At 63.7% G+C, this 55,950-nt stretch carries 52 protein-coding genes, 1 tRNA gene and 4 pseudogenes (1 of these 57 running past the window's edge); 32 read left to right on the top strand and 25 right to left on the bottom strand.

The window, feature by feature from the left end; translation table 11 throughout:
- Positions 1–53 precede the first annotated feature (53 nt).
- From P9272_RS24510 to P9272_RS24500, 3 genes are all read left to right on the top strand, one after another.
- The gene (locus P9272_RS24510; RefSeq protein ID WP_128258865.1) at positions 54–380 is read left to right on the top strand and encodes a DUF883 C-terminal domain-containing protein; all 327 of its coding nucleotides are present in this window, start codon (positions 54–56) and stop codon (positions 378–380) included.
- A 6-nt stretch (positions 381–386) separates the two neighbouring features.
- Complete coding sequence (locus P9272_RS24505) at positions 387–851, top strand: phage holin family protein (RefSeq protein WP_278162524.1); 465 nt, start codon at positions 387–389, stop codon at positions 849–851.
- Positions 852–1,056: 205 nt separating this feature from the next.
- The gene (locus P9272_RS24500) at positions 1,057–1,278 is read left to right on the top strand and encodes a hypothetical protein (protein ID WP_278162523.1); all 222 of its coding nucleotides are present in this window, start codon (positions 1,057–1,059) and stop codon (positions 1,276–1,278) included.
- A 14-nt stretch (positions 1,279–1,292) separates the two neighbouring features.
- Here the strand turns inward: P9272_RS24500 and P9272_RS24495 are convergent, their stop codons facing one another.
- Complete coding sequence (locus P9272_RS24495) at positions 1,293–2,213, bottom strand: diacylglycerol kinase family protein (protein ID WP_128258868.1); 921 nt, start codon at positions 2,211–2,213, stop codon at positions 1,293–1,295.
- 245 nt (positions 2,214–2,458) lie between these two features.
- Between P9272_RS24495 and P9272_RS24490 the strand changes: the two genes are divergently transcribed.
- Positions 2,459–3,823: a PRC-barrel domain-containing protein gene (locus P9272_RS24490; RefSeq protein WP_278162522.1), complete on the top strand. Its 1,365-nt coding sequence runs from the start codon at positions 2,459–2,461 to the stop codon at positions 3,821–3,823.
- A gap of 52 nt (positions 3,824–3,875) precedes the next feature.
- On the opposite strand, the gene P9272_RS24485 is transcribed toward P9272_RS24490, so the two are convergent.
- A complete protein-coding gene (locus P9272_RS24485; protein WP_278162521.1) occupies positions 3,876–5,438 on the bottom strand; it encodes an alkaline phosphatase family protein in 1,563 nt (520 codons plus the stop codon).
- 215 nt (positions 5,439–5,653) lie between these two features.
- Here P9272_RS24485 and P9272_RS24480 point away from each other — a divergent pair, with 215 nt between their 5' ends.
- The 4 genes from P9272_RS24480 to P9272_RS24465 all read left to right on the top strand — a co-directional run bounded on the left by P9272_RS24480 (position 5,654) and on the right by P9272_RS24465 (position 8,714).
- Positions 5,654–6,586 (top strand): VOC family protein, encoded by a 933-nt coding sequence (locus P9272_RS24480; RefSeq protein WP_278162520.1) that lies wholly within the window; start codon positions 5,654–5,656, stop codon positions 6,584–6,586.
- Between the two features lie 4 nt (positions 6,587–6,590).
- Positions 6,591–7,214 carry an alpha/beta hydrolase gene (locus P9272_RS24475; protein WP_128258872.1) on the top strand — a complete coding sequence of 208 codons (624 nt, stop codon included), beginning with the start codon at positions 6,591–6,593 and terminating at the stop codon, positions 7,212–7,214.
- On the top strand, positions 7,215–7,514 hold the full coding sequence (locus tag P9272_RS24470; RefSeq protein ID WP_128258873.1) for a GNAT family N-acetyltransferase: 300 nt from the start codon (positions 7,215–7,217) through the stop codon (positions 7,512–7,514).
- A gap of 141 nt (positions 7,515–7,655) precedes the next feature.
- Positions 7,656–8,714, top strand: a complete 1,059-nt coding sequence (locus P9272_RS24465) for a dipeptidase (protein WP_278162519.1) — start codon at positions 7,656–7,658, stop codon at positions 8,712–8,714.
- 31 nt (positions 8,715–8,745) lie between these two features.
- On the opposite strand, the pseudogene P9272_RS24460 reads toward P9272_RS24465, so the two are convergent.
- Positions 8,746–9,084, bottom strand: a pseudogene (locus tag P9272_RS24460) (amine oxidase); the annotation flags it as partial.
- On the opposite strand from P9272_RS24460, the gene P9272_RS24455 reads away from it, so the two are divergent.
- The 3 genes from P9272_RS24455 (at position 8,977) to P9272_RS24445 (ending at position 12,018) form a co-directional block, all read left to right on the top strand.
- Complete coding sequence (locus P9272_RS24455) at positions 8,977–9,777, top strand: class I SAM-dependent methyltransferase (RefSeq protein ID WP_347404064.1); 801 nt, start codon at positions 8,977–8,979, stop codon at positions 9,775–9,777. The pseudogene P9272_RS24460 and the gene P9272_RS24455 sit on opposite strands and share 108 nt — an antisense overlap.
- Positions 9,753–10,436, top strand: a complete 684-nt coding sequence (gene betI / locus P9272_RS24450; RefSeq protein ID WP_278162516.1) for a transcriptional regulator BetI — start codon at positions 9,753–9,755, stop codon at positions 10,434–10,436. Before P9272_RS24455 ends, betI begins: the two co-directional genes overlap by 25 nt.
- A 283-nt stretch (positions 10,437–10,719) precedes the next feature.
- Positions 10,720–12,018 carry a flavin monoamine oxidase family protein gene (locus P9272_RS24445; protein ID WP_278162515.1) on the top strand — a complete coding sequence of 433 codons (1,299 nt, stop codon included), beginning with the start codon at positions 10,720–10,722 and terminating at the stop codon, positions 12,016–12,018.
- A gap of 104 nt (positions 12,019–12,122) precedes the next feature.
- Here P9272_RS24445 and P9272_RS24440 read toward each other — a convergent pair.
- Positions 12,123–12,686: pseudogene (locus P9272_RS24440) on the bottom strand (ABC transporter permease); the annotation flags it as partial.
- Positions 12,687–12,975: 289 nt separating this feature from the next.
- Between P9272_RS24440 and P9272_RS24435 the strand changes: the two are divergent.
- Complete coding sequence (locus P9272_RS24435) at positions 12,976–14,397, top strand: aminotransferase (RefSeq protein WP_278162513.1); 1,422 nt, start codon at positions 12,976–12,978, stop codon at positions 14,395–14,397.
- A 39-nt stretch (positions 14,398–14,436) separates the two neighbouring features.
- On the opposite strand, the pseudogene P9272_RS24430 reads toward P9272_RS24435, so the two are convergent.
- Positions 14,437–15,081 (bottom strand): annotated as a pseudogene (locus P9272_RS24430) (RHO alpha subunit C-terminal catalytic domain-containing protein); the annotation flags it as partial.
- Positions 15,082–15,389: 308 nt separating this feature from the next.
- Here P9272_RS24430 and P9272_RS24425 point away from each other — a divergent pair.
- Complete coding sequence (locus tag P9272_RS24425) at positions 15,390–15,800, top strand: hypothetical protein (RefSeq protein ID WP_278162512.1); 411 nt, start codon at positions 15,390–15,392, stop codon at positions 15,798–15,800.
- 300 nt (positions 15,801–16,100) lie between these two features.
- Here the strand turns inward: P9272_RS24425 and P9272_RS24420 are convergent, their stop codons facing one another.
- Together P9272_RS24420 and P9272_RS24415 are read right to left on the bottom strand one after the other, a co-directional pair.
- Positions 16,101–18,203 (bottom strand): ATP-binding protein, encoded by a 2,103-nt coding sequence (locus tag P9272_RS24420; RefSeq protein ID WP_278162511.1) that lies wholly within the window; start codon positions 18,201–18,203, stop codon positions 16,101–16,103.
- A 150-nt stretch (positions 18,204–18,353) separates the two neighbouring features.
- Entirely contained in the window at positions 18,354–19,082 is a 729-nt protein-coding gene (locus tag P9272_RS24415) for a response regulator transcription factor (RefSeq protein WP_278162510.1), read from the bottom strand.
- Between the two features lie 92 nt (positions 19,083–19,174).
- On the opposite strand from P9272_RS24415, the gene P9272_RS24410 reads away from it, so the two are divergent.
- Complete coding sequence (locus P9272_RS24410) at positions 19,175–19,876, top strand: response regulator transcription factor (RefSeq protein ID WP_128258880.1); 702 nt, start codon at positions 19,175–19,177, stop codon at positions 19,874–19,876.
- Positions 19,877–19,948: 72 nt separating this feature from the next.
- Here P9272_RS24410 and P9272_RS24405 read toward each other — a convergent pair whose 3' ends face one another.
- Positions 19,949–20,110, bottom strand: a complete 162-nt coding sequence (locus P9272_RS24405; protein ID WP_128258881.1) for a hypothetical protein — start codon at positions 20,108–20,110, stop codon at positions 19,949–19,951.
- Between the two features lie 34 nt (positions 20,111–20,144).
- The gene (locus P9272_RS24400) at positions 20,145–20,477 is read right to left on the bottom strand and encodes a hypothetical protein (RefSeq protein ID WP_278162509.1); all 333 of its coding nucleotides are present in this window, start codon (positions 20,475–20,477) and stop codon (positions 20,145–20,147) included.
- A 337-nt stretch (positions 20,478–20,814) separates the two neighbouring features.
- On the opposite strand from P9272_RS24400, the gene P9272_RS24395 reads away from it, so the two are divergent.
- Positions 20,815–21,270, top strand: coding sequence for a L,D-transpeptidase (locus P9272_RS24395; protein ID WP_128258883.1), 456 nt, complete (start codon positions 20,815–20,817; stop codon positions 21,268–21,270).
- 119 nt (positions 21,271–21,389) lie between these two features.
- On the opposite strand, the gene P9272_RS24390 is transcribed toward P9272_RS24395, so the two are convergent.
- Together P9272_RS24390 and P9272_RS24385 are read right to left on the bottom strand one after the other, a co-directional pair.
- Positions 21,390–24,473, bottom strand: coding sequence for an efflux RND transporter permease subunit (locus P9272_RS24390; protein ID WP_278162508.1), 3,084 nt, complete (start codon positions 24,471–24,473; stop codon positions 21,390–21,392).
- On the bottom strand, positions 24,470–25,744 hold the full coding sequence (locus tag P9272_RS24385; RefSeq protein ID WP_278162507.1) for an efflux RND transporter periplasmic adaptor subunit: 1,275 nt from the start codon (positions 25,742–25,744) through the stop codon (positions 24,470–24,472). The genes P9272_RS24390 and P9272_RS24385 overlap by 4 nt, the downstream gene beginning before the upstream one ends.
- Positions 25,745–25,891: 147 nt before the next feature.
- On the opposite strand from P9272_RS24385, the gene P9272_RS24380 reads away from it, so the two are divergent.
- From P9272_RS24380 to P9272_RS24350, 7 genes are all read left to right on the top strand, one after another.
- The gene (locus tag P9272_RS24380; protein ID WP_278162506.1) at positions 25,892–26,428 is read left to right on the top strand and encodes a TetR/AcrR family transcriptional regulator; all 537 of its coding nucleotides are present in this window, start codon (positions 25,892–25,894) and stop codon (positions 26,426–26,428) included.
- A gap of 152 nt (positions 26,429–26,580) precedes the next feature.
- On the top strand, positions 26,581–27,369 hold the full coding sequence (locus P9272_RS24375) for a 3-hydroxybutyrate dehydrogenase (RefSeq protein ID WP_278162505.1): 789 nt from the start codon (positions 26,581–26,583) through the stop codon (positions 27,367–27,369).
- A gap of 162 nt (positions 27,370–27,531) precedes the next feature.
- Positions 27,532–28,350, top strand: a complete 819-nt coding sequence (locus tag P9272_RS24370; protein WP_278162504.1) for a sulfurtransferase/chromate resistance protein — start codon at positions 27,532–27,534, stop codon at positions 28,348–28,350.
- Positions 28,347–29,735 (top strand): chromate transporter, encoded by a 1,389-nt coding sequence (gene chrA, locus P9272_RS24365; protein ID WP_278162503.1) that lies wholly within the window; start codon positions 28,347–28,349, stop codon positions 29,733–29,735. Before P9272_RS24370 ends, chrA begins: the two co-directional genes overlap by 4 nt.
- Before the next feature lie 468 nt (positions 29,736–30,203).
- Positions 30,204–30,776, top strand: a complete 573-nt coding sequence (locus P9272_RS24360) for a sigma-70 family RNA polymerase sigma factor (protein ID WP_278162502.1) — start codon at positions 30,204–30,206, stop codon at positions 30,774–30,776.
- Complete coding sequence (locus P9272_RS24355; RefSeq protein WP_278162501.1) at positions 30,763–31,689, top strand: anti-sigma factor; 927 nt, start codon at positions 30,763–30,765, stop codon at positions 31,687–31,689. Before P9272_RS24360 ends, P9272_RS24355 begins: the two co-directional genes overlap by 14 nt.
- 189 nt (positions 31,690–31,878) lie before the next feature.
- The gene (locus P9272_RS24350) at positions 31,879–32,772 is read left to right on the top strand and encodes an adenylate/guanylate cyclase domain-containing protein (protein ID WP_278162500.1); all 894 of its coding nucleotides are present in this window, start codon (positions 31,879–31,881) and stop codon (positions 32,770–32,772) included.
- 66 nt (positions 32,773–32,838) lie between these two features.
- Here the strand turns inward: P9272_RS24350 and P9272_RS24345 are convergent.
- A tRNA-Arg gene (locus P9272_RS24345) sits at positions 32,839–32,915 on the bottom strand.
- A 111-nt stretch (positions 32,916–33,026) separates the two neighbouring features.
- Positions 33,027–34,190 (bottom strand): M20 aminoacylase family protein, encoded by a 1,164-nt coding sequence (locus P9272_RS24340; protein ID WP_128259860.1) that lies wholly within the window; start codon positions 34,188–34,190, stop codon positions 33,027–33,029.
- A 221-nt stretch (positions 34,191–34,411) separates the two neighbouring features.
- On the opposite strand from P9272_RS24340, the gene P9272_RS24335 reads away from it, so the two are divergent.
- Positions 34,412–35,584: a D-alanyl-D-alanine carboxypeptidase family protein gene (locus P9272_RS24335; RefSeq protein WP_128259859.1), complete on the top strand. Its 1,173-nt coding sequence runs from the start codon at positions 34,412–34,414 to the stop codon at positions 35,582–35,584.
- An 8-nt stretch (positions 35,585–35,592) separates the two neighbouring features.
- Positions 35,593–36,684 (top strand): GTP-binding protein, encoded by a 1,092-nt coding sequence (locus P9272_RS24330; RefSeq protein WP_278162543.1) that lies wholly within the window; start codon positions 35,593–35,595, stop codon positions 36,682–36,684.
- Positions 36,685–36,702: 18 nt separating this feature from the next.
- Here the strand turns inward: P9272_RS24330 and P9272_RS24325 are convergent, their stop codons facing one another.
- From P9272_RS24325 to P9272_RS24305, 5 genes are all read right to left on the bottom strand, one after another.
- A complete protein-coding gene (locus P9272_RS24325; protein WP_128259857.1) occupies positions 36,703–36,942 on the bottom strand; it encodes a sulfurtransferase TusA family protein in 240 nt (79 codons plus the stop codon).
- A gap of 11 nt (positions 36,943–36,953) precedes the next feature.
- On the bottom strand, positions 36,954–38,243 hold the full coding sequence (locus P9272_RS24320) for a murein L,D-transpeptidase family protein (RefSeq protein WP_128259856.1): 1,290 nt from the start codon (positions 38,241–38,243) through the stop codon (positions 36,954–36,956).
- A 222-nt stretch (positions 38,244–38,465) separates the two neighbouring features.
- Positions 38,466–39,416 carry an acetyl-CoA carboxylase carboxyltransferase subunit alpha gene (locus tag P9272_RS24315; RefSeq protein WP_128259855.1) on the bottom strand — a complete coding sequence of 317 codons (951 nt, stop codon included), beginning with the start codon at positions 39,414–39,416 and terminating at the stop codon, positions 38,466–38,468.
- A 101-nt stretch (positions 39,417–39,517) separates the two neighbouring features.
- Positions 39,518–40,432, bottom strand: a complete 915-nt coding sequence (locus P9272_RS24310) for a site-specific tyrosine recombinase XerD (RefSeq protein ID WP_278162499.1) — start codon at positions 40,430–40,432, stop codon at positions 39,518–39,520.
- Positions 40,433–40,445: 13 nt separating this feature from the next.
- Positions 40,446–40,598, bottom strand: coding sequence for a hypothetical protein (locus P9272_RS24305; protein ID WP_042643428.1), 153 nt, complete (start codon positions 40,596–40,598; stop codon positions 40,446–40,448).
- Between the two features lie 189 nt (positions 40,599–40,787).
- Here P9272_RS24305 and P9272_RS24300 point away from each other — a divergent pair, with 189 nt between their 5' ends.
- Genes P9272_RS24300 through P9272_RS24290 form a run of 3 tightly spaced genes read left to right on the top strand, consistent with a single transcriptional unit; the run spans position 40,788 to position 43,476 of the window.
- Positions 40,788–41,417 carry a shikimate kinase gene (locus P9272_RS24300; protein WP_278162497.1) on the top strand — a complete coding sequence of 210 codons (630 nt, stop codon included), beginning with the start codon at positions 40,788–40,790 and terminating at the stop codon, positions 41,415–41,417.
- Positions 41,414–42,583 (top strand): 3-dehydroquinate synthase, encoded by a 1,170-nt coding sequence (gene aroB, locus P9272_RS24295; RefSeq protein WP_278162496.1) that lies wholly within the window; start codon positions 41,414–41,416, stop codon positions 42,581–42,583. The genes P9272_RS24300 and aroB overlap by 4 nt, the downstream gene beginning before the upstream one ends.
- Complete coding sequence (locus tag P9272_RS24290) at positions 42,580–43,476, top strand: transporter associated domain-containing protein (RefSeq protein WP_278162495.1); 897 nt, start codon at positions 42,580–42,582, stop codon at positions 43,474–43,476. Before aroB ends, P9272_RS24290 begins: the two co-directional genes overlap by 4 nt.
- Positions 43,477–43,493: 17 nt before the next feature.
- Here the strand turns inward: P9272_RS24290 and P9272_RS24285 are convergent, their stop codons facing one another.
- Genes P9272_RS24285 through P9272_RS24275 form a run of 3 tightly spaced genes read right to left on the bottom strand, consistent with a single transcriptional unit; the run spans position 43,494 to position 48,330 of the window.
- Positions 43,494–45,038, bottom strand: coding sequence for a SpoVR family protein (locus P9272_RS24285; protein ID WP_278162494.1), 1,545 nt, complete (start codon positions 45,036–45,038; stop codon positions 43,494–43,496).
- 12 nt (positions 45,039–45,050) lie between these two features.
- Positions 45,051–46,361, bottom strand: a complete 1,311-nt coding sequence (locus P9272_RS24280; RefSeq protein WP_278162493.1) for a YeaH/YhbH family protein — start codon at positions 46,359–46,361, stop codon at positions 45,051–45,053.
- A 19-nt stretch (positions 46,362–46,380) separates the two neighbouring features.
- Positions 46,381–48,330 carry a PrkA family serine protein kinase gene (locus P9272_RS24275; RefSeq protein WP_278162492.1) on the bottom strand — a complete coding sequence of 650 codons (1,950 nt, stop codon included), beginning with the start codon at positions 48,328–48,330 and terminating at the stop codon, positions 46,381–46,383.
- 293 nt (positions 48,331–48,623) lie between these two features.
- Between P9272_RS24275 and P9272_RS24270 the strand changes: the two genes are divergently transcribed.
- Positions 48,624–49,430 carry an alpha/beta hydrolase gene (locus tag P9272_RS24270; protein WP_278162490.1) on the top strand — a complete coding sequence of 269 codons (807 nt, stop codon included), beginning with the start codon at positions 48,624–48,626 and terminating at the stop codon, positions 49,428–49,430.
- Here the strand turns inward: P9272_RS24270 and P9272_RS24265 are convergent, their stop codons facing one another.
- A complete protein-coding gene (locus P9272_RS24265) occupies positions 49,431–49,733 on the bottom strand; it encodes a BolA family protein (protein ID WP_278162489.1) in 303 nt (100 codons plus the stop codon).
- Positions 49,734–49,869: 136 nt separating this feature from the next.
- On the opposite strand from P9272_RS24265, the gene P9272_RS24260 reads away from it, so the two are divergent.
- The 3 genes from P9272_RS24260 to cobT all read left to right on the top strand — a co-directional run bounded on the left by P9272_RS24260 (position 49,870) and on the right by cobT (position 53,557).
- Positions 49,870–50,493, top strand: a complete 624-nt coding sequence (locus P9272_RS24260) for a J domain-containing protein (RefSeq protein WP_128259845.1) — start codon at positions 49,870–49,872, stop codon at positions 50,491–50,493.
- A 123-nt stretch (positions 50,494–50,616) separates the two neighbouring features.
- Entirely contained in the window at positions 50,617–51,603 is a 987-nt protein-coding gene (gene cobS, locus P9272_RS24255) for a cobaltochelatase subunit CobS (protein WP_126064171.1), read from the top strand.
- Between the two features lie 55 nt (positions 51,604–51,658).
- Positions 51,659–53,557 carry a cobaltochelatase subunit CobT gene (gene cobT / locus P9272_RS24250; RefSeq protein WP_278162488.1) on the top strand — a complete coding sequence of 633 codons (1,899 nt, stop codon included), beginning with the start codon at positions 51,659–51,661 and terminating at the stop codon, positions 53,555–53,557.
- 96 nt (positions 53,558–53,653) lie between these two features.
- Here cobT and P9272_RS36095 read toward each other — a convergent pair whose 3' ends face one another.
- Positions 53,654–53,848, bottom strand: coding sequence for a hypothetical protein (locus tag P9272_RS36095; RefSeq protein WP_347404063.1), 195 nt, complete (start codon positions 53,846–53,848; stop codon positions 53,654–53,656).
- Between P9272_RS36095 and P9272_RS24245 the strand changes: the two are divergent.
- Positions 53,834–54,565 (top strand): annotated as a pseudogene (locus tag P9272_RS24245) (esterase-like activity of phytase family protein). The gene P9272_RS36095 and the pseudogene P9272_RS24245 sit on opposite strands and share 15 nt — an antisense overlap.
- 36 nt (positions 54,566–54,601) lie before the next feature.
- Here P9272_RS24245 and P9272_RS24240 read toward each other — a convergent pair.
- Together P9272_RS24240 and P9272_RS24235 are read right to left on the bottom strand one after the other, a co-directional pair.
- Positions 54,602–55,408, bottom strand: coding sequence for a hypothetical protein (locus P9272_RS24240; RefSeq protein WP_278162487.1), 807 nt, complete (start codon positions 55,406–55,408; stop codon positions 54,602–54,604).
- Between the two features lie 215 nt (positions 55,409–55,623).
- Positions 55,624–55,950, bottom strand: the end of a protein-coding gene (locus P9272_RS24235; RefSeq protein WP_278162486.1) for a GtrA family protein. Its footprint extends 1,449 nt past the window's final position; the window shows 327 of its 1,776 coding nt (coding positions 1,450–1,776); the start codon falls outside the window, past its right edge — the gene reads right to left on this strand; the stop codon is at positions 55,624–55,626.

Raw genomic sequence — 55,950 nt, 5'->3', positions numbered from 1 at the left:
AACCATGGTGCAGAACGGGCGTTGAAAGCAACGCAAACGCAAGGAGTTAGAGAATGGCAACCGCCGCAGGCAAATCCGCAACGGACCAAGCAACCGCCGCCGATCTCGAAGCCGATATCGAGCAGTTGAAGGCTGATATCCAGAAGCTCACGGAGCAACTCGCCAGAACAGGCCAGCACGGTTACGGCGCCGCGCGCCGCGCCGCCGCGGACGGCGTTGAACAGCTGCGCGCGCAAGGCGAAGCCGCTTTCGAGAGCATGCGGGGAAGCGCCGAGGACATGGAGGCGCAACTGATAGCCAAGGTGCGTGAGAAGCCGGTGACGTCGCTGGCGATCGCAGCGGGCGTCGGTTTCCTCTTCGCCCTTCTTTCCCGCCGCTAGCCTCAGATGGGGACGCTTGTCTCGCTGATCTCGGCCCTCGCCTCGGGCGAGGCGATAGCCGCTTTGCAAAGAGCGCGAATGGCGGCAATCCTCTACGGACTTGCCGCTGTCTTTGCCCTGTGCGGCGTGGGCTTCCTCATCGGCGCCGCTTATATCTGGCTGGCGGCGCGCTACGGGCCGTTGGCGACCAGCCTGGGCTTCGGCATCGGGTTCCTGGTGGTTGCCGGGCTGATCATCGTCATCCACAAGCTGACCGCCAGCGCGCGCGGCAAGCGCCGCGCGCGACGACGACAGGCCGACATGACGGCGGTGGGTGTTACCGCGGCGCTTGCCCTGCTTCCGGCACTTGCCAAGAGCAAGGGCGGGCTGGCAGTCATCGCCGCGCCCGCGCTTGCTGTCGTCGCCTACGCCATCTATAGGGAGAACACTAGGCCCCCGCCGCCAAAGCAAGGTCCGGACGACCTGCATTAGGCTGTCGAGGCCTTTCATCGTGGGGGCCTGCTTAGGCATGGCCCTCACGGCTGGCTTGCTGGCGAGCTTCAAACGCCTGCTTCGGGCCTCATTCGTTCAATGATCCTCAACGCGGTATCGCTCGGAACCTTCACGGCAAGGGCCCGTTACCCGATCGTGCCGCGCCCGAAACGCTTGGCCAGACACGCAACATTGGAGGCCAGCCATGACCAAGATCGTTCCTGAAGACAAAGCCCGCCAGGGACACTGGGGTTGGCACGCTTTAAGGATTCTCATAGCCGGACTGTTGCTGGCCTTCATTGCCTGGGGGGCGGTGGAGATTTATGGGGAATTGATAAAGTCGCCGACTTCCGGCGAGCAGCATGTACCGCAGCCGCCTGGCACCGAGCAGGGCACCGCTCCAGGCCAATCGACCGCGAAACCCTGAAAGTCGCGCTGGCTTCAAGCTGCCTTTGCGCTGGCGCCGCTCGACGGAACAAGGACGTTCAAGGCGCCTGGGTGGATTTCGATCGTGGTTTCGCGCTCGAGCCTGATCAGTTCGCCGTCGAGGACGGCGCTGAATTTCCTGGCGGGCGAGAGGACCTTGAGGACAACCTTGCCGGCCTGATGAACTTCGACATGGGCGCTCCGGCGCAGCCGGCCACGCAGCATGTCCAGCAGCAGCTTTGCCAGGTGATGACGCCGGCGCGCAACGCTGACGTAGATGCCGAGCACGCCGCCGGCCGGATTATCGGCATAAGGCAGGTGGCCCTCGCCGAACAGGTTGTTGGATATGCCGATGCCCGTTGTGCGCGTCACGATCTCGGCCTTGCCGATGCTCAGGCTCACTTTCAGCGCCGGTGGATTCTTGATCGCCGCCCAAGCGGCGCGCACGGAGGCCTGCATCTTCCCAAGGCGCGAGCCGAAATCCATTTTCTCACGCAGCTGAACCATCTTGGCATGCATGCCAACCGAGAACTGATGCACGAAAGGCTGGCCATTGGCGCTCGCCATGTCTACGGCGATCACCTCGCCATCGGCAAAGGACTGCAGCGCTGCCTCCAGTGTCTGCGGAATGCCCAGGCCGCGCGCAAAAAGGTTCATCGTCCCAGCGGGTAAAATCGCCAATGCCTTCTTCTTGTTCATGAGAAGGGACGCCGCGGTCGAGATCGTGCCATCGCCGCCACCGGCAAGGATTACGTCGATGTTGCGCCTGGCGATGGCCTTCTCCAGCGCGGTGGCGACATCTCGGCCGGCAACGATGTCGATCTCGACCGAATGTCCCGCCGCCTCAAGCGTCTGACGCAGCTGTCTGGAAAAAGCCTCCATATCGAGGGTGCGGAGCGTGCCGCCGTCCCGATTAAGCACCGCAGCAAACCGCATACCCGCTCCGTATTCCGTTCAGGCCGCGTTGAGCCGCCAGCCCCCCTCAGCCGCGGGCTGGAACGATGATGCGGCCGCAAAGGTTCCACCGGAGGTTTGGCAACCAGATGCTCGTAACGCGTCGTGGTTGGAACAACACCTCGGTCACGACGTTGTGAACCTGTCGACACTGCCGCTCCCGGCCCGCCGTTCAGAGGCTGGCCGCGTGAGCGACATGCACAAATCAGGCACGAGGAGACACCATCATGATCCGCACTCTTTTTGCGACCACCGCGATCGCTACACTGCTCGCAACCGGCGCTTTTGCACAGACGACCCCCGCTCCGGCTCAACAGGCCCCCGCAGCTGAAAGCACGGCTCCGGTGCCGCGTGCCGAAGGCGCGCTGATGTCCAATATCATCGGCGAGTCCGTCTATAACGGCACCGGCGACGACGCTCAGAACATCGGCAAGGTCGATGATGTCGTCTTCGATTCCAGCGGCAAGGCCAAGTCCGCCATCATCGGCGTTGGCGGCTTTCTGGGCGTTGGCAAGAAGGACGTCGCTTTCGACTACGGCAAGCTGGAATGGGCCGAGAAGAATGGCGACCGTTGGCTGGTGGCCAAGACCACGAAGGACGAACTGAAAGCCCAGCCGGAATTCGACCGCAAGCCTTACGATCCGGCGCGATCGGCCGACGCGACTCAGCCGGCTACGACCGATGCGACGGGGACGCAGAAGCAGGCCGCCGCGCAACCTGCCGAGCCGGTGAAGAAGGCCGAGGGCAACCTCGCCACCAATATCATGGGCGAGTCGGTATACAACGGCACCGCGGATAACGCCCAGAAGATCGGCGACGTGAAGGACATCGTGCTTGCCAAGGACGGCAAGGCCGAATCGCTGGTGATCGGCGTCGGCGGCTTCCTCGGCATCGGCACGAAGAACGTCGCCTATGACTTCGCCAAGGCAAAATGGGCCGAGAAGAACGGCGACCGCTGGCTGGTGGCCGAGACGACGAAGGAGGAACTGCAGGCCCAGCCAGACTTCAACCGCAAGGCCTATGATCCTGCGCCGGCCACGACGACGGCCGCGAACAACGCTCCTGCAGCGACCACGCCTGCGGTGGTGTCTTCGGACACGACCTCCGACAAGGAGGCCAAGCCGGCAGAGCCCGCCAAGTCGACCGCGGAGACCAAGCCCGCGACGGCGCCGGCCCAGACCATGGCTGAAAACAAACCTGCCGATAATGGCGCTGCGGCCACCGACGCCACCAAGACCGCATCGATCGACAAGTCGACGCTGACCGAAATGCCCATGGGCAATATCAGGGTCGATGACCTGAAGGGTACCACGGTCTATGGCGCCAACGACGCCAAGATCGGTTCCATCGGCGACGTCGTACTGACGCCCGACAACAAGCCGGACGCGGTCATCGTCGATGTCGGCGGTTTCCTCGGCATCGGCGCCAAGGAGGTGGCGGTCGGCATGGACAAGCTCAAGTTCATGACAGACAAGAACGGCAAGAAATATCTCTACACCAACTTCACCAAGGAACAGCTGCAGGCGCAAACGGCCTATGACAAGAGCAGTTATGCCGCCAATCGCGACCAGCAGCGGATGTTGCTGAAGTAAACGAATAGAGCAGAAGGGCAGCGGGTGGATTTCCCACATGCTGCCCTTTGCCTTACTGCGCCATTGGCCGATTCACGTATCCGGCCACGCCGTCGTCCGTCAGCTCAGACAATGCCAGCGACTGGTCGAGGTGAGCGGCGCGCCAGGCAAGCATCTTCTCCGCGAACTCCAGCCGCACCGGCAGATAAGCCGGGTCGTTCGCCACGTTGTTCAGTTCTTCCGGGTCTTGCGCCAGATCGAACAGAAGCGGCGGCAGGCCGCCACCGAAATGAACATATTTGAAGTCGGCCGAGCGGATGACGGCGAGGTTACAGTCGCGCGACTCCATGCCGAAATGGCGTTCGGCTTCGCCTTCCGCTATCGTGCGGAAGTCGAATTCCCAATGCGCGGCGTCGCGCCAGTTCCCGGGCCGGTCACCGTCAAGCCACGGCGTGAGCGAGCGGCCGTCGAGATGGCGCTGCGGCGCGGAGCCGATCAGGTCGAGCAAGGTTGGAAAGACGTCCACGGCTTCGGTGAAATGATCCACGGATGAACCCGCCGCGGCTCTCCGGCGCGGGTCGCGGACGATCAGCGGAACGTGGTAGCTGGCGTCGAAGAAGCCGCCTTTGCCGAGCATGAAATGATCGCCCATCATCTCGGCGTGGTCGGATGTAAGCACGATGATGGTGTCGTCCCAGGCGCCCGCCGATCTGATCGCCCGCCAGATGCGGCCGAGCTGCGCATCGACTTCCGAAATCATGCCGTAATAGATCGCGCGGATACGGCGGAAATTCTCCTCGCTCCAGTCCGGCACGTTGCCCTCTATGCCCGGAACGAATTTCGTTCTTTTCTGGAGGGCGAGATCGTAGGCGAGGTAGGGGTGGCTCGCGGCTTCGGCTTGCCGATTTGCCGCGCGCTTGAAGGCAGGACCTTCAGCCGGATCGTACATGGCGTTGTAAGGCTCCGGCACGATGAAGGGCGGGTGCGGGCTGATGAAGGAGATGTGCGCGAACCATGGCGCCCGCTCCTCCTGCTCGCCAAGCCAACGGATGAATTCGCCGGCCAGGAAAGCGCTCGGCGTTTGGTCCTTCGAATAGACCGGCGGCGCGTTGGTGACGTCGCATTCCGCCTGCCCTTCGGCCGGACGGTGGATGCCGGGGCTGCCGGCGCCCGTGTCGATGCCTTGCGCCCGCAGCCATGACAGCCACTGCTTCTGATGCTCAGGCAAAGCTTGCCGGACAGTGAAGCCCGGCAACACGCCCTCATAACTGCGCAGGCGCGGATCCCTGGCCGCTAGCCGGCGCGGGTCGAGCGAGACATCGGTGTAGCCGAACAGGGTCGGGTCGTAGCCCGTCGCGCGCGCCGAAAGCGCGATGTTGCCATGGCGCGCGTCGAGAGGCGTGCCGTTGCGACAGACGCGATTGTTCATCTGATAAAGCCCGGTATAGAGACACGCGCGTGCGGGAGAACAGGGTGCTGCTCCGCCATAATGGCGGCGGAAGAGAACGCCCTCGGCTGCGAGCGCATCCGCATTCGGCGTCCTCACCACCGGATGGCCGGCCGCCGACAGGCAATCGCCGCGCCATTGGTCGCAGGTGATGAGGAGGACATTCGGGCGGCGAGGCTGGTGGTCCAAGATCGTCTCCTCGTGGAAGCGCCCTCAGATGGAACGGAAATCACTGGCGTTGCAAGTCAGTGGTGGTGATAGTTCGGTGAACATATTTTGAACGATCGTTCACTTTATTGATACAGTCCATTCTGTGTATGCCCGCTTTGCCGAAGGCCCGCCTATCCTCATATTGGCGTGGACAGCGGCGAGGGCCGCGCAAGAACAAGGGAAGGAGCACGACCATGCTCAATCAGATCCAGGGCCTGCATCACGTCACCTCGATGGCGAGCGACGCACGCCGCAACAATGAATTCTTCACGAAGAAGCTCGGCCTGCGCCGGGTGAAGAAGACCGTCAATTTCGACGCGCCGGATGTCTACCATCTCTACTACGCCGACGAGGTCGGCACACCGGGTTCGGTGATGACCTATTTTCCGTTCCCCGATATCGGCAAAGGCCGGCACGGCGTCGGCGAGGTCGGCACGACGGTGTTCTCGGTGCCGGAGGGCACGCTCGCCTATTGGGAAAAGCGCTTCGCAGATGAGGGCGTGGGCAATGTTGCCCGCACCGAAAGCTTCGGCGAAAAGCGGCTCACCTTCACCGGCCCGGACGGCGACAGCTTCGCGCTGGTCGAGGACAAGGCCGACAGCAGAGCGCCCTGGGTCAAGGGCAGTGTTCCCGGTGACGAGGCGATCCGCGGCTTTCACTCGGTCTCGCTCCGGCTGAAGGACGGCGGCGCCACCGAGGAGCTCTTGAAGTTCATGGGCTATGAAGAGGTCGACAAGTCCGGCAACGTCCGCCGGCTGGCGATTAAGAACGGCAATGGCGCCGATGTCGTCGACATCGAATCGCTGCCGGGCGCCGGCTTCGCCAATCTCGGCGCCGGCTCGGTGCACCACGTCGCCTTTGCGGTCGAGGATCGCGCCAAGCAGCTTGAGGTGCGCAAAGCACTGATCGACACCGGCTATGGCGTGACGCCGGTCATCGATCGCGACTATTTCTGGGCGATCTACTTTCGCACGCCGGGCGGCGTCCTGTTCGAGGTGGCCACCAACGAGCCCGGCTTCGACCGCGACGAGGATACCGCGCATCTCGGCGAGGCGCTGAAGCTGCCGACGCAGCATCAGCATCTGCGGCCTTACCTCGAAGAGCACCTGCAGAAGCTGGAAGACTGAAGCCATGAGCAAGGACGCTTACATCCACAAAATGCTGCCCGGTCCGCCGGGCAGTCCGCTGCTCTTTGTCCTGCACGGCACCGGCGCGGACGAGAACCAGCTTCTCGGATTCGGCCGCGAGCTTCTGCCTTCGGCGACAATCATCTCGCCGCGCGGCGATGTGTCGGAGCATGGTGCTGCACGTTTCTTCCGCCGCACCGGCGAGGGGGTCTACGACATGAACGACCTGGCGCGCGCGACATCGAAGATGGCGCGCTTCGTCAGGGCGCATGTCGAGGCGGCAAAGCCCTCGGCGGTGTTCGGTCTCGGCTATTCCAACGGCGCCAACATCCTGGCTTCGGTGGTGTTCGAGGAGCCGACGCTGTTCGATGCGTCGGCACTCATGCATCCGCTGATCCCGTTCGAGCCGAAGGTGCAAGGCAGCCTTGCCGGCCGCCACATGCTGATCACGGCCGGCAGGCGCGACCCGATCTGCCCGCCTAATTTGACATCGCGGCTCGAGGCCTATTTGCGCGCCGATGGCGCGGATGTCACAGTGGAATGGCACGACGGCGGGCATGAAGTTCGGCCGAATGAAATCGAAGCGGTGCGGCGGTTTTTTGCGCCGGCTGCCGAAGGAGGCAAATAAATGGCTGACCAATTGCCCGAGATCGAACTGGAAGACCGGGGCTCCAAGGGGCGCTACGTGCTGCGCGGCCCCGGCGGCGCCGAAGCCGAGATGACCTTCACCAAGATTGGCGAGCATCAGCTGATCATCGATCATACCGAGGTACCGGACGTGTTTCGCGGCCAGGGCGCCGGGCTTCGGCTCGTCACCCGTGCTGTCGAGGATGCGCGCGCGGCCGGCAAGAAGATCATCCCGCTCTGCCCCTTCGCCAATGCCCAGTTCCGCCGCCACCCGGAATGGGCGGATGTGCTGAAGCATTAGCGCCGTCCTCACCTTCTCCCACAAGGAAGAAGGGAAAGACGCGCCCCGGCATTTGCGCAGTTCGGCCATCTTGCCTAAGTTGACGCGTCGCTCGGACGAAACCCGCCGTCCCGCCCGTCCCTTATTGAAATGGCTTCCCTGATGACCGATACCGACCTGATCCCCGTTTTCGACGGACATAACGACACGCTGCTGCGGCTTTATCAGTCGAAGGAAGCCGATGTCGAAAAGCTGTTCATCGAGGGAACGCCGGGCGGCCATATCGACCTGCCACGCGCCAGAAAGGGCGGCTTTGCGGGTGGCATGTTCGCGATCTTTCCGCCGCCGGTCGAAAAGACGAAACGCAGCGCCGTGCCGCCGGCGCCGAGCGACAACGAGCCGCTGCCGCCCGAGCTGCCGCAGGCCGAGGCAATCACCTCCACCATCGGCATGGCTTCGATCCTGTTTAGGCTGGAGCGCGCCGGCGCGCTGACCGTCTGCCGCAGCGCCGGCGATGTACGCGACGCTATGGCCAAGGGCTCGATCGCGGCCATTTTCCATATCGAAGGCGTCGAGGCGATCGATCCCGGGCTTGCCATGCTCGACGTGCTGTACGCCGCCGGGCTGCGTTCGCTGGGTATCGTCTGGAGCCGTCCCAACGCCTTCGGCAACGGCGTGCCGTTCCGTTTTCCCTCCTCGCCCGACACCGGACCCGGCCTCACCGATGCCGGCAAGGCGCTGGTCAAGGCGTGCAATCGGCTCAGGATCATGATCGACCTCTCGCATCTCAACGAGAAGGGTTTTCGCGACGTGGCCGAGCTTAGCGACGCGCCGCTGGTCGCCACCCACTCTAATGTGCATGCGATCTGCGGCCATTCGCGCAACCTGACCGACTGGCAGCTCGGCGCGATCCGCGAATCGGGTGGCATGGTCGGCCTTAACTTCGCCACCGGATTCTTGCGCGAGGATGGCCGCATGAACGCCGACACCAGCATCGACATCATGGTGCGCCACATCGATTCGCTGCTGCAGGCGCTGGGCGAGGATGGTGTCGGTCTGGGATCTGATTTCGATGGCGCCATGATCCCGGCCCCCATCGGCGACGTCGCCGGACTGCCCAAGTTGATCGATGCGCTCGCGGTGCGCGGTTTCGGGCGCGCGCTGATCGAGAAGATCGCTTATCGGAACTGGTTGAGCGTGCTGGAAAGAACCATAGGGTGAAGCGCGCTTACTGCGCGTAACCCATGCGGGTCAGCTGGTCGAAGGTCAGCTCGCCCTGAAAAATGTTGCCTTCGGTGAGGCCGACCTCGGCCTCGATCTCGCGCGGCGTGCGCACCTCCATGTGGACGATGCGGTCGCGGAAGCCCGGCGAATATTGCGCGATCTGGGAAATCACGCTTTCGGCGAAGCCGTCGCGGTCGGCATCGGTCCAGTCACGCCCGTCGATCTTGGGCGGCGCGTATTGGACGAAGCAGCTCATGAAGTGCTTTCCCGGCGGGGCCATGGTCGGGTCGAGCGTGGTCGGGATCATCATGTGGAGGAAGGGATCGGCCGACCAGCGCCCGGCCTTCCAGTCGTCGAAGGCCTGTTGCTCAAGGGCAAGACGATCCTGGATATCGGCTGCGGCGCCGGCGGCATCACGCTGCATCTGGTGGCAAGGCACGGCGCGGCTTGCGCCATCGGTTTCGATGTCGAAAAGCCGGTAATCGAAGCGGCAAGGCAAGGAGCGATAAGGCACGGCCTCGGTGATCGCGTCAGCTTCATCCAGGCGCCGCCGGGGCCGCTGCCTTTCGCCGACGCCTCCTTCGATGTCGTTTTCTCCAAGGACGCGCTTCTGCATGCGCCGGACAAGGATTCGCTGTTTGCTGAAATCTTCCGTGTGCTGAAGCTGGGCGGGGTGTTTGCCGCGTCGAACTGGATGATCGCGCATGACGGCGAACCGTCGCCTGAGATGAAGGCTTATATAGCTGCCGAAGGGCTCTCTTTCGCCATGGCCTCGCCGGCGCGTTATGCCGAAGCGATGCGGCGCGCCGGCCTCACCGACATCACGGTGCGCGACCGCAATCCATGGTACCGCGAGGTCGAGCGCGAAGAGCTTTCACGGCTCAAGGGTCGCTCTACGCGCAGGCCGCGGCGGCGGTCGGCGCGGCCTATGTCGACAAGAACATCAGGACCTGGGAGGCGATGCAGAAGGTGCTTGACAGTGGCGAGCACCGCCCCACTCATCTGCGCGGTTGGAAGCCGGTTGGATAGCCGGCGATGCTGGAGACCGTCACACCCATGAAGACCGAGGCGAGCGATGCTCTCTCCGAAGCGGCGCAAAAAGGCGATGCCGAAAAGCGCGGCCGCAAGGCCTCGAAAGAGGTTAGGCGGTTGCAGCTGATCGAGGCGACGATCGATTCACTGGCCAAGCGCGGCTATGCCGAAACCACGATGGCCGATGTCGCCGACGGCGCAGGCCTGTCGCGGGGCATCGTCAACTTCCACTTCGAGAGCAAGGAAAAGCTGCTTATCGCCACGCTGCAGCATATGTATGACGAGTATTCGGCGCATTGGCGCACCGCCTTACAGAAGGCGGGCGACGATCCGGCCAGGCAGCTGCAGTATCTGGTCTGGGCCGATTTCGACCGCTCGATCTGCAACAAGCGCAAGCTCGCCGCCTGGCTCGCCTTCTGGGGTGAAGCCAAGTCGCGGCCGACCTACCAGGCGCTGAGCAGCTCGCGCGACGCCTATTACCAGCAGGTCTTCATCGATCTCTGCAGGACGCTCAAGGAAAGCGGCGGCTACAGCTATGACCCCCAGGCCATCGCGCTGGCGCTGAGCGCCATGCTTGAGGGCCTGTGGCTGCGGCTGATGATGGGGACGGAGGACACCACGCGAGAGACCGCATTGCAGGCTACGAATGCGTTTTTGGCCGCAGCCTTCCCGAAACACTTTGGCTAGCGAGAACTGGGGCTAGCAAAATCGGGGTTAGCAACAGCCGGCCAAACAAGACCGGCAAAACCAAAAGAGGATCGAACAGCATGAAGAAACCCAGCCGACGCCTGACGTTGACGCTGGCGCTTGGGAGCGATCGACCCTGCCTGCCTGCAGGCACCTCTCTTCGTATCGTGTCGTGAGGGGGGAGTCGGTGCCGAGATCAGCCTTTGGTGACTTCAGCCGGGCTCGCCATCGGCTTTGAATTTTCCTATTTTCTGTCAGAATTCGAGAAGACCAGGGCCGGCAATTGACCAGCACCATCGAAAAGACCGACGTCGTCATCGTCGGCGCCGGCTTCACCGGCCTGTCCGCTGCGCTCGAGCTCAAGCGGGCGGGCATCGATTTCCTGGTCCTTGAGGCGCGCGATCGCGTCGGCGGCAGGGTGGAGGCTGTCCGCAATGGGCTCGGCGAGCTGATCGATAGCGGCGGCCAGTTCCTGTGTGTGGACATGCCCGAAGTGATGGCGCTGGCCAAGGGGCGCGGCAAGACCTTCGTCGAGACCTATGTCGACGGCGAGTTCATCACCCATCCGTCTATGACGGCGGCGCGGGCGGAGCGGACCTATCATGTCTCGATGGCGATCCGCGAGCGCATGAACCGGATCGATCCGGATGATCCGGCGATTGCCGGGCTGACCGTCGCCGATTGGCTGGAACTCCAGCATGACGAAGCCGACGCCAAGGCTGCTTTCCGCTCGCTGGTCGAGGGCCTTTGGTGCCTGGCGGCGGAGAAGGTGCCGCTCTGGTACCTGATCGACAATGATCGCCGCATCACCAACGAGGTGTTCGAGCTGCAGTATTTTCTGGGCGACACGATGCAATCGCTGGCCGAGGATCTGGCCGCCGGGCTCGGCGACCGGCTGCGCCTGGACCAAGCGGCGACGCGTGTCGAGCGCACCCCGCAAGGCGTTCGCGTCAGCACCGGCGCGGCCACGATCGAAGCGCGTGAGGTTCTGATCGCGCTGCCGCCTGCGAAGGCCGCCAAGCTTGACTTCGCGCCCTCCTTGCCGGCGGAACTCGCAAGCGCGCTCGGCGTCTGGGAAAGCGGCGCGGTGATCAAGATCCTGGTGCGCTACGCCAAGCCGTTCTGGCGCGAGCGGGGCCTGTGCGGCATGGTGATGTGGCGCGACCAGCCGGGGCTGTTTGCCTGCGACGCCAGCAGGGATGCCGATCACGCCGCGCTTGTGGTGTTTGTCGGCGGCCCGCTGGCGCTGCGTTGGCATCAGTTCGGCGAGGCGGCGCTGCAGGCGGAAATCACCGCGAGGCTTCTCCAGGCGCTCGGCACCCAGGCCGCCGACATCGTCGATTTCAGCGCGCGCGACTGGACGCATGATCGCTGGAGCGGCGGCGCCTACAGCGATCTCATCATCGATGTGACCGCACGCGATGCCGAGCGTGTGATCCTTTCCGGCGCGCCGCCTGTCCATTTCGCCGCTTCTGAACTCTCGCCGTCGTTCCCGGGTTATGTCGAAGGCGCGATCGTCGTGGGACGAATCGCGGCAGGCAAGATTCAGTCGGCCATCGCCACCAGAGCTTCAGGGTCGTAGGCGAGGCGGATCGGCGCGCCGACCGGAATGTCGTCGGCACCGAAATCATTGGTCTGGGTGACCCAGAGCGGCTTTTCCAGCCCTGGGATTTCGACGATCAGATGGATGGCGAAGGTCGCCCAGGCATGGGTGAGCGTGATGATGGCGGCGTTGGAATTGTAGAGCAGCGCATCCGACGGCTCGCTGATGATGCCAAGGCCCATCAGGCCGGAATTCAAGACGCCATTATAGCCGAGGATCACCTTCCACGACATCACGCGCAGCAGGTAGCTCGTCCAGAACGGGATGGTGATGAGGAAGAGCCAGAGACTGTTGTGGCGGCCGCCGTGGAATGAAATGAAATAGGCGATCGGGTAGGCAAGCGCTACCGTCAGCAGGCTGACCGTCAGCGAGATGTAGAGCGAGCGCCAGAGCAGGTCGCGGTAGATCGGCTCGGGCACCGCGATCCGGTAGTTCTCCAGCGTGAAGGTGTGGTCGATGGTGAGGTAGTTCTGCGTCCAGAAGGAATGGGCGATGACGACCAGGATCGGCAGGACGAGAAGAATAAGGGCGTAGACGAAGGTAGGACTGATCAGGGCAAAGCCCTGGACGGCTTCCGATTGCAGATGGGGACTTCGTCTCGATCCCGCCAAGCGCAACGGGGGCGACCCTTCCGCGGCAATCGTCATTGAAGCGCTCCGGGCGTGATTTCGGTAGCTGGCTCGGATTGTCCCGCCATGCGGCGTTCCCATTGGCAGCGCCGGCCGCCTGTTCCCGAATTATGCCTGGAGCATGATCGCTCCTGGCTTGCAGCTTTCTTCATCATGAGGGTATCGGCAGATTGAAATCAAGCGCTATTTCTGCGATATTGATTGAACGAACATTCAAAATGAAGTGACAAAGGGCCGGATTTCCCTGATTTTCCGCACTGGTTGATGTGTGGGAGGATTTCTGGAACCCGGTGATAACGAGGCGAAAATGGCGGCTCAAAACAAAATCAAGGCGAGCGAACACATCAGGCCCGCCGATGACGACGCGGTCGAGCTCGCCAAACGCCATCTCGTCCAGCCCTGGCCCTATGCCGGCTCGGTCGGCGCCGAGGCGCGCACGCTGATCGGCGAGGGCGACGGCATCTACATCACCGACGCCTCCGGCAAGCGGTTGATCGACGGCCCCGCCGGCATGTGGTGCATCAATGTGGGGCATCGCCGCGAGGAACTGGCCAAGGTCATGTACGACCAGGCGATGGCGCTCTCTTACAACACGCCCTGGTACACGATGAACGCGCCCTCGGCCGAGCTTGCACGCCGCATTGCCGATGCGGCGCCCGGCGATCTCAGCCACACCTTCTTCACTACCGGCGGCTCGTCGGCGGTGGAGACGGCGCTGCGCTTCATGCAGTTCCATAACAATGTGCGCGGTCGGCCGGAGAAAAAGCTGATCCTCAGCCGCAACGGTGCCTATCACGGCTCGACCTATCTCTCGGCTTCGCTCAACGGCCGCCCGCGCGATCACGACTGGATGGATGGCGCCGGCGATCTCGTAATCAAGCTGTCCTCGCCCGATCCGTTCCGCCGGCCGAAGAGCATGAGCGTTGCAGCCTTCACCGACTTCCTGGTCGACCAGTTCCGTGACACCATCGCGCGCGTCGGCGCCGACCGCATCGGCGCCTTTGTCGGCGAGCCGGTTCAGGCTTCGGGCGGCGTCATCGTGCCGCCGGACGGATATCTGAAGCGAATCCGCGAGATCTGCCGCGAGAACGATATCCTCTATGTCTCGGACGAGGTGGTGACCGGCTTCGGACGGCTCGGCCATGTCTTCGCCTCCGGCGACGTGTTCGGCATCGATCCGGACATGATCACCTTCGCCAAGGGTGTCACGTCGGGCTATTTTCCGCTCGGCGGCGTCATCATCTCCGAGCGGCTGCTGGAAGAGCTGCGCCGCTCCAATCATCCCGACGCATTGTTCGGCCACGGACTCACCTACACCAGCCATCCGATCGGCTGCGCGGTGGCGCTGAAGAATCTCGACCTGCTGGAAGAGGGCGTGCTCGCCCACGCGCGCGAGATCGCGCCCTATTTCCAGGCGCGCCTGAAGACGCTGGAAGAGCTGCCGCTGGTCGGCGAGGTGCGCGGCCTCGGCCTGATGGCTTGTGTCGAATGCGTGGCCGATCGCGAAAGCAAGGATCCGCTGCAACTCGACAAGAATGTCGGCAAGCGCATCGACGCTCATTGCCACGAGCTTGGCCTTCTGGTGCGGCCACTGATCAACATGTGCGTGATGTCGCCGCCGCTGATCATCACCCAAGAGCAGGTCGACGACCTGGTGGCGATCCTGCGCGAAGGGATTTCGCGGACGATGGATGATCTTAGGAAAGAGGGCGTCTGGCGGGGTGAGTAGCTCTTCCTTCTACCCGTGGAACAGGGAAAGGAACGGGTTCTACCCCCTCGACCGTAGCGCGTCATTCGGGCCCCGCATGTCCTTTTCCTCCGGAGCCGTCTCCAGGTTCAGCACCGGGACCTGCCTGCGCAGATGGTCGTGGTGGGTGCGCACGCCGTACTCCAAATCCTACAAGTAGAAGCCTTCAGAAGCCTCCGACAGCATGGATTCGTTCGACCAGACCGAGAGCTGCACGTCCTCGTTCATTGTGTCGCGGTCGATGCGATAAGCGAGGTAGCGCGCCGCCGCCTGTTCGCTGGTCTCGTCCTTGTAGCGGTAGATCGCGCCGCGCAGCAGCGTTTCGCCGGTGGACAGCGGGAACTCCTGATAGAACTGGACGGATTCCGGCATGATCGACAGCGCGTTGTTGGGGAAGATGCCGTAATAGATCCAGGCCTTGCGCAGATGCTCCGGCAGATGCGTGGCCTCGGGCGCGAGCTTCATGTACTCGCGCACGCTCCAGCGCCGCCCGGCATGCGGATTGTAGGTGGCGAAGGAGCGCGACACGCCGTTGACGAAAGGCTCGTCGAAATAGGTCGCGCCATAGAGGTCCTGCAGCGCCGGATGCGCCATGGCGACGTGATAGCCTTCATTGTCGACGTCGCGCACCGACTTCCAGTTGACCGGCGATTTCTGCGTCCAGATGTATGCGGAACGGCTGTTGCGAGCGGACACAGCGGTCTCGAAGAGGGCCTGTTCGGGCGTGCGGCAGAATCCGCTCGATTCAGTTCCCTGTGTGATGCCGCTTACAGTCGGCCGTGCGCGGTGGGCGCAATGTCGGCCAACCAGCTTCGATGGCCGGTCGAACGGGTGTCGCGAATTTGTAAATGCTGTCGCCTCCAGCGTCTGTTGCAATCCTGTTACACAGGCAATCGCTGCCAATCATCCGACCGTTACCTGGTGCGATTAAGTTCGTTTCATAGCAAAAAGAAAGATAACGAAGGGAACAGCCGATGTTTGCGAAAGTTCATGCCCTCGATACCAATCGCCGCGTACATGGCCCGGAGCGCAATGACCGCCGGCCGAAGCTTGCGCTGCGGCAGCGAGCCAGCGACCATCCAATGGCGATGTTCATGCTGATTGGCGCCTGCGCCTTCGTCGGCATGCTGACCGCGCCCGCCTCCGGTCCGGCCTTCGCGTCGATCAAGCCACCGGCCAATGTCGTGGAAGGTGCGCAGACCACGCTCAAGACCGCCCGCCTGCCGGAATCCGCAGTCGACTTTGCCTGCAAGGGCCAGAACTGGGGCGCCGAGAGCCTCGATTGCCTGCGCGCCATCGCCGAGCAGTCAGGCCAGCACCGGGAACGCGCGGTGCGCATGATCGCCAACGCCGCGCCGCTCACCAACACGCCAAACATTTTTTGAGACCTCCCCTGAGCGCACCCTCCTGCGCTCCAGTCAGGCTCCCGCCGCATAAGTCGGTCGGGAGCCTCTTTTTTTCGGATCTACCGGTATTCAGGTGAAGCCGGCCTGCGAATGGCAGGTTCCCTCCGCTTCCGGTGCTCATGTACTACAGGTTCCCTCCGCTTCCGGTGCTCATGTACTACAGGTACGCTCCGCTCCGGTTCTCGCGAAACACCGTTCTCGGCTCGGCTTGACCCGAATCTCGGCAGATCCTGCGGCGGTGCTAGCTCGAGGTCGGCCACGCCCCATCTGCTATCTCGGCTAGATGTGGGCGTCGTTGTTGGCTGCGGCTTCGTCGGCGACGGCCGACAGCACACTGCGCACATCGAGCGTCGAGAACGGCTTTTCCAGAATGTGCGGGCGCTGCGACGGCGGGAGCGCCTCGATCTCTGCCTTGGCCCCGATCAGGTCGCCGGTCACCAGCACGAAGCGCTTGGCCAGAGCGGGCTGCTGCGGGAGCAACTCGCGGTAGATGGCTATGCCGCTGACGCCCGGCATGCGCAGGTCGGAAAAGACGATATCCGGCGGCATATGGCCCGTGAGCACATCGGCGGCGGACGTCCAGCTTGCCACCACGCGCGACTTGAGCCCCATCAGCTCCAGTATATCCGAAAGCGAGCCCGCGACGTCGGGCTCGTCGTCGATGATCAATGCATGGCGCAACCCGCTCGAGCGCGCCGGCCCTTCACCCGCGCTTGCGGCTCCGCCGGCAATCGCCGGCAATTGCACGACGAAGCGCGCACCCTGCGGCTCGACCTCCTCGAACCAGATGTTGCCGTTGTGGCGCTCGACGATCGACTTCGAGATCGACAGGCCGATACCGGTACCAACCCCGACCGGCTTGGTGGTGAAATAGGATTCGAAGACGCGCGCGCGGATCGCCTCGGGAATGCCCGGACCGTTGTCCTCGACAGAGAAGCCCGGATTGCCGCGCTCGTTGCGGAATGTCCGCACCTTGATGCGCCGCTCGCCGGTGACGCCGGCCAGCGCATGCTGGCTGTTGATGAGGAAGTTCGCCGCCACCTGGGTGATATGGTCGGCGTCGGCCATGGCAAGCAGCGGCCCGGTGGCGAAATCGGTGTCGATGATGATGCCGCTGGAGCGCGCCCCATAAGCGGTGACCTCGAGCGCCGAGCGCATCACCTGGTTGAGATCGGTCTCTGCCTGCTCGGTCGGGTGCAGCCGCACCATCGACAGGAAGCTCTTGACGATGCGGCCGCAGCGCTCGGCGGCCGCGCGCACCTTCTCGGCGCGCACCTTGGTCTGCGGGTCGCCCGCGAATTCGTGCAGCAGCGTCGACTGGGCCACCACCACCGCCAGCGGGTTGTTGAGCTCGTGCGAGACCCCGGCGAGCAGCGAGCCCATCGCCGCCATCTTCTCGTTCTGGTGCAGCTTCTCGCGCTGACGGTTGATCTCCTCTTCGGCCTGCAGCTTTTCGCGCAGGTCGCGGATCGAGCCGAAGATCAGGCGGCGGTCGGCAACGCGCATCTCCGTCGCCGTCAGCTCGATCGGGAAAATCTCGCCGGCGGCGTTCTGGGTGACGGTCTCCAGGCGCTGGCCGACCATTGGCGCGCCGCGGCCGGCCATGTATTCGGCACCCGAGGCGTAGCCCTTGCGGTAATATACCGGAACGATGGTATCGAGGAGGTCCTTGCCGAGGATAGCGCTGCGCTGGAAGCCGAACATCTTCTCGGCGGCCGGATTGAACTCGATGATCGAACCCGTCTCGTCGATGACGATGATGGCGTCGAGCGAGGCCTGCAGCATTGTGCGGCGGATCACTTCGCTGGCATGAGCCTCGGATGGCGAGCGCTCGATGGCGTCGCCGATGGCCAGAGCGATGATGTGCAGCGTCGCCTCTTCCTCATCCGTCCATTCGCGCTCGGCCACGCAGTCGTTGATGGCCAGCGTGCCCCAGAGGTGGCCATGCGCGAAGACGGAGACGGACAGGAACGACTTGATGCTCTGCTTCTCGAAATCGGCGCGCAGGAAACCCTCCAGGTCGCGCGTGTGACCGGAGAAGATCTTACCCTGCCTCTCGTCTTCCTGCAGACGCTCCAGCAAGGAATCCGAGTTGATGATCGACTGCATGATCACCGTGGGCGAGGCCAGCTCGCCGCCGAAATTCGGGTCGATCCAATAGGCGGCGACGGACTGGGCGAAACCTTCGCCCGGCAATTCACGCAGCCGGAAGAGAATGCCGCGCTGGCAATCCATCTTGCGGCACATCGTCCCCAATATGTCGTCCATCTCCCGCTGCCAGTCGCCTGCCTCACGAAGGCGGCGTACGACATGGACCGCCGCCATAGCGGCGCCGCCCGGGCGCGAGCCTTGCGTATCGGTGCGTGCTGCGTCAGCAGTCATGGTCATCCAAGCCCGGGCGTCGGTCGTTTAGAGCATCCTCCGTTCGTACGGAAACGACGAACCGCTCTATCGCTTTGTTTTGACGCAATTCCGGACGGAAGGCTACGGAGAAACCGCCGAGCCAGCCACTCACACTTTCCCGGAGCTGATCTAGCTCGCGTCGCCGCTTGGCAGCGAGAAGATATAGCCTTCGCCGCGCACCGTGCGCAGGAATTTCGGATTGGCGGGGTCGGCCTCGATCTTCTTTCGCAGCCGCATGATGCGGATATCGACCGCGCGCGAGGATTCCGGATCCTCGACGAAGCCGATGGCTTCAGAGATCGCCGCCCGCGTCAGCAGCCGGTTGGCGCGGGTGAGGAAAACCTCGAGCACGTCGAACTCGCTCTTGGCCATCTCGATCACCGCGCCATTGGCGGCCGTGACCAGCCTGCCGTCGAAATCGGCCTGAAAGCCGCCGAACTTCATGAAGCGCCGATTGCCGGCTTCGGCCTTCGCCGCTTGCGGCTCGGCCGGCTGCGGCACGCGGCGCAAAACGCTACGCACCCGCGCCAGCACCTCGCGCAATTCGTATGGCTTGACGATGTAATCGTCGGCGCCGAGCTCCAGCCCGACGATGCGGTCGAGCGCGGTGCCGGCGGCGGTGGCATAGATGATGCCGATCTGCGTTTTCGAACGTAGCCAGCGGCCGAGCGACAGCCCGTCCTCGCCGGGCATGGCGATGTCGAGGATGGCGAGGTGAAAGGGCTGTGCTTCGAACAGCGCGCGCGCCGCCACGGCATTCCCGGCCGTCACGACGTCATAGCCGCTGGCGCCGAGATACTCGGCCACGGCCTCCCTCAGATCCGGTTCGTCCTCGACGACGATGATGCGTGCCTTCACGACGCGCTCGCTCCCGCTTTCAGCGGAAAGTAGATTGGGTATAAACATGATGTCCAGCACTCATCTCGAGTTGTCTGTGGCGGGGTGGAGAAATGGCCGCACGATCCGTCATTGCGCTTGTGTCCGTCGCCGAGGTGGTGGCAGGCGATCTCGCCGACCATCTCGAGCGGCGCGGGCATGACGTGCGCCAGGCGCGCCAGCCCTGGGAGGCCGAGACGCTGCTCTCGGTGGGCGGCATCGATGTCGTGGTCGTCGGCGACGAGGTCACCCAGGCCGAGGGCCGGGAACTGCTCAAGCGTTACAGCAGCCAGGGCGGGGGCGGCGAAGACGGCCCCGATTTCATCCTGATCTGCCGGCCGCGCGATCTCGTCGACAAGGTGCTGGCGCTCGAGCTCGGTGCTGCCGACGTCATCGAGAGCCCGCTCAACGTGCGCGAGCTGGCCGCGCGCATCGGCGGCCTGCTGATGAGACGCGGCAGGGCCGCCGGGGAGCTGATCGTGCTGGAGAACGCCACCGTCGACCTGCGATCGGCCATGGTCATGCATCGCTCGGGTGCGGAGGATCAGCTCTCCCCGGGGCAGGTGGCGTTGCTGAAGCTGTTCCTGGCGAGCCCGCGCAAGGTGCTGACGCGCGACGACATCATTGCCGCGGCCCCGGCCGAGAATGCGGACGCCTTCGACCGTTCGATCGATTCGCGGATCGTGCGGCTGCGCCGCAAGCTCGACACCGGGACCATCACCACCATCAGGGGCGCCGGCTATCGTTTCGATCCGCCAGCATCGCGCAATGAATAAATTCGAGTTAGCGAGGCTTCTGCGCATCGGATTCCCCAAAGCGGTGGTCATTTTGGGTCCGGCGCCTGACGCTCAGCGCACCACGATGATGGAGGGGCCGGATAAAATGTCGGCGCCAGTTGTCTCGGCGTGGGCGCGCTCCTTGAGCAGCATCGTCGCCAGCGCGGCGAAGCCGAGCAAGCCCTGAGCATAGAGCAGCGCCGAAAGCACCGAGGCAGCAAATTTCGTCTTCATCTCTTAAAATCCCAATCGCGAAATCGTTGGCGCTTCAGGAAACTCCCGAAGCGCCCGCGCCGCTGACGGAGCCCCCCGCTGCGGCGCGGGCCTTCGGTCCTCTCGGCAGCAAGTAGCCGGAGGGGCCGCGCGTCCTCATCAGCCGAAGGCCGACCCGCCAGAGGGCCTTCAGCCGGTGGGCGCGCAGGCTGGAGACAATCCAGACCGTGGCGATGAACAGAGCCATGTGCAGCGCCGAAACCTCGCCGGACGTCATCGCCGCCAGCGACGTCACCGGCCTGCCGGCCACCGGGCCGGCGCCGCCGAGCGCGATTACTGCGACGCTGATCCTGGGAAGCCAGGAGCGGAGTTTCGATCTCCTGCCCATTTTCGTTTGCAGATGTCTGTTCCCGTTGCGTCGAATCTGCCGCCGGCCTGTATCCGGATCATGCCGCCGTGGCTGCACTTTGTTGCAGTTCGGTTTCGAAAGTCGGCTTCGGTCTTTCATTTATTGGCGAAATGAACTTTCGTTTTTGAGCCAGGCTCATTGTGCGGCGCTTGAACCGCCGGCGCCCGGAAGGCCCGACTCGACCTAGCATCAGCTTATGGAAACGAATTCGAAACAGAAACGAGCGTCAAGCGAAATAGGTCTGAAACGGACGGGCGCGATAAGAGCCCCATCGAATTGAGACCGGCGCGGCCGGCAAAACCAGAGAGGGATCGTCATGCATACCGCCATTTCCGCCAAGCTCATCAACATCACCGCAGCCGCGCTCACGGGCGCTGCGCTGCTCTTCGGCGCCGGCAATGCCGCTCACGCCAACCAGATCGTCGCCAAGGTCTCGCTGTCGCAGCAGATCATGGAAGTCACAGTCGACGGTCGCCCGACCTATACCTGGAAGGTCTCGACTGGCGACAGGAGGCACATCACGCCGACCGGTTCGTTCAAGCCGACCCGTATGAATGAGATGTGGTATTCGAAGAAATACGACAACGCGCCGATGCCGCATTCGGTGTTCTTCAGCGGCGGCTACGCCGTCCACGCTACCTATGCCATCAGCCATCTCGGCCGTCCCGCTTCGCATGGCTGCGTTCGGCTGCATCCCGATGCGGCGGCCGACTTCTATCAGCTGGTCGAGGCCTTCGGCCCCGCCAACACCAGCATCCTGATCGTCAAGTAACAGGCTGGCTAGAGTAGCAGGCAGGTTGCCGCCTTCGGGGACCAAACTGAAGCTGTGAGGCAAGTGCCAAAAAAGAGGCCGGATTTTCCGGCCTCTTTTGTTTTCAGCTGTCGTGCCGATCAGCTCGGCAGCGCCGGCATCAGCTTCGGATCGGGCTTCTCGGCGAGATGCGGCAGGTCCTTGCTGGCGATGAAGGTGTAGAACATCGGCACGACGAAGAGCGTGAACATGGTGCCGACCAGAATGCCGGTGAAGATGACAAGGCCCATCGAATAACGCGCCGCGGCGCCAGCGCCGCTGGAGATGATCAGCGGCACAACACCCAGAGCCATGGCCGCGGTCGTCATCAGGATCGGCCGCAGGCGCACCTTGGCCGAAGCGATGATGGCGTCGCGGCGGCGCATGCCGTGCACCTCGCGCTGCTGGTTGGCGAACTCCACCAGCAGAATGCCGTGCTTGGTGATCAGGCCGATCAGAGTGATCAAGCCGACCTGGGTGTAGATGTTGAGCGTCCCGAGCCCGATGTTGAGCGGCACGATGGCGCCGAAGATCGACAGCGGCACGGCCATCATGATGATCAGCGGGTCGCGGAAGCTCTCGAACTGCGCCGCCAGCACCAGATAGATCACGACCACCGCCGCGGCGAAGGCGATCAGGATGGTGTTGCCTTGCTCCTTCTCCTGCCGCGACTGGCCGGAATAGTCGATGAAGAAGGAATCGGGCAGGGTCTCCTTGGCGATATCCTCCAGCACCTTCAGGCCGTCGCCGGTGGTCACGCCGGGCAGAGGCAAGGCCGAGATCGTCGAGGAGTTCAACTGGTTGAACTGCTCGATGGCCGCTGGCGAGGCATTGGTCGAAATCTTCACCACCGCCGATAGCGGCACCATCTTGCCGTCGACGCTGCGGACGAAATACTCGCCGAGCTTCTCGGGGTTGTCGCGGAACTCCTTCGGCACCTGCGGGATGATGTCGTAGCTGTTGGAATCCCGGTCGAACTGCGCCACCTCGGCGCCGCCGACCAGCAGCGTCAAGGTATTGCCGATATCGGCGATCGGCAGGTTCAAGGCCGCCGCGCGCTCGCGGTCGATAGTGACGGTCACCTGCGGCGCATCGTAGGCCATCGAGTTCTGCACGACGATGAAGCGGCCCGAAGCCTGCGCCTTGTTCTTGATCTTCTCCGCCTGCTCGAAGACTTCCGAGGGATCGCCGGTGGAGCGCACGACCATGGAGATCGGCAGGCCGCCGCCGGAACCTGGCAGAGTCGGCGGCGCGAAGACGAAGGCTTGAACGCCGGCGACCTTGGCGAGCCGTGCGGTGATGTCCGCCTGCAACTGCTTCGAATTGCGCTTGCGGTCTGCCCAGTCCTTGAAAGCGAAACCGACGAAGGCGCCGTTGGTGGCGCCGCCGAAGGCAACGGCCGAGAACTGCGCCCGGGTCTCAGGGATGTCCTTCACCAGGCCGAGCATCTGGTTGACATAGGTCTCGGTGTAGTCCGACGTCGCATAGCGCGGCGCGGTCACGATCGAGAGGAGGAAGCCCTGGTCTTCTTCGGGGGCGAGTTCGGTCGAGGTCTTGGTGAACATGAAGCCGGTGAGGGCGACAAGCGCCACGACGATGATCAGCGTCACCGGCCGGCTCCTGAGCGAAGCGGTGACGGCCCGTTCGTAGACGCGCTCGACGCGGCTGAACGTCCCATCCACGATGCGCTGGAAGCGGCCGTGCTGGCCCGCCTTCAGCAAACGCGCCGACATCATCGGCGTGATCGTCATGGCGATCAGGCCCGACAGCACCACGGAACCGGCCAGCGTCACCGCGAATTCGCGGAACAGCGCGCCGGTCAGGCCGCCGGTGAAGGCAAGCGGGGCGAACACGGCGGCCAGCGTGATGGTCATCGCCACGATGGCCGTCGCGATCTCGCGCATGCCGTTGAAGGCCGCCTGCATCGGCGACATGTGATCCTCCTCCATATGGCGGTGGATGTTCTCCACCACCACGATGGCGTCGTCGACGACAAGGCCGATCGCCAGCACCATGGCCAGCAGCGACAGAAGGTTGATCGAGTAGCCGACTGCAAACAGGATGAAGCAGACGCCGATCAGCGACAGTGGGATGGTAACGATCGGCATCATCACCGAGCGGAACGAGCCGAGGAACAGAAGGATGACCACGATGACGATGGCGACGGCCTCGCCGATGGTCTTGAACACTTCCTCGATCGAGGCGCTGATCTGGCCGGTGGCATCGTAGACGACCTCGATCGTCATGCCTTTCGGCAGCGTTTCCTGAATAACCGGCACGAGCTTGGTGACCGCGGCGGCGGTCGTCAGCGGGTTGGCGGCAGGTGTCGGGAAGATGGCAAGGAATGTGCCGGGCTTGCCATTGAAGCTCACCCTGGTGTCGGTGCTTTTCGCGCCGAGCTCGACCCGCGCGACATCGCGCAGGCGCACGACCTCTCCGTTCGTCGAACGGATCGGGAGCTGGGCGAAGGCCTCGGGCGTCTGCAGGGTCGAGTGCACAGTGACCGAGGAGACTACATATTCGTTCTCGGTGTTGCCGGGAGCCGACAGGAAGTTCGAATTGTTGATGGCGGTCAGCACGTCCACGGCCGTGGCGCCACGCGCGGCAAGTCGGATCGGGTCGATCCAGATGCGCATGGAATATTCCTGGGCGCCGAAGATCTGGACGTCGGCGACACCTTCCACGGTCGAGATACGGGGCCGAATGACGCGCTCGATATATTCGGTGAGCTGCTCCTTCGTCATGTTCGGGTTCTGCATCGAGATGTACATCATCGCGAACTGCTGCCCGGTGCCCTTGACGATCACAGGGTCCTTGGCCGCGGTCGGCAGCGTGCCACGCACGCCCTGGACCTTGGACAACACTTCTGCGAGCGCGACGTCCGGATTGGAGCCGAGCTTCATCTGCACCGCCACCGTGCTCGAGGACGGACGGCTGGACGAGGTCACGTAGTCGATGTTTTCGGTCGAGGCGACGGCACGCGCGATCGGGGCCGATATAAACCCTTGGATCAGGTCGGCGCTGGCGCCCGGATAAGCGGTGGTGACGGTGATCGCCGTTTCGTCAACCTTCGGATACTGGCGGATCGACAGACCGAAGATGCCCTGGAAACCCAGAAGCAGGATCATGCAGGCCAGCACAGTCGACAGCACGGGCCGGCGAATGAAAAGGTCGGAAAAGCTCATTGCTGAACCTGCTTGTTCGCCGATTTGCTGGGATCGATGGTGTTGTCGACGGCGACCGACATGCCGTTGAAGAGCCGGTTCTGGCCCGCCGTGACGACCTGGTCGCCATCCTTGAGGCCTTCCGTGATCTCGACCATGCCATCGTTGCGGCGGCCGAGCTTCACGAACACCTGCGAGATGGCGAGCGCCTGCTGCCGCGCGGCATCGGCCGGCTTCGCGTCAGCCTGCTTCGACGCGTTGTCGGCGGGCTTGGACGTGTCCGCCTGGGGCTTGGCGGCATCGGTCGCCGCCTTGTCGGTGGCGGCTTTCTGCTCGTCCGGCTTTGCCGGCGTGGCAGCGGCACCCTCTGCGGGCTTCGGGGGCACCACCACGAAGACAAAATCGCCGTAGAGGCTCGTCGTCACCGCCGTCTGAGGCACCGAAATAACATTGTTTTCCTGCGGCAGCTCGACACGGATCTGAACGAACTGGCCAGGCGTCAGCTTGCCTTCGGGATTGGCAACTTCGCCACGGACCGAAACCAGACGGCTCGCCGGATCGATCTTGGGATCAATGCCACGAATGGAGCCGGCAAAGGACAAGTCGGCAAGACTGGTGCCGAGCTTGATGGTCTGGCCGATCTTCAGCAGCGGCAGCTGCTGTTCAGGAACGGTGAAGTCGACCCGCATCGTGTCCAGATCCTGGATCGTCACGACCGAGTTGCCGGGCGCGAGGTATTGGCCAATATCGATCTTCGGAATGCCGACGGTGCCGCCGAAGGGCGCGGTTAGCTGCTTCTGGTCGAGCACCGCCTGCAGCTTGTTCACCTGTGCGGCAGAAGCGTCCGCGGCGGCGCGCGCGGCGTCAAGGGTCGCGTCCGTGCCGACGCCACGGCGCTGCAACTCGATCGCACGGGTCAGTGCCGCCTGATCCGAGGCGGCCTGCGCCTTCTGCGCCACCAGATCGGCTTTCTCGACCGCGTCATCCAGCTGCAGGAGCACCGCGTCGGTGGCAACCTTCTGGTTGGCGTGGAAGAGGATCTCCTTGACGATGCCGCTGGTCTCGACGGTGAGATCGACGCCGCGCACGGCGCTGACTGTGCCGATCGCCTCGATGCCGGGCGTCCAGACCGAAGGCTTCACCGTCACCGTCGAAACCGTGGCGGCTGGGGGCTTCATCGTAGCGAAATACTGCTTGATGCCCGCATCGCGCATGAAATTGAACCCAACGATGCCGACGCACACCAGAACGAGCAAAAGCAGGAACACGGTGATGGTGATGAAGCGCTTCACGGAAAGTCCCCTCGAGCCGGCAACCGGCGAAACAATCGATGTCGGGACACATATCGACGACAGGTCCCGATTTCAAATGGCGGGCGCCTTACTGTACCGGCTGGACGGTCTTGTCAATTCCGCCTAAGCTAATATAGGGGAGGCGTGATGAGAGCACCCAGGGCAAACTCACGCGAAAAGATACTTGCCGCCGCCGCCGACGTGGCGCGCGAGGCAGGCCCGGGAAGCCTGTCGCTCGAGGCGGTCGCCAGCCGGGCCGGGGTATCGAAGGGCGGACTGCTCTACAACTTCCCGACCAAGGCCAAGCTGATGCAGGGGCTCGTCGAAAGCTATCTCCGCGACTTCCAGAAGGCGCTGGAAGCACGCGCCGCTGAGGCCAGGCACGAAAGCGTTCTCTCGGCCTACATCAAGCTGTCGGCCGACGACTGCGAGCGCCCGAAACCCTCGGCCTCCTGGATGTTCTCGGCGATCGCCGAAGATCCCGATTTCCTGACGCCGATAAAAGCTTTCAAGCATCAGCTGTTCGAACGGCTGAAGGGGGAGACGCAAGACCTCGGCTCGCTGCTGGTCTGCTTTCTCGCCATCGAGGGGATGCGCAGCATGAATCTTTTCGATTCCGATGTGCTTTCCGAAGACGAGCATAAGCTTCTGGTCGCCTCGCTCCTCAAGATAGCTGGAAGATAGCCGGATAGCTTACTGGACGGTCAAGGGCGCCACACCGGATGCAGCCCGACATATGGGTGTGGCATTGTGATGCTGCGGCGCACAAACTATGTGCTTCCCGTCCGTCTGCTTCCATATTCTTCCCACCTGTCCTCCTGTCGCGAGATCTCCCAATGGGTTCCCTGTCGTCGAAGAATGCGCTCGTCACCGGCTCGACCAGCGGCATCGGCCTTGCAATCGCCCGCGCCTTCGCCGCGGAGGGCGCCAACGTCACAATCAACGGCCTGGGCGCCGCCGCGGCGATCGAGCGGGAGCGGGCTGGCATCGAGAAGGATTTCGGCGTCAAGTGCCGCTACTCGGGCGCCAACATGATGGATGGCGCCGCGGTCACCGCCATGATCCATGAGGCCGAGGAAGCGTTCGGCAGCCTCGACATCCTGGTCAACAATGCAGGCATCCAGCATGTCGCGCCGATCGAGGAATTTCCAGACGACAAGTGGGAGGCGATCATCCGCATCAACCTCCTGGCCGCCTTTTACGCCATCAAGGCGGCGGTGCCGGGCATGAAGAGCCGCAAATGGGGCCGCATCATCAACACGGCTTCGGCGCATGCGCTGGTCGCTTCGCCGTTCAAGTCGGCCTATGTCTCGGCCAAGCACGGCATCGCCGGCCTGACCAAGACGGTGGCGCTCGAAGTGGCACAGAATGGCATCACGGTGAACGCGATCGCGCCCGGCTATGTCTGGACGCCGCTGGTCGAGAAGCAGATCCCCGACACGATGAAGGCGCGCGGCATGACCGAGGAACAGGTGAGGCAAGACGTGCTGCTGGCCGCGCAGCCGACCAAGGAATTCGTCACCGTCGAAGAGCTTGCGGCGGTGGCCCTGTTCCTTTGCACGGACGCGGCCAGGCAGATCACCGGCACGACCCTGCCGGTGGATGGCGGCTGGACGGCCCAGTAAGGCGCAAAGCTGTTTTCAAAGGGAAGGCGTGATAGAGCTCGTCTTCCTTGACAATTGGCTGAGGCCGTTCCAGCATTACGGCAAGGGGTTCCCCGCGACGACCCCGTGAGGCGTCAGCCCAACGATCGCGTCCAGACTCTCTTTGTTCAGGAGGTGGACGCCATGCCGTCAACAACCGCAATCACCGTTCCGCAGCTTTCCCGTCTTATCGGTCTGCCCGACGCGCCTCGCCTGATCGATGTGCGCACCAACGAGGACTATGAAGCCGATCCGCATCTGTTGCCGGCGTCATACCGGCGCGATTTCAGGACTGTCTCGACCTGGGCGGCCGAGTTTTCCGGATCGAAAGTCGCCGTGATCTGCCAGAGGGGGCAGAAGCTCTCGCAAGGCGTTGCCGCATGGCTGCGTCATGAAGGCATTCCGGCGGAGTCGCTGGAAGGCGGCTTCGAGGCCTGGGCCGCAGCCAAGGCGCCGTTGGTCAGCGCCGGCGCGATCCCGTCCCGCGACGAAAAGGGGCGTACGGTATGGGTCACGCGTTCGCGGCCGAAGGTCGACCGCATCGCCTGCCCCTGGCTGATTCGTCGTTTCGTCGATCCCGATGCGGTGTTCCTGTTTGTCGATCCGGCCGAGGTGACTCTGGTGGCCGATCGCTTTGCCGCGGTTCCCTTCGACATCGAAGGCGTGTTCTGGAGCCATCGCGGCGATCGCTGCAGCTTCGACACGATGATCGAGGAATTCGGACTATGCATCGAGGCGCTCGACCGCCTGGCGCTGATCGTGCGCGCCGCCGATACGGCCCGCCTCGACCTCGCGCCGCAGGCGGCCGGGTTCCTCGCTGCCTCGCTCGGCCTGTCGCGCATGTTCCGCGACGATCTTGAGCAGCTGGAAGCCGGCATGTTGCTCTATGATGCCTTCTTCCGCTGGTGCCGAGACGCGGCGGACGAGACGCATAACTGGCCGGCCGGAGGCAAGGCTCCATGACCGCGCTCACCAAAGACAGCGACGCGCGTCCGACCGAAGTCCCGGCCATGCCGAGCTTCCGTGAGGCGACACGGCTCTGGGCCAAGATCGGCCTACTGTCCTTCGGCGGGCCGGCCGGGCAGATTGCGCTGATGCACAAGGAGCTGGTCGAGGAGCGCCGCTGGATCGGCGAGGAGCGTTTCCTGCACGCGCTCAACTATTGCATGCTTCTGCCTGGGCCCGAGGCGCAGCAGCTTGCCGTCTATATCGGCTGGCTGCTGCACCGGACGGCCGGCGGCCTCGTCGCGGGCACCCTGTTCGTGCTGCCCGGCGCCCTGGTGATGCTTTGCCTGAGCAGCTTCTACATGCTCTACAACGACGCGCCGGTGGTCGAGGCGCTGTTCTTCGGGGTCAAGGCGGCGGTGCTGGCCGTCGTCGTCGAGGCGGTGATCCGCATCGGCAAGCGGGCCCTGAAGAACCGTGCCATGGTGGCGATCGCGGTGGCGGCCTTCCTTGCCATCTACATCGCCAAGCTGCCGTTCCCGCTGATTGTGCTCGCGGCAGGCTTCATCGGTTGGATCGGCAGCCGCTTCGCACCAGGCCTGTTTTCCGGCTCGGCGCACCGCAAGGGTGGGGCCACCATCGACAGAATCGGCGTCGTCGATCTGATGTTCGAGCGCGGAGAGCTGGCCCATGCCGTGCCCACCAAATGGCACGCGGCCCGCACCATCGCCATCTGGCTGCCGCTCTGGCTCGGACCGGTGGCGCTGATCGCCGTGCTGGCGGGGCCAGGCAGCGTGTGGGCGCAGATCGGCGGCTTCTTCAGCCTGATGGCCGTCGTCACCTTCGGCGGCGCCTATGCGGTTCTGGCCTATGTCGCGCAGGCGGCGGTCACTTCGTTCGGCTGGCTTTCGCCCGGCCAGATGGTCGACGGGCTCGGCCTTGCCGAGACAACGCCTGGGCCGCTGATCCTGGTGCTGCAATTCGTCGGCTTCGCCGCCGCCTATCGCCATGCCGGCTTTGTCAGCCCGCTGCTTGCCGGATCGCTTGGATCGCTGCTGACGCTCTGGGCGACCTTCGTGCCCTGCTTCTTCTGGATATTTCTGGGTGCCCCCTACATCGAGCAGCTGAGGCAGAACCGAGCGCTGGCGGCGGCGCTCGGCGCCATCACCGCGGCGGTGGTCGGCGTGATCATGAATCTGGCGCTGTGGTTCGCGCTGCATGTCGTCTTCGGCAAGGTCGCAAGCGTCGGCTGGGGCGTGGAGGTGCCGGTCCTGTCCTCGCTCGACTGGCGCGCCGCGCTGCTCTCAGCGGCGGCGATGGTCGCCATGTTCAGGCTGAAGGCCGGCATGCTGCCAACGTTGGCGGGGGCAGCGCTGGCGGGACTTGCCTTGCAGGCGCTGTAAGATCCGCACGCCATCGATCACATCAGCGTGAACGAAAAAGCCGGCCGGCCGGGAATAATTGGGTCGGTCCGACGGTCTCCAGGACAGGCGCCCTTTATGCGCAACGGCAGGAGACCATCGTGAGACGGCATGAAGACAAAAGCACGGGGACCGGAGACGGCGAAGGCATCTACCGCCGCCGTGCTTTGGAGCGCTGGAGCTGGGCATATCTGTTCCGGGCGCCCCGCCGCCGGCCCTAATCCGTGCCGATCGCAACCATCGAGATCCACGACCGTGACGGCGAGCACCCGGTTGCAGCCAGCGATGCGCCGTCCCCTTCCGAGGCGCGCCCTGCTTCCGAGACACTTGACTCCGGTGACACCAATGCCCTCTCTTCCCCCGAAGCAGGCGCCATCGCCTGCGGTCGCGATCTTCACCCGCACGAGCAGGGACAGATCATTGCCCCCCGCTGAGGGAAGCGGCAGACCAATGGCGGGAGCGCCCCAGGGCGCAACGGTGTTGAACGAAAAGATGCTGGCCGCGCGTTTTGCCGAAGTGGTGCTGCCGCATCTCGGCGATGCACTGTCGCTTGCCCGCTGGCTGACCGGCAACACGGCCGATGCAGAGGACGTGGTGCAGGAGGCCTGCCTCAAGGCGCATGCGGGCATTGCCGGCTTTGCTGGGGGCAACCCCCGCGCGTGGCTGCTCACCATCGTGCGCAATGCCTCCTACACATGGATAGCGAAGAACCGCCCGCGCAGCGTGGTGGCGGTCGGCGACCTCGCCGATCTCGACGACGTGGCGCCGCCGCCCGACTCCGATACCGACAGCCCGGAGGCGGCGCTGATCGCCAAGGCGAATTCGGCGGCGGTGGAAGCGGCGATCGCCAGGTTGCCGCAACCCTTCCGCGAAACGCTGGTGCTGCGCGACATAAACGGTCTCAGCTACCGCGAGATCGCCGCCATGCTCGTCGTGCCGCAAGGCACGGTGATGTCGCGGCTGGCACGGGCCCGCGGCTTGTTGATGACGGAACTTGGAGGGCGCCACCATGAGCCCGCATGAAAATCGCCCGCGTGAGGACGGATTGCCGCAAGACCCGCAGGATATGACGCTGATGATCCATGCCCTTGTCGATGGCGAGCTGGATGCCGCGGCCGCTTTGGCGGTCGAGCGGCGCATCGCCGCCGATCCGGAGCTTGCCGCCGAACATGCGCGCCTGGTGGCGCTGCGCGACGCTGTCGCCAGCCTGCCGCGCCCGACCGTCAGCGACGCTTTCCTGGCGCGTATCGCCGCCATTGCCGAGGTCAAAGGCGCCGGGGAGGGCGACGTAACCCAGCCTGCGGCCGTGACGGCGGAACCTCAGCAATCCTCGCAACAGCAGCAAGGCAATGTGATCGCGATGCGGCCGCGCGCGGCACGCTGGTTCAACTCCTTCGACTGGCGCCAGATGGCGGCATCGATCGCGCTGACGGCTGTTCTGGCCAGCGGCGCGACGCAATGGCTGACGACGGCGGACAATGGGGCCGAGAGTTTTGCCGTGGCCGTCGCCAACGGCCATCGCCGCAGCCTGCTCGCGGCGACGCCGGTCGACATCGTCTCGTCCGACCGCCACACGGTGAAGCCGTGGCTCGACGGCCGGATCGGCGTGTCGCCGGCGGCGCCGGACATGGCCAAGGACGGCTACGCGCTGCTCGGCGGCCGCGTCGAGGTGATCGGCGACAGGCCTATGCCGGCGCTGGTCTACCGCCATCACGAGCATTTGATCACCCTGGTGGCGGCGCCCCGGCAGAACGATGTCAAGTCGGTGCCGGTGGCGGACGACCTCTCAGCAGGCGGCTTCCTTCTGGTTCACTGGACCGATGACGCCTTCTCCTACTGGGCGATCTCGGATGCCGAACGCCCGGCGCTGGACGATTTCGTCGCCCGCTTCCGGGCGGCGGTCATCGCCAATCCGGCTGCCGGGAGTCCGGGTTAGGAAAGACTCCTCGATCGCCGCTGTTTCTGATGCCGATAGCCCGTTTGACGGGAACGCGGATGCCTGCCCGTCCAGGAGAATAGCGATAAGCACCTGCCCCGGGGTGCTGGCCCCTTGGCATACAAGTGATAGGTCACGGTCGACTTTGGTATGTTATACACGCCGCGTTCTCGGGGCGGATACGAGTCGATGGATCAGGAAAGACTTCTAGCCGCGGTCCTCTTGGCTGATGTCGTGGGCAGCGTGCCGCTCTATGAGCGCATCGGCGACGATGCCGCCCTGCGGCAGGTCTCGGATTGTCTCGACGCGATACGCGCGATCGTCGCCCAGCACGGCGGCGATTTCATCTACTCGAAGGGCGATGACGTGCTCAGCCTGTTCGAGAGCTCGGAGGCAGCGCTGAGGGCCGTCTGCCAAATCAGCCACCAACTGTCGAAAGAGCCTTTGATCGCGCGGATCGGATTGCATTTCGGGGCGGTCATTCGCGCGCGGGGCGCGGTGTTCGGCGACGTCGTCAACGTCACCGCAAGGTTGTCCGCCACGGCCAACCCTGGCGAGGTCCTGATCAGCCAGAGCTTCTTCGAAGCCCTCTCCGCGCGCAGCCGCAGCACCTTGCGGCTCCTCGACAAAATGGCCTTCAAGGGAAAGCAGGAACTTTTCGATGTCTATACGCTGAGGAGCGACGATGGGGTCCCCAGCACGCATGTCGCCAGCCGGGGCACTTTTGTCGACAGGCGCTCCGCCCCGCCGCCGCAGATCAATCTAGTCATCCGTTATGAAGATCAGTTGCGATCTTGCGGAAACAACGAATTGGTCACGATCGGCCGATCTCCGGAATGTGACATCGTCGTCCAGCGGCCCTGGGTCTCAAGGCACCACGCGACTTTCAACATTTCGAATGGCAAGGCACGGCTTGTCGAGCGGAGCTCGTCGGGCACATTTGTGTCGATGGGGCCCGGCCAAGAAGAAGTATTCGTGCGCCGCGAAGATATTCTCCTCTTCGGCTCAGGGGTCATCTCGCCCGGACGCAGATCGTCCCTCGGCGACGCCCAGATACTTCACTACGAAATTATCTCAGTCTGAGTCGGCCAGTGGGCGGGACCGACGCGGCATTGCCGGCCCGCAGTTTTCACCGGTGTGTCGAAGAGGTGGTGATCCCGACAGGAATCGAACCTGTGACCTACAGATTAGGAATCTGCCGCTCTATCCTACTGAGCTACGGGACCACGCGGCCCGACACATAAACGCTTCGAGTCGGTTCGCCAAGAGGAGTCTGAAAGCCGATCAGGCGGCCTTCTTGCGATAGGCGGCCGCCTCCTATTGCCAAGCCCGTGCCGTCAGGCCGCCAATGCCGTCTCGGCCAACTTCACCCAATAGCTCATGCCGTGCGGGATGACCTCGTCGTTGAAGTCGTAAGCCGGGTGATGCAGGCCGGCCGAGTCGCCGTTGCCGATGAAGATGAAGGCGCCGGGGCGGGCTTCCAGCATATAGGAGAAATCCTCGCCGCCCATCACCGGCTGTATGGCGCGATGGACATGCGCGTCGCCGGCGACGTCGGCGGCAACGTCGCTGGCGAAGACCGTCTCTTCCGCATGGTTGAAGGTGACGGGGTAGTTGGCGTCGTAGTCGACCTCGATCGTGGCGCCGAAGGCGGAGGCCAGCCCGGCGCATAGCGCGCGGATGCGCTCTTCCGACTTCCTGGCCACTTCCTTCTTCAGCGTGCGAACTGTGCCGGCGATCTCGGCACTTTCGGGGATGACATTATAAGCGTCGCCGGCGTGGAACTTCGTCACCGACACCACCACGGCCTCGACCGGGTCCGTGCTGCGCGAGGCGATGGTCTGCAGCGCGCCCACCAGCTGGCTTGCGATGACGATCGGATCGATCGTGCCGTGCGGCATCGCGGCGTGGCCGCCGCGGCCCTTAACGGTGATGGTGAATTCGGCTGTCGCGGCCATGATCGGACCGGGCTTGATGGCGAACTGGCCGACCGGCAGGCCCGGCATGTTGTGCATGCCGAACACCTTCTCGATATCGAAGCGCTCCATCATGCCTTCCTTGACCATCTCGTTGCCGCCGCCGCCGCCTTCCTCGGCCGGCTGGAAGATCACCGCCACGGTGCCGGCGAAATTGCGCGTCTCGGCAAGATATTTGGCGGCGCCCAGCAGCATCGCGGTATGGCCGTCATGGCCGCAGGCATGCATCTTGCCGCGCACGGTCGAGGCCCATGGCTTGCCGGTTATCTCGTCGATCGGCAGCGCGTCCATGTCGGCGCGCAGCCCGATCGTCGGGCCATCGCCCTTGCGGCCGCGTATGATGCCGACGACGCCGGTCTTGCCCAGTCCCGTCACCACTTCGTCGCAGCCGAAGGCCTTCAGCTTCTCGGTGACGAAGCCGGCGGTCTGGAAGACGTCGAAATTCAGCTCCGGCGTCTGGTGGAGATGTCGTCGCCAGGCGGCAACTTCTTCCTGCATTTCCGCGGCACGGTTGAGAATCGGCATGATCGGTCCATCTCTTGGTTCATTGGGGGCGGTCGGTTCAGAACCGATGCTCAGCAATTGTGATTGTGTTGAACTTTGCCATTTTGGCGTCACATAGGGTAAATAGCACCGCAATAATGGGGTCCGGGTCGAGGGGCCGGGCCGCATTTATGCTGGCGATAGGTAACGAAATCTTACGGACCCGGCAGCGATTACGGCAAGAGGCGATTTCGGATTTGATCATGCGGCAGAGGCATTTCCTCAACCTGTTGCTGGCAGGCGCACTGGCGCTTCCGGTGTTTGCCGGCGTTGCGCGCGCCAATCCGGTGGTTCTGTTCGACCTCAAGAGCGGCTCCATCCTGGAGCATCAGGATGCGTTCAAGCGCTGGTATCCGGCCTCGCTCAGCAAGCTGATGACGGCCTATGTCGCCTTCCGTGCCATACAGGCCGGCGAGGTGGCGCTCGATTCGCCGATCAAGGTGACGAAGCATTCGGCAGGCGAGCCGCCGAGCAAGATGGGCTTCAAGCCCGGCTCGGTGATGCGGCTCGACAACGCGCTGAAGATGATGCTGGTCAAATCGGCCAACGATATCGCCATGGCCGTCGGCGAGAATATCGGCGGATCGCAGGCAGCGTTCGCGGACCGCATGAACGCCGAGGCGGCCAGGCTGGGCATGGTCGGAACGCATTTCGTCAATCCGAACGGACTCTATTCGCCGGAACAATACACCACAGCGCGCGACCTCGCCGTGCTGGTCACGGCGCTGCGCAATGATTTCCCGCAATACGCGCCCTGGTTCTCGATCGAGGGCCTTGCCGTCGGCAAGAAGGCCCTCCCGAACTATAATCTCCTGATCGGCCGTTATCCCGGCGCCGACGGCATGAAGACCGGCTTCGTCTGCTCTTCCGGCTTCAACATGATCGGCTCCGCGACGCGCAACGGCCGCACGCTGGTCGCAGTGGTGCTTGGCGAGAAATCGGCGGTCAGCCGCGCCGAGGCGGCGGCAAAGCTGCTCGACAAGGGTTTCGATACGCCGGCGGCGGGTTCGACCACGCTGGCCGCTCTCAAGCCCTATGGCGACACGCTGTCGCCCAACGACATGCATGACGAGATCTGCAAGAAGAAGCCGAAGGACGAGCAATCCGAGGCGGCCCCTGTGGTCGCTGCCAAGGATAAGCCGAAGTCGCCCTATCAGGTGAAGCTCGACCATCCGACGCTGATCGCGGTTGGCCTGGGCGGCGCCACGGGGCCGGCGCCGAAGGCATTCGTCGACCAGACCAATCAGAACTATGCCGATGTGCCGCTGCCGAGCTGGCGGCCCGACAGGCCGGCGCCGGCCGGCGCCGAGCCGGCGGGTGCCGGAACGGCGGCCGTCGCGGCGCAAGGCGACCAGCCCGCCAAGGCGGCCAACTAGTCGATATGATGGGCGGATTTCCCATTCCTGTTTCGGTGCTCACCGGCTTTCTCGGCGCCGGCAAGACGACCCTGCTCAACAGGCTGCTCAAGGATCCGGCGCTTGCCGACACGGCGGTGATCATCAACGAGTTCGGCGAGGTGGCGATCGACCATCTTTTGGTCGAGCAGGCGTCCGAGGGCATCATCCAGCTTTCCGACGGCTGCCTGTGCTGCACCGTGCGCGGCGACCTGGTCGACACGCTGGCCGATCTCGTCGACCGGCTGCAGACCGGCCGCATCGCGAAACTCGCCCGCGTCGTCGTCGAGACGACGGGCCTCGCCGATCCGGCACCGGTGCTGCAGTCGATCATGGCGCATCCGGCGCTGGTGCAGGCCTTCCGGCTCGACGGCGTCATCACGCTGGTCGACGCCGTCAATGGCGAGGCAACGCTCGACGCCCATGTCGAGGCGGTGAAACAGGCGGCGGTGGCTGATCGCATCGTGCTGACCAAGACGGACCTTGCCGATGCGGCCGAGGTCGAGACGCTGCGGGCGAGGCTGAAGCAGGTCAATCCGGGTGCCGTCGTGCTTGATGCCAACGAGGCCGGCGCCGCGGCGCTGTTCAATTGCGGCCTCTATGATCCTCGGACCAAGTCCGCCGACGTGCGGCGCTGGCTTGGCGAAGAGGCGGCGCATGATCATGGCCATCACCATGGCGGCGATCATGATCACCATCATGAGCACCGCCACGATATGCGCGTGCGCACGCACTCGCTCGTCCATGACCGCCCGGTGCCGTTCTCGGCGATCGAGATGTTCCTCGACCTTCTGCGATCGACGCATGGCGAGAAGCTGCTGCGAATGAAGGGCGTCATCGAGCTTGCGGAGGACCCCTCGCGGCCGCTTGTCATTCATGGCGTGCAGAAAATCCTGCATCCGCCGGCAAGGCTGCCGGCCTGGCCTGACGGCCAGCGCGGCACCAGGCTGGTGCTGATCACGCTCGATATGCCGGAGGATTATGTTCGGCGACTGTTCGAGGCTTTCACCAACGAGCCGTCGATCGACACGCCGGACCGTGCCGCGCTCGAGTCCAATCCGCTGGCGATAGCCGGGTTATAAACGGAAAACGACGCCGCCTCAGGCCGCGCTGCCGCGCTCGACCAGGAAACGATGGCCGCCCGTGACCGCGGCAGTCTCGACCAACTGGTGACCGGCATCAGCGCAGAAGGCCGGGATATCGATGACCGCGAGCGGGTCGGTGGTTTCCAGCCAAAGCCGGCTGCCTGGCCGCATGGCTGCCAGCCGCTTGCGTGCCTTCAGCACCGGCAATGGACAATTCAGTCCTTTGAGATCGTAGGTGGCGGCTGGTTTTACCAAACTGAAGGCTCTCAGCCGCCGAACATGCCGAGCAGTTTCTTCTTGAGCTTCGACACGGTGCCCTGGTCGGCGTCGGCCGCCTGTTGCGTTTCCTGCGTGGGCGCGGGTTCGACGCCGGCGGTGACGACCGGCTGCTGCGCTGCCTGCTTGGCGGCTTCCTTCTCGGCCAAAGCCTGCTGCCTGGCTGCTTCCTTGGCGGCCTTAGCCGCCTCGATCGCCGCCAGGCGCTGCTCCTCGGCCTTGCGCTTGGCTTCCTTCTCCGCGTCGAGCGCGGCCATCTTGCGGCCGGCAGGCGAATCGATGCGGCCCATGCGGGTCGTTTCCGTCACCGAGCCGTCCGCATTCATCGAGGGCGGCTCGATCGGTACGCGCTCGCCGCGGGCGCGGCGCTTCGACCAGTCGGAAACGATGCTGGCTTCCTTGATGCCGGCGATCGTCGGCTTCGGCGGCGGGTTGCTGGAATTCACGGCCGAGTTGAAGGCCGCGTCGTAGCTCTTCTCGTAACTGGCGAAGGCCATCTTGAGCGAATCCGGCTGCGTCGTCGCGGGGCAGGGGCCGGTCGGGTCGAAGGTTGTGCCTTCCGGCGCGACCTGGTTGAAGACGTAGCGCTTCTCGCAGACATCGACCTTCGGCGGCACTTTGGTGATCTCGAAATTGTCGTAGCCGACCTTCAGCATCTTCCAGAACTCGTAGTTCGGGTCGTTGCGGTAGCGCGCCATGTTGGCGGCGGTCATGCGGAACGGGAAGGCCTGGATCTGGAACTCGGTCTGGCCGCCCTGGAAGGCATCGCGGCCGAAGGCATAGATCTGCTCGATCTGCGCGTCGGTCATCGAATAGCAGCCGGAGGAAGAGCAGGCGCCGTGCACCATCAGGTTCTGACCGGTGCGGCCATTGGCGCGGTCATAGGCGTTGGGAAAGCCGATGTTGAAGGACAGATGGTAATTCGAGCGCGGGTTCATCTGCGACGGACGGACCGTGTAAAAACCTTCCGGCGCCTGGCGGTCGCCCTCGGTGTATTTGGGACCGAGCTTTCCCGACCATTTGCAGATGTCGTAGGTGGCGACGAGATCGTAACGGCCGTTGGTCTTGGCCTTCCAGATCTCCAGCTTGCCTTCTTCCTTGAAGATGCGCGCCATCACCGAGGAGGTGCGCACCATGCCCTTGGCCTTCATGTCGGCAAGGATCTTGTCCGGCAGCGGCTTGTTGGCTTCCGGCGCGAAATCCTTCATGGACGAATCGTTGCAGCCGGCGATGCCGATGGCGGCAATCAGGACTCCGGTGCGGGCAAGCTTGGCAAACATCGGTACGGCTACGTCTCTTAATCTCGGGCCAACGGCTCTCGGCATGGCCGGCCGCAAGGTGAACACCAGTGGACCGTAAGCCCGTTAACCTTGAAAATTCCTTACCGCAAGCCTCGCCGGCAAATCTGGGCAAACCCCTCACGGCAATCCCATTGAGCCGAATCCGGCGGCATTTTTGTGGCAAAAATGCTCATCTTGGCCACAGTTGAAGGGTTTGGCGGGTCAGAGACTGCGGCCCATCGCTAGGTATTTCTCGCGACGCTGCTCGCGGAAATCGGTGTTGGCGCCGGCAAAGTCCTTCATCGTCTTGGCGATGAGGTCACCGGTGGAGGCAATTACCGTCTCCGGCGCGCGCTGGGCGCCCCCCATCGGCTCGGGGATGATGGCGTCGATGATCTTCATCTCGAGAAGATCCTGCGCGGTGATCTTCATGTTGGTCGCCGCGTCCTTCGAGCGGGTGGTGTCGCGCCACAGGATCGAAGCGGCACCCTCCGGCGAGATCACCGAATAGATGGCATGTTCCAACATGTAGACGCGATTTGCCGTGGCGATCGCGATGGCGCCGCCGGAGCCGCCTTCGCCGATGACCACCGAGATCGACGGCACTTTCAGCGAAAGGCAGGCGGAAGTCGAACGCGCGATCGCCTCGGCCTGGCCGCGCTCCTCGGCGCCGACGCCGGGATAGGCGCCGGCGGTGTCGACCAGCGTAAGAAGCGGGATCTTGAAACGGTCGGCCAGTTCCATCAGGCGCACCGCCTTGCGATAGCCCTCAGGCCGCACCGAGCCGAAATTATGCTTGATGCGGCTTGCCGTGTCGGAGCCCTTCTCCTGGCCGATGACCGCTACCGGCTCGCCGCGAAAGCGGGCGAAGCCGCCGACGATCGCCTGGTCGTCGCCGAAATTGCGGTCGCCGGCCAAAGGCGTGAAATCGGTGAACAGCCCCTTGATGTAGTCGACGCAATGCGGGCGGTCGGGATGGCGCGCGACCTGCACCTTCTGCCAGGGCGTGAGCGCCTTGTAGAGGTCGCGCAATGCATCGCGCGAACGCTTTTCCAGCCGGCTGATCTCTTCGGCGACATCGACCGCCTCGCCGTTCTCGGCAAGCTTCTTCAGCTCAAGGATCTTGAGCTCCAGATCCTGCACCGGCTTTTCGAAGTCGAGGTAGTTGTACATGCTTGAGCGGACCGATCCGTCGGAAGGCGAAATGGCTGGCGGAACCGCTGAAATGCCGGCCCCGGGCGGTGGAACGTCGCCCTCACATAGCGATATGAGGCCTAGTCGGCAAGCGGATGATGTTCGTTGACCAGCCGCACCAGCCGCTCCTCCAGGACATGGGTGTAGATCTGCGTGGTCGAGATGTCGGCATGGCCCAGGAGTTGCTGAACGGCTCTGAGATCGGCGCCGTTCTGCAGGAGGTGGCTGGCAAAAGCATGGCGAAGCACATGCGGCGAGATCTTGGCTGCAGCTATTCCCGATCGCGCGGCCAAACCCTTGAGATCGCGGGCGAAAACCTGTCGGGAGAGATGGCCGCTGTCGGAGGAGGCCGGGAACAGGAACGGGCTCTCGGCAAAGGCCGGCCGCGCGGCCCTCGCGCCAAGCCAGGCGCGCATGGCGGCGCGCGCCTTGGCCGATAGCGGCACCATGCGCTCCTTGTCCCCCTTGCCGCGCACCATGAAGAAGCGGTCGTCGCGCAGCGCCACCGTCACCGGCAGACCGACCAGCTCCGACACGCGCAGGCCGGTGGCGTAGAGCACCTCGACCAGCGCGTGCAGGCGCAAGGCGGCCATCCGGTCGCCATCCGGGCCAGCTTCGCCGGCTTCCTGCGCCGCCCGGTCGAGCAGGCGGCCGGTCTCGGCCTCGCTCATCGTCTTCGGCAACGGCCGACCCTTGCGCGGGCTGTCCAGCGTGCCGGTCGGGTCGTCGCCGCGCAGGCCTTCGGCATAGAGGAATTTGAAGAATTGGCGGATCGCCGACAATTTGCGCGCCTGCGAGGTCGGCGCGAAGCCGCGCGCGGCAACGTCGTCGAGATAGGCGCGGATGTCGGCCGATCCGGCGCCCGCAAGTCCGCCCTTGATCGCCTCGGAAGCATCCTCCAGGTCGCGGCGGTAGGAGGCAAGCGTGTTTTCAGCCGCCCCCCGTTCGGCGCTCATCATTTCGAGGAAGGCTTCGATGCGGGCGGCGCTGTTCATCGGGCCGGGTTTGTCAGTTCTTCTTGGGGTTGAGCTTTTCGGCGGGAATGCGGATGCTCATCTCTGCTTTTTTCGGCTCCACGAACATCGCCAGCGCGAACATCGCGCCATAGGCAATGCCTGCCAGAACCGCCAGCGTCACGACGAAGCGAAACAAAGTCGGCATTCAAATTTCGCCCGTCTTGTTGTTTTGCGTTTCCAAAGCCCTGTGCCCTTATGGGACGCCAAACCGGGCAATTCAAGGACGAAGGATTCCGGTCGCCGCAGGTTTTTGCCGGAAAAGCTGCGGACCCGTTCGCGCACCCGCGCTTGACGCAAACAGGCTTTTGATGTCGATACGGCGCAAGAGGCCCCGATGAACGCTCTGCCACCAAATCCGACGGACGAAGGCTGCGCCGCGCTGATCGAAGCGCTCGGCAGCCGTTCGATCGTCTTCGTCGGGCTGATGGGCGCCGGCAAGACGGCGATCGGGCGCAAGGTGGCGACGATGCTTTCGCTGCCCTTCATGGATAGCGACCAGGAGATCGAAAGCGTCTCGCGCATGACGGTGCCGGAACTGTTCGAGCGCTATGGCGAGCCGGAATTCCGCGCGCTGGAGCAGCGCGTGATCCTGCGCCTGCTGGAAAACGGCCCGCAGGTGCTGTCGACCGGCGGCGGCGCCTTCATGAACGCGCAGACGCGCGAGGCGATTTCCGCGCATGGCGTGTCGGTCTGGCTGAAGGCCGATCTGGACCTGTTGATGGAGCGGGTCTCCAAGAAACAGAACCGGCCTCTGCTCAAGAATCCAGATCCGCGCGGAGTGCTGGAGAAATTGATGGGCGAGCGGTATCCGGTCTATGCCATGGCCGACCTGACAGTGCCGACGCGCGACGACCGCAAGGAGATCATCGCCGGCGAAGTCGTCGCGGCTCTCTGCGCCCATCTCGGGGTTGAGGCGATCGCGACGGGCGCTACAAGCGCCACAACGGACGAGGTGCAGTCGTGAGCCATGCCGAACCGGTGAAAGTCGAGGTCGGGCTCGGCGACCGCGCCTATGACATTTTGATCGGCTCTGGTCTGCTTGCGCGCTCCGGCGAGGAGATCGCGCGGCGGCTTCCCGGCACCCGCGCGGCCATCGTCACCGACGAGAACGTTGCCGCCGCGCATCTCGACACGCTGAAGGCGGGGCTGGAGACAGGCGGCATCCAGTCCGCCGTCATCACTTTGCCGGCCGGCGAAAAGACCAAGAGTTTCGCCCATCTCGAGGAGGTGGTCGACGGCGTGCTCGCCGCAAAGCTCGAACGCGGCGACGTGGTGGTCGCGCTCGGCGGCGGCGTGATCGGCGATCTGGCCGGCTTCGCTTCCGGCATCGTGCGGCGCGGCATGAATTTTGTGCAGATCCCGACTTCGCTGCTGGCGCAGGTCGATTCCTCCGTCGGCGGCAAGACCGGCATCAACAGCGCGCGCGGCAAGAACCTCGTCGGCGTCTTCCACCAGCCCAGGCTGGTGCTGGCCGACACTCAAGTGCTCGACACGCTGCCGATCCGCGAGTTTCGCGCCGGCTATGCCGAGCTCGCCAAATACGGCCTGATCGACCGCCCCGCCTTCTTCGCCTGGCTGGAACAGAACTGGGGCCAGGTCTTCGCCGGCGGTCCGGCGCGGGTCGAGGCGATCGCAGAGGCCTGCCGCGCCAAGGCAGATGTCGTCGCCCGCGACGAGTTCGAGACCGGCGACCGCGCGCTGCTCAATCTCGGCCACACATTCGGCCATGCGCTGGAAGCCGCCACGCAATATGACGGATCCCGCCTGGTCCATGGCGAGGGCGTCGCCATCGGCATGGCGCTGGCGCATCGCTTCTCGGCGCGGCTCAACCTTGCGAGCCCCGACGACGCGGAACGCGTCGAGGCGCATCTTCGCGCTGTCGGCCTGCCTTGGCGCATGGCGGAGATTCCGGGCGAGTTGCCGGACGCCGAGGCGCTGCTCGGCTTCATCACCCAGGATAAGAAGGTCTCGCGAGGCGCGCTGACCTTCATCCTGACGCGCGGCATCGGCCAGTCGTTCATCGCCAAGGACGTGCCGGCCTCGGAAGTGCTCTCCTTCCTCAAGACAAGCCATCCCGCAGGGCTCAAGCTGAGCCATCCCGAACGGTCCAATAGGAGCCGTTCCGGATGACCGACGCCGGCTGGATCGTCGCAGCCGTCCTCGCCGCCATCGTAATCATGGCGCTTCTGTTTCGCGCCCGCTTGCTTGCCGCTGTCGGCTATGCGCTGCGGCCGATCGAGCCGCCGCAGCGGTGCGAGCGCAACGGGAAGGATCATGACAGCGACGATTCCCGTCGCGACGGCGAAGCCGGCCGTGAGGAGCGCAACCGGCTCGAGGGCCTCTTCGACCTTGATGAGCTCGAAGTGTCGGACGTCATGGTCCACCGCACCAATATGCGCTCCGTCAACGCCGACAATACGCCCGAAGCGGTTGTGCGCGAGATCCTCACGAGTCCGCACACCCGAATGCCGCTGTGGAAGGGTTCGCTCGACAACATCGTCGGCGTCCTGCACGCGAAAGATCTGCTGAGGGCCCTCAATGAGGTCGGCAACGACTTTTCGCAGATCGACGTGATGAAGATCGCGGCGAAGCCTTGGTTCGTGCCGGACACCACCACCTTGCAGGAACAGCTCAACGCCTTCCTGCGGCGCAAGACGCATTTCGCCATCGTCGTCGACGAGTATGGCGAGGTCGAAGGGCTGGTGACGCTGGAAGACATCATCGAGGAGATCGTCGGCGAGATCGCCGACGAGCACGATGTCGACATGCAGGGCGTCAAGAAAGAAGCCGATGGCTCGGTCGTCGTCGACGGCACCGTGCCGATCCGCGACTTGAACCGCGCGCTCGACTGGCACCTTCCCGACGAGGAAGCCACCACGATCGCCGGCCTCGTCATCCATGAGACGCAGTCGATCCCTGAGGAAAAGCAGGCTTTCACCTTTCACGGCAAGCGTTTCGTCGTGATGAAGCGCGACAAGAACCGCATTGCCAGGTTGAGGATACGTCCCGCCAGCGAAGGCTAGAATGGCAACTTGCGGTCTTACAGTTCCTTGGTCCAACGCTCGCTGAGCGTCGCGCCAGTCCCGGCATCGATTGCCGCCAGGCTGACCTCGTAGCCCCAGAGGTTGCGGATATGGCGCAGCGTTGCGTCGCGGCTCTGGCCCTCGAGCATGATGCCGTCCTTGACCTTGTGCTGCAGCCGCAGATGCCGGTCGCCCAGCAGGTCAACGTCGACCACCTGGATGTCGGGGCGGCTGGCGCCAATATCGTAGCTTTGCGCCAGCGCCGACCGTATCCTGGCATAGCCGCGCTCATTGTGGATCGAGGCCACCTCATAATGCGGCTCGTCTGCGCCATCGGCCAGCACGAAGAGCCGCCATTTGCGGATCAACGTCGGGCTCAGATACTGGCGGATGAAGGATTCGTCGCGGTGGTTGGCCCAGGCGTCGAGCAGGGTGTCGCGCCAGTCGCCGCGGCCGGCGATGTCCGGAAACCAGTCGCGGTCCTCGGCGGTGGGCGCAGTCGAGATGCGCTGGATATCCTGCATCATGTCGAGGCCGAGCGCATAGGGATTGATGCCGGAGTAGCGCGGATCGTCATAAGTCGGCTGGAAGACCACGTTGGAGTGGTTGCGCAGGATCTCGAGCATGGCGCCTTCGCTGATGCGGCCACGATCGAACAGCGTGTTCATGATCGTATAGTGCACGAAAGTGGCGCAGCCTTCGTTCATCACCTGGGTTTGCCGCTGCGGGTAGAAATATTGCGCGATGACGCGCACGATCCTGACGATCTCACGCTGCCAGGGTTCGAGGACGAGGCTGTTCTTCTCCAGGAAATAGAGCAGGTTCTCTTCCGGCAGCTTGAGCGATTTCTTCCGCTCGGCAAGGATTTCGTCCCCCGCTTCCGGCTTGTTCCTTCCCTGAGAGGGCGGCAGCGTTCGCCACAAATCGTTGAAGGAGCGTTCCTCGTATTCGAGGCGCTCGCGCAGCCCCTCGCGCTGCTGCTCGGACGACAGTTTCGGCGGCCGATGGTAGCGGAACACGCCTTGCTCCATCAGCGCATGGGCCGAGTCAAGGATCGCTTCCACCGCCGCCAGGCCATGCCGCTCCTCGCAGCGGGCGATGTAGCTCTTGGCAAAATCCAGATAGCTCAAAATGCCGCCGGCATCGGTCCATTGCCGGAAGAGATGATTGTTCTTGAAGAAATGGTTGTGCCCGAGCGCGGCATGCGCGGTCACCAGGGCCTGCAGGGCCATGGTGTTCTCTTCCATGAGATAGACGATGCAGGGGTTGGAGTTGATGACCAACTCATAGGCCAGGCCGCGCGCGCCCTTGCGGTAGAGAAATTCGTCGTAGAGGAAACGCTTGCCGAACGACCAATGCCGGTACATCAGCGGCATGCCGACCGAGGAATAGGCGTCGAGCATCTGCTCGGAAGAGATGACCTCCATCTGCACAGGATAGATGTCGAGGCCCAGCTCTTCGGTCCCGAGCGCCTCGATCTCGTCATAGACGCGGGACAGCTTTGAAAAATTCCAGTCCGAGCCGGAGAACAGCAGTTCGGATTTGCGCGCTTGGCTGACCATCGCCCGAGCCCCTCAAGCGCTCTTGCGCAGGGCGGGCTGCCTGGCGAAGAGCTCGCGGAAGACCGGGTAGATGTCGGCCGGCGCGGCAATGCGCCTCATCTGGAAGTTCGGCCATTTGCCGTCGACGGCGTTGTAGGCGCGCCAGAGCGACGTCCCGTTCTCGGTTGAGCCGAAGATGTGGCTTTCCCGCTCGTCGATGATCTCCACATAGGCGAAATACTGGCAAAGCCGCATGAGCTTGCGGTCGAGCAATTCTATGCAGCGTTCGGAGTCGGTGGCGAAGTTGTCACCGTCGGAAGCCTGGGCGGCGTAGATGTTCCATTCGGCCGCCGGATAGCGCTCCTGGATGATGCGATGCATTTCCTCGAGCGCCGTGGAGACGACCGTGCCACCGCTTTCGGTGTGATAGAAGAACGTCTGCTCGTCCACCTCCTTGGCTTGGTGGGTGTGGCGGATGAACACGACCTCGATGCGTTCGTAGCGGCGCGTCAGGAAGAGATGCAGCAACACAAAGAAGCGTTTGGCCAGATCCTTCTCGCGCTCTCCCATCGAGCCCGAGACGTCCATCAGGCAGAACATGACCGCGTTCGCATTGGGCACAGGCTGTGGATCGAAGCGGTTGAAACGGATGTCGACCGGATCGACATAGGCAATGCGCCGGCGCCGGCGCTCAAGCCGCTCAAGGTCTTCGCGCAGCGCCGTTATGCGTTCGCCCACCGCGGCGCTTGCCGGCTTTGCTTCCAGTTCGGCGATCTGCCGGGCGACTTCGTCCAGCTCAGTCTGCTTGGGGCGCCTGAGCGCTATGCGCCGCCCGTGGCTGTTGCGCATCGTGCGTCCGACATTGATGTTGGTTGGCGCTCCGCTTGCGGCGAAGCCTGCCCGTCTCGGCTTGAAGCTCAGTATCTGCTTGAGGTTGAGCTTAACCAGATCCGGCAGTTCGAGGTCCTCAAAGAAAAGGTCCAGCACCTCCTCGCGCGACAGCACGAAGCGGAAGTCATCTTCGGACTCCGTGGTCCCCGGAGCCGATCCGTAGCCTCCCCCGCCGCCAGGCTTGTCGATAAGATCGCCAGGGCTGAACGTCCTGTTGCCGGGCAGGATGTGCTGGCGCCGGCCGCTTTGCTTGTCGACGCCGAAGGTCGGTTCGTCGGTGCCCTTGCGCGGCATTGGGACGGCGTGTTCGCGGTCGAGCTCGGCGATGCCGCCGGTGCGGACCTTGTCGCGGATGCTGCGCTTGAGATCCTCGCGGGCACGCCTGAGGAAGCGCTGGCGATTGCCAAGGCTCTTGTCTTTCGGGTTCAGACGGCGGTCGATGAAGATCGGCATGGCACCGTTCGGGCGTTCCTCAACCCGCCTTGTTCACGCGCATGTACCAGTCGACCAATCGGCGCACCTGCCGCTGGGTATAGCCGCGCTCCACCATGCGCTGCACGAATTCATTATGCCGCTTCTCCGTGACGCTGTCCTGCTTGGAGCCGAAGCTGATCACCGGCAACAGGTCCTCGACCTGGCCGAACATGCGCTTCTCAATAACCTCGCGAAGCTTTTCGTAGCTCGTCCAGGACGGGTTGCGGCCATGGTTGCGCGCCCGGGCGCGCAAGGTGAACTTGACCACTTCGTTGCGGAAGTCCTTGGGGTTGGCGATGCCGGCTGGCTTCTCGACCTGCGACAACTCCTTCTCCAGAACCTCACGGTTGAGGATCTGGCCGGTGTCGGGATCCTTGTAATCCTGATCCTCGATCCAGGCATCGGCATAAGCGATGTAGCGGTCGAAGAGGTTCTGGCCGTACTCGCTGTAGGATTCCAGATAAGCCTTCTGGATCTCGTGGCCGATGAACTCGGCATAGCGGCTAGCGAGTTCCGACTTGATGAACTCGAGATAGGCGGCCTCGGTTTCCTTCGGGAATTGCTCGCGCTTGATCGCCTCTTCGAGGATGTACATCAGGTGGACGGGATCGGCGGCCACCTCCTTGGTGTCGTAGTTGAAGGTCTGCGACAGGATCTTGAAGGCGAAACGCGTGCTGACGCCGGTCATGCCTTCGTCCACGCCGGCGGCGTCGCGATATTCCTGCACCGATTTCGCCTTCGGGTCGACCTCCTTGAGGTTCTCGCCATCATAGGCGCGCATCTTGGTGTAGAGCGGCGAGTTCTCATGCTCGGCAAGGCGGGTCGAGACGGTGAAGCGGCTGAGAATGTCCAGCACCTCTGGGGCGCAGGGGCTGTTCGCCAGCTCACTCTCGCGCAGCAGCTTCTCGTAGATCTGCCGCTCCTCGGTGATGCGCAGGCAATAGGGCACCTTGACCACGAGGATGCGGTCGAGGAAGGCCTCATTGTTCTTGTTGTTCTTGAACTGCTGCCATTCCGATTCGTTGGAATGGGCGACGACGATGCCCTGATAGGGGAAGGCGCCGAAATTCTCGGTGCCGTTGTAGCTGCCTTCCTGGGTGGCCGTCAGCAACGGGTGCAGGACCTTGATCGGTGCCTTGAACATCTCGACGAATTCGAGCAGGCCTTGCGTGGTCCGGTTCAGGCCGCCGCTGTAGGAATAGGCGTCCGGGTCGGACTGGCTGAAATGCTCCAATTGCCTGATGTCGACCTTGCCGACCAGGGCCGAAACGTCCTGATTGTTCTCGTCGCCGGGCTCGGTCTTGGCGATGGCGATCTGGCGCAGCCGCGACGGCATCAGCTTGACGACGCTGAATTTCGAGATGTCGCCCTTCAGCTCATCCAGGCGCTTGGCTGCCCAGGGCGAGATCAGTCCGTTCAGGCGGCGGCGGGCGATGCCGTATTTGTCCTCCAGCAGATCGCCCATCCGGTCGGGATGGAAGAGGCCGAGCGGCGATTCGAAAATCGGGCTGATCTGGTTGCCGACCTTGAGCGTGTAGATCGGCCGCTCTTCCATCAGCTTCTTCAGCCGTTCGGCGAGCGAGGATTTGCCGCCGCCGACCGGGCCGAGAAGATAGAGGATCTGCTTGCGCTCCTCGAGGCCTTGCGAGGCGTAGCGGAAATATCCGGCGATGCGCTCGATCGTATCCTCCATTCCGTAGAAGTCGGAAAAGGAGGGATAGATCTTGATCGTGCGGTTGGAGAAAATGCGGCCGAGCCGCTCGTCCTTGCTGGTGTCGACCAGGGTCGGCTCGCCGATCGCCTCAACCATGCGCTCGGGCGCCGAGGCGTACATGGATTTGTCCTCGCGGCAAGCCAGCAGATATTGCTGAAGACTGATCTCTTCCTGGGCCGCGTTGGAATAAATCTCCGAAAACAGATCGAAGACGTCGGATTGGTTCTCGCGCATGATGCTTTGCCTCGGAGCCGATAGGCTGCCAATCGGCTCATCGCTTCATCAACCGCCGGAAAGCATTGTGGTTCCCTTCATCTGAAGAGAGAGCGCACAATGCACTCCGACTTTGGCCTTCGGGACACCCCGATTCGGCCGCAAATGCTCGCCTATGAACATACGTGGTGATTGCCAGCGGACGGTCAAGAAGCGGATTCGTTTTCGCACCGAAAGTTGTCATTTTTGGTTCGTAGACGAGGCGCGTAGCGAGCACTCGTGCCCGCCGCGACACAACCAGGCCGGAGATGGCGATGATCGATCGACGCTACTTCATCGTGGCATCACTGGCGGCGCTGCTGCCGGCGGGTGCGTCAGCCGCCGGGCGTCCGGTCCAGCCGGAGCCGCAGACCTTCGATTACGGTCCGGCCAAGCTCGACATCTACGCACCGGCCGGCGCCAAGAACCTGCCGGTGGTCTTCTTCGTCCATGGCGGCGCCTGGCGGTTCGGCAAGCGCAGCCAGGTCGGCTCAAAGCCGGGCTTCCTGCTCGCCAATGGCTTCGTGTTCGTCTCGATCGATTACCGAATGCTGCCGGAAGCGGATGTCGCGACCCAGGCCGGCGACGTCGAAAAGGCCTACGCCTTTCTGCGCGCCAACATCGCCCGGCATGGCGGCGATCCGGACCGCATCGTCGGCATGGGCCATTCGGCCGGCTGCCATCTGGTCGCGCTGACCGGCATGCGCGGAGGGTTGCCGGGCGTCGCCGCGCTGATCCTGGACGACACCAGGGCCTATGATCTTGCCGCGCTTTCGAGGAATGGCGGCATGGTGCGCGCCTATGCGCGTGTCTTCTCCGACCCGAAACAATGGGCGGCGCTTTCGCCCGCGACCTTTGTCGAGGGCAAAAAACATCCGCCGACCTTCATCGCCTATTCGCGCGCGCCCGGGCGAGGCGAAGAGTCAAAGGCTTTCGCGGAACGCCTGCGCGCCACCGGCACGAAGGTCACGCTGTTCGACGGCAGCGCCTATACGCATATGTCGATCAATGGCGATTTCGGCCAGGATGGCGACGCCTTGACCGCGGCGGCACTGGCGTTCCTGAAGGCGACGGTGACCTGATTACCAGCGAGTCTTCTCGCCGGGTGCCGCCGGCTCGATCGCCAGCGCGTGGACGCCGGCTTGCAGTTCGTCGGCAAGCAGCTCGTTGACGGCGCGGTGGCGGTCGATGCGGCTCATGCCGGCAAAACTCGGCGAGACAATGCGGACGCGGAAATGCGTCTCGCCGGTGCCGTCGAACGTCGCATGATGGCCGGATTCGACATGATGATGGCCTGCATGAAGGTGGCTTTCATTGATGACGGCGAGCCGCTCGGGCGAAAATGCCGCTTTCAGCTTGTCTTCCATCTTGGCCTGTATGGACATCAGGGCTTCCCTTCACCACATATGCGGCACAGCCGCAAAATCTTGCATTTCGACCGCTTTTAAGCCGCGATTCAGCGGTTAGGGCGATCATCGGCGAAATGTCAATTCTTGTTTCGCACATGCGAACAGCCCATAAATGGGTGAGATGAAAGCGTATCCCAAATATTTCGAAAAGATCCGGATCCGGCCGGAGAAGGACGCGGAGCTGAAGTCGCGCGCGCCGATCTGCCAGTGGGATGGTTGCAACGAAGCCGGCACGCACCGGGCGCCGGTCGGGCGCCTAAAGGAAGGCGAGTATTTCCGCTTCTGCTTCGACCATGTGCGCGAATACAACAAAGGCTTCAACTACTTCTCCGGCGTGTCGGACAGCGAGATCGCCCGCTTCCAGAAAGAGGCGCTGACCGGCCACAGGCCGACTTGGCGCATGGGCGCCAACGGCGGCGGGACGCGCTCGGCGCCGGATTTCGCGCAGCAGCGCTCGGGGCGCGCCGGCTACTACAACCGCATGCGCGATCCGTTCAATCTGTTCGGTTCAGGCTCGCGCGAGCCGCGCGAACGCAAGGCAAAGCCGCTTGAGGCCAAGGCGCTGGAAACGCTTGGCCTTGATACAAAGGCGACTGGTCAGGACATCAAGGCGCGTTATAAGGAACTGGTTAAGCGCCACCATCCGGATGCGAATGGCGGCGACAGAGGTTCGGAAGACCGGTTCCGCGATGTGCTGCAGGCCTATCGCGTGCTCAAGCAGGCAGGATTGTGCTGAGCGGCCCTACGGTCCGTGTCGTTTTCCAACTTTCATAAGGTTGGAAAAGGCTCTAAGACCGCCCCCGGACAAAATCGATTGCCGGCGAAACGCGGCGTTTCGCCCGTGGAGACGTTGATAGAGATGAACAAGGTCGATCGCGACATCGCCAACCTGCCCGACACGACGGTGTCGGTGAAGGAGAAATTCGGTTTCGAGTCCAAGATGGTCGTTCCTGCCTATTCGGCGGCGACCGAGCATGTCCCGGACATCGACCCGGATTATCTGTTCGACAAGGCGACGACATTGGCGATCCTCGCCGGCTTTGCCTACAACCGCCGCGTGATGGTGTCGGGCTATCACGGCACCGGCAAGTCGACGCATATCGAGCAGGTCGCGGCGCGGCTCAACTGGCCTTGCGTGCGCGTCAACCTCGACAGCCATGTCAGCCGTATCGACCTCGTCGGCAAGGACGCCATCGTCGTCAAGGAGGGCCTGCAGGTCACCGAGTTCCGCGACGGCATCCTACCCTGGGCCTATCAGCACAATGTCGCGCTCTGCTTCGACGAGTACGATGCCGGCCGGCCGGACGTGATGTTCGTCATCCAGCGCGTGCTGGAATCGTCGGGCCGGCTCACGCTGCTCGACCAGAGCCGTGTCATCCGCCCGCATCCGGCTTTCCGGCTGTTCGCCACCGCGAACACGGTCGGCCTTGGCGACACCACCGGCCTCTACCACGGCACGCAGCAGATCAACCAGGCGCAGATGGACCGCTGGTCGATCGTCACCACGCTCAACTACCTGCCGCACGACAATGAGGTGAACATCGTGCTGGCCAAGGCCAAGCACTATCGCGACAACAAGGGCAGGGACATCGTCAACAAGATGGTGCGCGTCGCCGACATGACGCGCTCGGCCTTCATCAATGGCGACCTGTCGACCGTGATGAGCCCGCGTACCGTCATCACCTGGGCCGAAAACGCCGAGATCTTCGGCGACATCGGCATGGCGTTCCGCCTGACCTTCCTCAACAAATGCGACGAGCTGGAGCGTTCGGTGGTGGCCGAGTTCTACCAGCGCGCCTTTGGCGAGGATCTGCCGGAGAGCGCCGCCAACGTGGTGCTGGGTTAGGCGCGCAGCTGAAAGGCCTCCAGCCTTTCAGCATGAAACGCGCAGGGAATGATCAATGGCGGGTCCAGGCGACAACACGCGCAACAAGCCGAGGAACGGGTCTGAAGCGGACAGCTTCAAGCGCGCCGTCACCGTATGCATGCGCGCCGTCGCCGGCGACAAGGATCTCGAGGTCGGCTTCGCCAAGGACCGGCCGGCTCTGGCGGGAAATCGCGCCCGGCTGCCCGAGCTGCCTAAGAAGGCCTCCCGTAACGACATCGCAATCACCCGCGGCATCGGCGATTCCATGGCGCTGAAGCGCGCCTGCCACGATCAGCGCATCCACAACAAGCTGGCGCCGGAAGGGAAGCTCGCGAGATCCATCTTCGACGCGGTCGAGCAGGCGCGCGTCGAGGCGATCGGCAGCCGCGCCATGCAGGGCGTGGCCGACAATATCGGCTCGATGCTCGAGGACAAATACACCAAGGCGAATCTCGTCGACGTCAGGGACAAGGCCGACGCGCCGCTGGAAGAAGCGATCGCGCTGATCGTGCGCGAAAAACTCACCGGCCGGCCCGTGCCGAAGAGCGCGGAGCGGCTCGTCGATCTCTGGCGCCCCTGGGTCGAGGAAAAGGCGGGTGGCGACCTCGACGGCCTATCCGCCAAGCTGGAGGACCAGCAGGCCTTTGCCCGCGTCGTGCGCGACATGCTCGTTTCCATGGAGATGGCCGAGGAACTCGGCGACGACCAGGAAACCGACGATTCCGAGGAAAACGAAGAGAACGAGCAGCAGGGCGAGGAACAGAGCGAGGAAGGCGGCGAGGAGGATTCAGGCTCGGAGCAGTCTCAGTCGGAAGATGCCGAAGCTTCCGCCGACGAGGAAGAGTCGGCCGAGACGGAGGCGACCGACGCCACATCCGACGACCTCTCCGACGACGATGATTCCGACGCCGAGACGCCGGGCGAGGCAAAGCGCAACGACAACCCGTTCCTCAACCTGCCGAAGGAGATCGACTACAAGGTCTTCACCACCGCCTTCGACGAGACGGTGGGGGCCGAGGACCTTTGCGAGGAAGAGGAGCTCGACCGGCTGCGCGCCTTCCTCGACAAGCAGCTGGCCAACCTGTCGGGCGTCGTCGGGCGGCTCGCCAACCGGCTGCAGCGCCGGCTGATGGCGCAGCAGAACCGTTCCTGGGATTTCGATCTCGAAGAAGGCTATCTCGATCCGGCGCGGCTGGTGCGCGTCGTCATCGATCCGATGCAGCCGCTCTCCTTCAAGCAGGAGCGCGACACCAAGTTCCGCGACACGGTGGTGTCGCTGGTGCTCGACAATTCTGGCTCGATGCGCGGCCGGCCAATTACGGTCGCGGCGACCTGCGCCGACATCCTGGCGCGCACGCTGGAGCGCTGCGGCGTTTCGGTCGAAATCCTCGGCTTCACCACGCGGGCGTGGAAAGGCGGGCAGGCTCGCGAGAAATGGCTGAAAGACGGCAAGCCCCCCAATCCCGGACGGCTCAACGATCTGCGCCACATCATCTACAAGTCCGCCGACCATCCATGGCGGCGCGCGCGGCGCAATCTCGGGCTGATGATGCGCGAGGGCCTGCTCAAGGAAAATATCGACGGCGAGGCGCTGCTTTGGGCGCATAACCGGCTGATCGGCCGGCCCGAGCAGCGCAAGATCCTGATGATGATCTCGGACGGAGCGCCGGTCGACGATTCGACGCTCTCGGTCAATCCGGGCAACTATCTGGAGCGCCATCTGCGGGCGGTCATCGAGCTGATCGAGACGCGCTCGCCGGTCGAACTCTTGGCGATCGGCATCGGCCATGACGTCACGCGCTATTATCGCCGCGCCGTCACCATCGTCGATGCAGAGGAACTGGCCGGCGCCATGACCGAGCAGCTCGCCTCGCTGTTCGGCGAGGAAAGCGCGCGCGACACGCGCCGCGGCGGTTTGCGGCGCGCCGGATGATCTTTTCGGCGCGGCATTGCGGCGGACGCTCGTCGCCTGCGTGCTGACCTGCGCCTCGCCGGCCATCGCCGCCTAGAGTGCATCCGTCGAGACCGTCTAGATTTCGGCGCGGCCGATCACCCAGTTCCATACCGGCCACGACGAGACGCGGTTCGGGCCGTTCGAATTCGTCGGCGGGCTGGAGATGACCTCGCCTGCGCGCGATTTCGGCGCGCTGTCGGCGCTTCGCTTTCTCAAGGCGGGGCGCGACTTCATCGGGGTTGCCGACACCGGCTTCTGGTTCTTCGGCATGATTATACAGACGCCGACAAGCGCCCCTCGGGCGTCAAGAATTTCCGGATGCAGCAGATGGTCGACGCTTCGGGCCGGCCGATCGACCGGAAGTGGGAGGTCGACGCGGAAGGGTTCGCGGTGAAGGACGGCGTCGCCACCGTCGGCTTCGAGCGCGACCAGCGCGTCGCCCAGTTCAAGATTGATCCCGACAATATGAAAGCGCCGGTCAGGCAGCTCGATTGCCTGGTCCCCGCCAGGGAGCTGCGCCAGAACCGCGGCTTCGAGACCGTCGCCCACGCCAATCCTTATCGGCAGCACGCGGGCGGCCTGGTCGTGGTTTCGGAAAGGAGTCTCGACATATCAAGCAATGTCTACGCCGCTATCATCGAAGGGCCGCACAAAGGCGTCTTCACCATCAAGCGCAACGGCGATTTCCACATTACCGACGGTGCCTTCCTGCCGGACGGCGACCTGCTGCTTGGAGCGCAGCTTCTCGATCGCGCGCGGGGTGAAGATGCGGCTGCGGCGCATCTATGGCGGTAGCGTCGAGAAGGGTGCGCTCGCCGATGGGCCTGTGCTGATGGAGGCCGGCATGGGCTACCAGTCGAGAATATGGAAGGTCTCGACGTCTGGACCCGCGATGATGGCGCGACGATGCTGTCGCTGATATCCGACGACAACCATTCGATCCTGCAGCGCAACCTCTACCTGGAATTCATCCTGCACCAGGACTGAGGGGTTTCGGCTTTGCCGACGGCGAGCGCTGCGAGGTTACCGGCCGACGTGGCGGACTTCGTTCATCACGAAATTGGCGGCGCGCTTGCTGCGGTTGCGGATCTTGAGCGTCGCGGTGTTGTCGACGAAATAGGTGTGAAGGATGCTGTCGCGGGTGCGGACTTCCGGTCCGATGGTGTCGACCGCATGCCAGGTGTCGGTGCCGACCGCAAAGGCGTAGCCCGTGTTCGGCGAAAACGACATCCGGTGCGAATTCTCGAAGCGCCCGTCCGGCATGCGCTCGGCGAAGCGGGTGCCGATATGGTTGATCGAGTCATCCTCCGGCAAATAGAACTGGACCGTAATGCCCTTCCATTTCGTGTCGGTGTGGAACCCGATCTTGTAGCCCGCCACGTCGCGCGTCAGCATCGGCACCGGATACATGCCGACCTTCATGAAGTCCGAGCCGAACCGGCGCTCCAGGCCCGGGGCAAGGCGGCGCATGAAGGCGTCCTTCAATTCCGACGCATGCAATGCCTTGCCGACCAAGGCCCAGACGGCCCGTTTCTCAGCCGGCAGATGGCGGATATATTCCGGGTAGAGGTCGATCTTGATCCGCGTCGCGGTGCCATCGGCCTTGATGTTCACATTGTTGCGGCCCTTGAGCGCACGATATTCGCGCGCCTCCGGCATGGCGGCGCGCATGCGCCGATAGAGGTCCGCCGGGAAGACATCGGTCATTTCCAGATGCCAGAACGGCTTTTCCACGAAGGTGGCGCGGTCCACCGCCTCCACCATGTGGGAGACAACATGCTGCAGCATTTGTTTGGCTGACGCCGTCGCCGCGCCGTCTATGGCCGACATGGATAACCTTTCCCCATCCCAAAGAACCCTGCACACAAATTTCTTGAATAGATATATCGCTGACCGCGCGGAATGCTAACCAAAGCGCAGGCTGGATTGCAATGATCCACGGACTGACTTCAATCGCGGTTTCCAAATCACGAGGTGATGTTGCATCGACGCAAAGCAAGGGCAAGGCATCCGGCGACAATGCTGATTTGGCCGCAAGCCGATATTCAACGGACCTTGTAGATCTCGATCGGCTTCCCCGCGGTCGTCTGGTCGAGTTCAAGCCATGCCGGCACGTCGCCCCGCAGCAACGCCGCGGCAAGGCCATCCGGCGCGTCCAGGCCCAGCGATATCTCTTCTGTGTTGCCGCGGCAGATCGCGACCAGTCCGACGCGCTCGCGCGCAATGACGGCGCGGGCAGCGTCCGGGGCACCCATGAAGGCGTCGAGCATGGCGAGGTTGCCGGCCACATTGCGGTGGTAAGGGCCGGCCAGCGCCCGGTGGCCGGTGAACATCAATATCCCCGAGCCGAGATTGGACGAGGCAAGCACCGT

Origin of the sequence: Mesorhizobium sp. WSM4976, from assembly GCF_029625685.1 — a bacterium.
Classification (GTDB): domain Bacteria; phylum Pseudomonadota; class Alphaproteobacteria; order Rhizobiales; family Rhizobiaceae; genus Mesorhizobium.
This window is presented reverse-complemented; position numbering and strand designations above follow the sequence as displayed.

Bases quoted from the DNA above. Each gene is read 5' to 3' on its own strand.
- P9272_RS24510 (WP_128258865.1), top strand. From the start codon at position 54: ATGGCAACCGCCGCAGGCAAATCCGCAACGGACCAAGCAACCGCCGCC.
- P9272_RS24505 (WP_278162524.1), top strand. From the start codon at position 387: ATGGGGACGCTTGTCTCGCTGATCTCGGCCCTCGCCTCGGGCGAGGCG.
- P9272_RS24500 (WP_278162523.1), top strand. From the start codon at position 1,057: ATGACCAAGATCGTTCCTGAAGACAAAGCCCGCCAGGGACACTGGGGT.
- P9272_RS24495 (WP_128258868.1), bottom strand. From the start codon at position 2,213: ATGCGGTTTGCTGCGGTGCTTAATCGGGACGGCGGCACGCTCCGCACC.
- P9272_RS24490 (WP_278162522.1), top strand. From the start codon at position 2,459: ATGATCCGCACTCTTTTTGCGACCACCGCGATCGCTACACTGCTCGCA.
- P9272_RS24480 (WP_278162520.1), top strand. From the start codon at position 5,654: ATGCTCAATCAGATCCAGGGCCTGCATCACGTCACCTCGATGGCGAGC.
- P9272_RS24475 (WP_128258872.1), top strand. From the start codon at position 6,591: ATGAGCAAGGACGCTTACATCCACAAAATGCTGCCCGGTCCGCCGGGC.
- P9272_RS24470 (WP_128258873.1), top strand. From the start codon at position 7,215: ATGGCTGACCAATTGCCCGAGATCGAACTGGAAGACCGGGGCTCCAAG.
- P9272_RS24465 (WP_278162519.1), top strand. From the start codon at position 7,656: ATGACCGATACCGACCTGATCCCCGTTTTCGACGGACATAACGACACG.
- betI (WP_278162516.1), top strand. From the start codon at position 9,753: ATGCTGGAGACCGTCACACCCATGAAGACCGAGGCGAGCGATGCTCTC.
- P9272_RS24435 (WP_278162513.1), top strand. From the start codon at position 12,976: ATGGCGGCTCAAAACAAAATCAAGGCGAGCGAACACATCAGGCCCGCC.
- P9272_RS24425 (WP_278162512.1), top strand. From the start codon at position 15,390: ATGTTTGCGAAAGTTCATGCCCTCGATACCAATCGCCGCGTACATGGC.
- P9272_RS24420 (WP_278162511.1), bottom strand. From the start codon at position 18,203: ATGACTGCTGACGCAGCACGCACCGATACGCAAGGCTCGCGCCCGGGC.
- P9272_RS24410 (WP_128258880.1), top strand. From the start codon at position 19,175: ATGGCCGCACGATCCGTCATTGCGCTTGTGTCCGTCGCCGAGGTGGTG.
- P9272_RS24405 (WP_128258881.1), bottom strand. From the start codon at position 20,110: ATGAAGACGAAATTTGCTGCCTCGGTGCTTTCGGCGCTGCTCTATGCT.
- P9272_RS24400 (WP_278162509.1), bottom strand. From the start codon at position 20,477: ATGGGCAGGAGATCGAAACTCCGCTCCTGGCTTCCCAGGATCAGCGTC.
- P9272_RS24395 (WP_128258883.1), top strand. From the start codon at position 20,815: ATGCATACCGCCATTTCCGCCAAGCTCATCAACATCACCGCAGCCGCG.
- P9272_RS24390 (WP_278162508.1), bottom strand. From the start codon at position 24,473: ATGAGCTTTTCCGACCTTTTCATTCGCCGGCCCGTGCTGTCGACTGTG.
- P9272_RS24380 (WP_278162506.1), top strand. From the start codon at position 25,892: ATGAGAGCACCCAGGGCAAACTCACGCGAAAAGATACTTGCCGCCGCC.
- P9272_RS24375 (WP_278162505.1), top strand. From the start codon at position 26,581: ATGGGTTCCCTGTCGTCGAAGAATGCGCTCGTCACCGGCTCGACCAGC.
- P9272_RS24370 (WP_278162504.1), top strand. From the start codon at position 27,532: ATGCCGTCAACAACCGCAATCACCGTTCCGCAGCTTTCCCGTCTTATC.
- chrA (WP_278162503.1), top strand. From the start codon at position 28,347: ATGACCGCGCTCACCAAAGACAGCGACGCGCGTCCGACCGAAGTCCCG.
- P9272_RS24360 (WP_278162502.1), top strand. From the start codon at position 30,204: ATGGCGGGAGCGCCCCAGGGCGCAACGGTGTTGAACGAAAAGATGCTG.
- P9272_RS24355 (WP_278162501.1), top strand. From the start codon at position 30,763: ATGAGCCCGCATGAAAATCGCCCGCGTGAGGACGGATTGCCGCAAGAC.
- P9272_RS24350 (WP_278162500.1), top strand. From the start codon at position 31,879: ATGGATCAGGAAAGACTTCTAGCCGCGGTCCTCTTGGCTGATGTCGTG.
- P9272_RS24340 (WP_128259860.1), bottom strand. From the start codon at position 34,190: ATGCCGATTCTCAACCGTGCCGCGGAAATGCAGGAAGAAGTTGCCGCC.
- P9272_RS24335 (WP_128259859.1), top strand. From the start codon at position 34,412: ATGCGGCAGAGGCATTTCCTCAACCTGTTGCTGGCAGGCGCACTGGCG.
- P9272_RS24330 (WP_278162543.1), top strand. From the start codon at position 35,593: ATGGGCGGATTTCCCATTCCTGTTTCGGTGCTCACCGGCTTTCTCGGC.
- P9272_RS24320 (WP_128259856.1), bottom strand. From the start codon at position 38,243: ATGTTTGCCAAGCTTGCCCGCACCGGAGTCCTGATTGCCGCCATCGGC.
- P9272_RS24315 (WP_128259855.1), bottom strand. From the start codon at position 39,416: ATGTACAACTACCTCGACTTCGAAAAGCCGGTGCAGGATCTGGAGCTC.
- P9272_RS24310 (WP_278162499.1), bottom strand. From the start codon at position 40,432: ATGAACAGCGCCGCCCGCATCGAAGCCTTCCTCGAAATGATGAGCGCC.
- P9272_RS24305 (WP_042643428.1), bottom strand. From the start codon at position 40,598: ATGCCGACTTTGTTTCGCTTCGTCGTGACGCTGGCGGTTCTGGCAGGC.
- P9272_RS24300 (WP_278162497.1), top strand. From the start codon at position 40,788: ATGAACGCTCTGCCACCAAATCCGACGGACGAAGGCTGCGCCGCGCTG.
- P9272_RS24290 (WP_278162495.1), top strand. From the start codon at position 42,580: ATGACCGACGCCGGCTGGATCGTCGCAGCCGTCCTCGCCGCCATCGTA.
- P9272_RS24285 (WP_278162494.1), bottom strand. From the start codon at position 45,038: ATGGTCAGCCAAGCGCGCAAATCCGAACTGCTGTTCTCCGGCTCGGAC.
- P9272_RS24280 (WP_278162493.1), bottom strand. From the start codon at position 46,361: ATGCCGATCTTCATCGACCGCCGTCTGAACCCGAAAGACAAGAGCCTT.
- P9272_RS24275 (WP_278162492.1), bottom strand. From the start codon at position 48,330: ATGCGCGAGAACCAATCCGACGTCTTCGATCTGTTTTCGGAGATTTAT.
- P9272_RS24270 (WP_278162490.1), top strand. From the start codon at position 48,624: ATGATCGATCGACGCTACTTCATCGTGGCATCACTGGCGGCGCTGCTG.
- P9272_RS24265 (WP_278162489.1), bottom strand. From the start codon at position 49,733: ATGTCCATACAGGCCAAGATGGAAGACAAGCTGAAAGCGGCATTTTCG.
- P9272_RS24260 (WP_128259845.1), top strand. From the start codon at position 49,870: ATGGGTGAGATGAAAGCGTATCCCAAATATTTCGAAAAGATCCGGATC.
- cobS (WP_126064171.1), top strand. From the start codon at position 50,617: ATGAACAAGGTCGATCGCGACATCGCCAACCTGCCCGACACGACGGTG.
- cobT (WP_278162488.1), top strand. From the start codon at position 51,659: ATGGCGGGTCCAGGCGACAACACGCGCAACAAGCCGAGGAACGGGTCT.
- P9272_RS36095 (WP_347404063.1), bottom strand. From the start codon at position 53,848: ATGCCGAAGAACCAGAAGCCGGTGTCGGCAACCCCGATGAAGTCGCGC.
- P9272_RS24240 (WP_278162487.1), bottom strand. From the start codon at position 55,408: ATGTCGGCCATAGACGGCGCGGCGACGGCGTCAGCCAAACAAATGCTG.